The organism is Amycolatopsis dendrobii (assembly GCF_014145675.1).
Classification (GTDB): domain Bacteria; phylum Actinomycetota; class Actinomycetes; order Mycobacteriales; family Pseudonocardiaceae; genus Amycolatopsis; species Amycolatopsis dendrobii.
Genome location: NZ_JACGZW010000005.1, coordinates 1 through 57,671 on the forward strand (window position 1 = coordinate 1; position 57,671 = coordinate 57,671).

Sequence of the window (57,671 nt, forward strand, 5' to 3'; positions counted from 1 at the left end):
GGGTCCCCGACAGCTTCCGGGTGGTTTCCGGCATCAGACCTGCTTTCAGCGCTCGATGTCCTCAGACAGATGACTTTCGCCCCTGTGCGCCTCCGCCCGGCGGACGCATGCTGAAGCGACTATTCACGACACAGTGTCCCGCGTTTCGCGGTCCGGGGGAGAAGGATGACCCTTCAGGTGGCGCCGTCCGGCCTGCTCAGCGCCGAACAGGTGGCGTCGGTGCTGCTCAGCGCCACCCTCGCGCCGTCGACGCACAACACCCAGCCCTGGCTGTTCAGCAGCGGCCCGACGGGCATCGAGGTGCACGCCGACCCCGACCGCACCCTGCCCGTCGCCGACCCCGACCGGCGCGAACTGCTGCTCTCCTGCGGAGCCGCGCTGTTCAACCTGCGCACCGCGATCCACGCGACCGGCGTCCACCCGGCGACCAGCTACTTCCCCCGCCGCGGCAACCCCGACCTGCTCGCCCTCGTGCGCCCGCGAGCCGCCGCCGCGACCGACCGGAAGCTCGCGTCCCTGGCCGACGCGATCCCGCTGCGGCACACCAACCGCACGCCGTTCACCGCCAAACCCGTTCCCTCCGGGGCGCTGGGCGCCCTGCGGCACGCGGCCGAGGTCGAGCATGCCTGGCTGCCCCGGCTCGACGCGGACCAGCTCGCCGGCCTCAAGGAGCTGATCCGCGAAAGCCACCGGCTGCAGATCGAGGACCCGGCCTTCCGGTCCGAATGGCAGCGCTGGACCGGACGCGGGCGCAACCGGCGCGACGGCGTGCCGTTCGCCGCCGGTGGAGCCGTCACCGCGGACGACACCTGGGTCCTGCGCGACTACGGCGGCGGTTCGCGCGCACTGGGAGCCGCGCCGCTGGTCGTCGTGGTCGGGACGTTCGCCGACCTGGCGATCGACCGGCTCCGCGCCGGACAGGCCATGCAACGGGTGCTGCTCACCGCGACCGCCCGCGGGATCGACGCCTCCTTCATCTCCCAGCCGGTCGAGGTGCCCGCCATCCGCGCCCGGCTCCGGGACCTGCTCGGCGGGGGGCTCTGGCCGCAGATCGTGCTCCGCCTCGGGTACGGAGCCCCCGTTCCGCGAACTCCGCGCCGGGCACTGGAAGACGTCCTCGTCACTCCGTCCCCGCTCAGCGTCTAGGCGCCCGGCCGATGCGGACGGCCTCGCAACTCCGTCGCCAGCACCGCCGCCTGCGTGCGCCGCTCCATGCCGAGCTTCGTCAGCAACCGCGAAACATAGTTTTTCACCGTTTTCTCCGCGAGGAACATCCGCTCGGAGATCTGCCGGTTCGTCAGCCCCTCGCCGATCAGCCCCAGCAGCGTGCGTTCCTGATCGGACAGCTGTGCGAGCGGGCCCCGCTGTTTTTCCGCGCTGTCGCGCAGTTTCGCCATCAGCGCGGCCGCCGCGTGCGCGTCCAGCAGCGACTTGCCCGCGCCGACGTCCCGGACCGCCGAGATCAGGTCGAGGCCCTTGATGTCCTTGATCACGTAGCCGGCGGCGCCGGCCAGCACCGCGTCGAGCATCGCCTGTTCGTCGGTGTAGGAGGTGAGCATCAGGCATTTCAGGTCCGGCGAGACCGACCGCAGCTCGCGGGCCAGTTCGATGCCGTTGCCGTCGGGCAGCCGCACGTCGAGCACCGCGACGTCCGGCCGCAGCGCCGGGATCCGGGCCAGCGCCTGCGAAACGTCGGCCGCTTGGCCGACCACGGCGATCTCCGGGTCCTCCTCCAACAGGTCGGCGACCCCGCGCCGGACCACCTCGTGATCGTCCACCAGGAAAACCCGCAGCATCGGTCCTTCTCCCACGTCGGGCTCGTTCGTGCGTCGAGAGTACGGCGCGCCGCCGCGCTCCGGCGGTGCCGAAAGTCCTCAATCACCGGTCGGCGACCGGGTTTTCACCGGCACGGACCAGCTCAGCCGCGACCCGCCCGCCACAGTCAGCGTCCCGCCGCGGCGGCTCGCCTGCTCCGCCAGCGCGGCAAGGCCGGGCGCGGCGGACACGGCGACGTCGCCCGCGCCCTCGTACCGGACGGTCACCGTCGTCTGCTCCGGTTCCGCCTGGATCTCGACCTCCACCGCTTCGGCCGAGGTGTGCCGGGCGATCAGCTCGAGCGCGTCGGAGAGCAGCGGCACCACGACGTCCGAGTGCACCGGATCGAGTTTCCCGGTCAGCTGCGTGGACACCGCAAGGCCCCATTCCTCTCGCGCCCGCGCCAGCACCCGCAGCACCTGGTCGCGGATCGGCTCCGGAGCGGGCGGCAGGACGTCGTCGAGCCGGAAAACGGTCTGCTGCACGTGGTTGATCACGTCGTCGAGGTCGGCGATCGTCTCGCGCAGCCGGGTCGCGACCACCGCCGATTTGGCGAGCCCGGCCGTGGTCTGCAGCGACAGCGCGGCGGCGTAGAGCCGGTTCAGGATCTCGCTGTGCAGCCGCGCGGCGATCCGGTCGCGTTCGTCGTGCAGCGCGGCGTCCTCGCGTTCGGCCCGCGCCTGCGCCAGTTCGAGCGCCACCGCCGCCTGGTCGGCGAACCAGGCCGCGATCTCCAGGTCGTCGGAGGTGAACGCCGGGCGGCCGGCCAGCCGGGACACGGTCAGCACCCCGGCCACCGTCCCGTTCCCGGCCAGCGGCATCAGCATCACCGAATCGAGATTCAAGGTCAGCACGGACGGCACGGACAGCCGCGACAGCTCGTCCGGCCACGACCCGATCCTCGGCTCGCCGCGGGCGAACACCGTGCCGGCCACAGTGGACTCGGTGAGCAGTTCCCGCCCGGCCAGCTGTTCCGCGCCCGCCCCGATCGCGCGTTCGACGCGAAGGTAGCCCTCCCGCTCCGACGGGCGGGTCACCGAAACCAGGTCCGCGGACGCGAGCGCCCGCGCGTAGTCCACGACGCGGCCCAGCGGATCGCCGAGATCCGCCGACAGCAGTTCCCGGGTCACCGCCGCGGACGCGCGCAGCCATTCCTGCTGGTTCCGCGCGGTCTCGTACAGCCGCGCGTTCTCGATCGCGCTGCCCGCCGCGGCGGCGAGCGAGAGCGCGAGCTGCTCGTCCTCCTCGGTGAACCGGCCGTGTCCGGCGTCGGCGAGGTAGAGGTCGCCGAACACCTCGCCGCGCACCCGGACCGGGACGCCGAGGAAGCTCGTCATCGGCGGATGCCCCTCGGGGAACCCGGTCGACCGAGGATCGTCCTGCAGCCGGTCCAGCCGCACCGGGCGCGGGTCCTCGACGACCGCGCCGAGCAGGCCCTTGCCTTCGGGCAGCCTGCCGATCCGCGCGACCGATTCGGCGTCCATCCCGGTGTGCACGAACTCGGTCAGCCGCCCGTCCGGCCCGATCACGCCCAGCGCCGCGTACCGCGCCCCGACCAGTTCGCACGCCGACTCCACGAGCCGGCGCAGCAGCGCGGGCAGCGCGAGGCTGCCGGTGATGGACTGGGTCGCGCGCAGCAGCCCGCGCAGCCTGCCCTGCGTGCTGATGACCTCCTGAGCGCGTTCCACCAGCTCGCCGAGAAGCTGGTCCAGTTCCATCCTCGGCTGATCGGGGAACGTCAGCCCCTCGTGTTCGGGTGTGTCCCGCTGGTTCACCCCGGCTCCTGCCCGTCCGGGCCCCGCGTCCCGTCCGCGGCGCGCCACTGGGAATTCAGTCTTGCGGCTCGTGCGAGCGGCCGTCAAGCGCGCGAAAAGGGCGCCGCCGCGTTTTTCGGCGTTGCACGGGAAAACGGGCGTGCCGGACGCTCTCGCCGCGGGGGAATCGCGCGGGAAAGCGTCTCCTCCGGACCCGGTCCGTCCGTCGCTTTTCCCTTGGCTTCCCACGGAAGCGGGCGATCAGGCGGTGAGCCGCAAGGCGGAACGGAGTGAGCGGCCCGCCCGCGCGGGACGCGGCGAAGATCAGCGGAATGGTTCTTCCGGAGGAAATATCGATCATCGGAAGGGCCCCGGCGGAATTGCCGGTTGCTCCATTCGGGCATTCCCCGGAATCCCGCGTTTTGTTGCCATTTCGCCAGATATCCGCGGGAAGGGTCAGCGCCGTGCCTCCGGGCGCACCACCAGGACCGGGCACGCGGAGTGGTGGATCAGCGCCTGGCTGGTCGACCCCAGCAGCATCCCGGCGAACCCGCCCCGGCCGCGGGTGCCGACGACCATCAGCTGCGCCCGCTCCGACTCGTCGAGCAGCACCTGCCGCGGCCGGTCGCGCACGAGCTTTCGGCGCACCTCGACGTCGGGGTACTTCTCCTGCCAGCCGTCGAGCCGCTGCGCGAGCAGCCGTTCCTCGACCGGCTGGCGCTGCGTTTCCCGCTCCGGCACCGGGCGCGCGGTGCGCTCGATCGCGTCGCACACGACGTCCGCCCAGGCGTGCACCGCGACGAGCGGGACCTGCCGGAAGCTGGCCTCCTCGAACGCCGCCGCGATCGCCGCCTCGCTGTTCGGGCTGGTGTCGACGCCGACCGCCACCGGCCCGTCGAGCGGGACCGGCCCGTCGCCGCCGCGTCCGCGGACCACCACGACCGGGCAGCCCGCGTTGCTCACGACCGCCGCGACCGCCGCCCCCGCCAGCATGCCGGCGAACCCGTCGGTCCCGGTGCGGCCGAGCACGACCATCCGGGCGTCGCGGGACCGGTCGATCAGCAGGTCGGGCGCGGAGTCGGAGTACACCTCGCCCCGGACCGGGGACGCGTCGCCGAACGGAGCCGCCAGGTCCTCCCCGAGCGGGGCGCGCCGTCCGCCGTCGGCGGGCGCGTCCTCGAACAGCGGCCCCGGCCCGGCGAATCCGGCGGGCACCGCGGTCTGCAGGCAGTGCACGAGCTCCAGTTCGAGATCGCGGCCCGCAGCGAGCCGGGCGGCCCACCGGACCGCTTCGGCGGCGCCGTCCCATCCGCCGATCCCGACGAGCACCGTGCGGTTCCGGCCGGTCATCTGCCCGGCCCCTCGCCCGCCGGGTCCGCCGCGACCACGCCGGGCACCGCGAGCGCCAGCAGCGTCGCGACGTCGCGGTCGGCTTCCTCGTCGTACCGGTCGGTGATGCGCACGATCCCTTCGTGCACCTCGACTTTCCAGCGTCCGGTCCCGCCGTAGACCTCGAGCCGGTGCCGCACGTCCGCGGCGATCGCGGTGTCGGCGCGGGCGAGCACGCGGACCACGTCGCCGCGCGTCACGATGCCGACCACCCGGCGGCCCTGGACGACGATCGGCATCGCCTGGCTCTTCGAGTCCACCAGCTCGCGGCACACGTCGGCGAGGTCGGCTCCGGGCGGCATCCCGGCGGCGGGCGAGGTCATCACCGCACCGACAGTCGTCTCGATCGCGCCGGGGCGACACGGCCGCCGGTCCCGGCCCCGCGCGGGAGTCCGGCCGCGCCCGAGCTCGGCCTCGGTGACGATGCCGACCAGCCGGCCCTCGTCGTCGACCACCGGCAGCGCGGGGAAGCCGCGTTCGGCGAGGATCCCGGCAGCCTCGTCGGCGGAGGTCCACGGACGCACCGTCTCCGCAGGCGAGGACATCAGATCGCGTGCGCGCATCAGACCCGTCCTTCCCTGGCACTGGCTCGAAAATAGGCGACGGGAAACGGCAGGCACGCCGGTCCGGAGTCACCGGCGCGAAGGACCAACGTCCTCAGTGCCGCGGCGCGAGCGGTTCCCGCGGCGGCGCGCTCGTCCGTTCGGCGCAGGGGCCTTGCGCTGCGCCTCGGTGAGGACGAGCGCGTCCGGGCCGGGGAAGATCGTCGAGACGTAGCCGCCGAGGAACCAGCGGACGGTGAACGGCGGGCCGCCGTCCGGGGTCCCGACCGCGACGATGCGGCCGTACCGGTCCGGGGCCTCCGCCCGGCCGCTCTTCACGACCAGCCAGTCGCCGGGTTGTGCGCACATCGCTCCTCCTCGGTCCGATCGCCGGCGCGGGAAAGTTCCACCGCGGCAACGCTTCGCGCGGTCAGGGCACTCGCCGCGGGCTTCCTCACCGGAACGCCCCGCGCACGACCGCCACCGGGCACGCCGCGTGCGCGAGCAGCCGGTTCCCGGTCGACCCGAGCAGCTCGCCCGAGACCGGCTCCTGTCCGCGAGTGCCGATCACGACCAGCTGCGCCCCTTCGACCGCCATCAGCGCCCGCCCGGCGGAACGCTCCCGCACCGCCCGGACCCGCACCGGGACCTCCGGGTACTTGTCCGCCCAGGCGGCGATGCACTCGCGCAGCGCACGGTCCTCCTCCTCGGCCCGCTCCGGCCGGTCGGACCGCCAGGCGCGCACCGCGATCAGCGGCACCCGCCGGTTCGCCGCGGCCGCGAAGGCGAATTCCCCGGCGCGCTCGTCCCCCGCCACCCCGACCACGACCGCCCCGCCCGCCGCCGCGCGCCCGCGCACGACGACCACCGGGCAGTGCGCCCCCGCCGCCACCCGCAAGGCGACCGATCCGATCGCCGCCCCGCGCAGCCCGCCGAGCCCGTGCGAACCCAGCACCACCAGCGACACCGACCGCGACCGCTCGACGAGGAGCTCGACCGCGAGCCCCGCCCGCACGACCGGCAGGGTCGCCACCCCTGGCGCGGCCTCCTCGGCGACCTGCGCCGCCCGGCTCAGCCACCGATGCGCGCGAGCGAACCGTTCCCGCGCCCGCCGGTCCGCGGTCCCGGCCTGGAACAGCTGCAGCCGGCAGCCGCGGTGCAGCGCTTCGGCGGCCGCCCAGCGGACCGCCGCCAGCGAGGCCTCCGACTCGTCGACCCCGACGAGCACCGCGCGGTCAGGCTTCTTCCCGGGCACCCCGCCTCCCCTTCCCGCCGCCGGTTCCGGCAGCCGGGTCCACCGTGGCCTGCCCGCGGCTACTCCGTCAGGGCCCGAAGTCCTCTCCCGGAGGGACGAAAGCGCCTCCCCCGGCCTCTCCCGCCCCTCCGCCTCTCCTCCCGCGGGTGCGCGGCCGAGGCGGCGGGGCTTCCGGGCCGGGAACGGGAAGCGGCCACCATCCGAAAAGGACAGCGGCCGCTCTTCCCGTCGCGCGACGGGGAATCGGGGGTCACCCGAGCACTCTGCCCGCGGCCGGTTCGTCGGCCAGGACGATCCGGGCGTCCACTCCCACCCGCAAATGCTCTTGCACCGCCACCACGCCGTCCACCCGGCCGACGAGGGCCAGCATCACCGGGATCACCGGGACCATGCTGTCCCGCTCGACCGTCCCGGTCAGCGACACGACGCCGTCGCGCACCGCGATGTCCAGCGATGCCGGGTCGAGGCACAGTTCTCGGTCGAGGACCTCGTCGCGCACCTCGTCGCGGATCTCGCTGTCCGGACGCAGGAACACGCGCCCGAGGTCGCCGTACGAGACGATGCCCGCCAACGCGCCGTCGGCGCCCAGCACGGGAAGGCGGCGCACCCGGCCCGCGTCCATCAGCCGGACCGCGCGCACGACGTCGTCGTCCACGCCGACGGTCACCGGCGGCGTGCTCATCGCCTCGCCCACTTTCCCGGTCTTGTGCCGTCTCCCGAAGCAGCGGCCGGAGCGCCGCCGCGACAGGTCGCCGCGCGTGACGAAGCCGAGGACCCTGCCGTCCTCGCCGACGACCGGCGCGCCGCTCACCTCCCGCCGCTCCAGCACGGCGACGGCGGCTTCGGCCGACATCCCCGGTTCGACCGTCGCGACGTCGGCGGTCATCACCGCGCGGACCTGCCGGCTTCTCTTCATCTCGGGCTCCTCACAGCAAGGGACCGGGGCGAGCGGCGCCCACGTCCGGCAGCGGCCCGCGTTCTTCGGCCGAACGGGCCGGGACGATCACCACCGGGCAGCGCGCCTGCCGCAGGCAGTACTCCGAAACCGAGCCGACGAGCATCCGCAGCACCCGGCTGTGCCCGTGGCTGCCCAGCACCAGCATCGCCGCGTCCGCCGACGCGCGGACCAGCGCCGGGCCGGGCGCTCCGGCCACGGCGCCGGTCCGCACCCGGGCCGGATCCGCGCCGGGACATGCCCTGGCGACCGAGCCGTCCAGCTCGTGCCGGTACCGGGACGCGATCTCCTCGTACGAACGGGCGAGCGCCGACTCGAGATCCGCGAGCGGGTCGAACGTCCAGGCGCGCAGCACCGCCACGCTCCGGCCGCTCGCCGCCGCCTCGGCCAGCGCCCAGCGGACTGCCGCCTCGCTGCCCGCCGAGCCGTCGGCGCCCACGACGATTTCCCGTTCGCCGGTCGTGCTCATGGCCGCCTCCTCGCCTCCGCCCGAACGTCCGCGGTGGATCGCCGAAGGTCCTACTCGACCTCGATCTTGATCTGTTTCTCGTGCGGCTGCCCGGCCAGCGGCATCGAGATCTCGAGGATGCCGTCGACGTAGCGCGCGGTCACCTCGCCCGTCACCGCCCCGGCGGGCAGATGGACCGTGCGGCTGAACTTGCCGTAGGAGAATTCGCTGCGGCCGTCGACGTGCCTGCGCTCCGCACGGTCGGCCTCGACGGTCAGCAGGCCGTCGTGCGTGGTCACGGAGATGTGCTTCTCCGGGTCGAAACCCGGCAGTTCGGCGCGGACGGTGTAGGTCCCGCCTTCGGTGGACTCCTCGATGCGCACCGGGTTGTGGTCGCCGAACGGCCACGGCCGGTCGAGCCAGGCGGCGATGTTCGGCAGCGCCATCCGGGAACCGGGCAACAGTGACGTCATTGCGCACTCCTTTCTCGGGAACGGTGTCGCCCTTTCAGGAAACCGCGCCCGCCGGCAGTCGCGACGCTGCCGGACTGCCCGAAGCCGAAGGCCGAAAGTCACCGAACGGGCGGACCGCGAACCGGGACCCCACCGTCCACAGAGGACTTTTCAGCGGGCGACCGCGACCGGGCACGCCGCGTGCGCGAGCAGCCAATACCCCGTCGAGCCGAGCAAACCGCCCGCCAGCGGACCCCGCGCCCGAGCCCCCGCGACGATCAGCTGCGCCCCGGCGGAGATCCCGGACAGCGCCCGCGCCGCCGAGCGCACCCGCACGACATGCATGCGCACCGGCACGACCGGATGCTTGCGAGACCACGCGGCCACCTGCTCGCGCAGCCCGCTTTCCCGGCCGGGGCGGCCGTCGTGCCACGCGTGGACCGCCTCGATTCCGGCTCCGCGCGAAACCGCGGCGTCGAAGGCGAAAGCGAGTGCGCGTTCGCCGCCGTCGGAGTCGTCGAGGCCGACCACCACCGGTCCGTCCACGGCCGCGCTGCCGCGGATCACCACCACCGGACAGCGCGCGGACGCCGCCGCGCGCAATGCCACCGATCCGATGGCTCCGCCGCGCGCTCCGCCGAGCCCGTGCGCGCCGAGCACGAGCAGCCCGGCTTCGTCGGACAGCGCGGCCAGCAATTCGGCCGCCGTCCCGAGCCGGACGCACATCCGCACCGGAACCGCGGGCGCGGCCTGGCGGGAGGTTTCCGCCGCCTGCCGCAGCAGCCGACGCGCGGGCTCCATCAGCAGTTCGGCGTCGCCGGGCGGCTTGCCGTGCGGCAGCAGGTCCGGGTCGTCGCACAATTCGGCGTGGAACACCACGAGACCGGTGCCGCGCCGCCCGGCCTCGACCGCAGCCCAGCGAACCGCCGCGAGCGCCGCCGTCGACCCGTCGACGCCGACCACCACCGGCCGGCTCACCGCCATGGCTCCCGGTTCTCCCTCTCCCGTCCTCGCCGGCAGATCGCGGCACCGTGCGTGCCGCGTCCGGCGGGCGGCCGGCGGGCAGCCCCTGGCGACGGGGCCCTCCGCTCCTCCTCCATCACATGCCTCCTCCGTCCGGTTCCTCTTCGTCTCGCGGCCGACGCTAGGCCGCCGCGCGCCGGAGACACTGCGGGAGGACGTCCGCGGCGCAGGAGACTTTGGTCCCGGCCCGGAAGGCGCTGCGGCCCTTCGCACGGGTTCAGCGCGCAGGCGGCGGCTCCGGGTGCTGGCACGGCCTGCGCCGAACAGGCGAGAGTTCAGCGAAAGCGCTTGTCCCGGAAGGGAATTCCTCCCCTTCGCTCCGCCGCTCGACCGGCAGGCGAAGACCCCGCGCGACGGCCCGGCCTGCGCCGAACAGCGGAGGCCGGAACGGGATTTCGCTTGGCACAGCAGCCTTTCCCGGCTGTTGTGGCTTCCCCGGCGGCGGCCAATGCGCTGCGCCCTCGCCAGCGGACGCCTTCCCGGCACCGCGGAACCCGCTCCCCGGTTCCCCGCCCAGCCAGCGGCCGACGGGCACGACCCAGCCCGCGCGCACGTTCGTGAGGGGAACCCTGAGGGACGTCAGCGAAAGGAAGAAAGCCGCGCGGTCCGGTCGGCGGCCGACCTGCCGCGCCGCTCGGCGTCCCGGCGAAAATTGCGCCGTCCCCCCGGAAACGTTCCGCCTTCCGGACGCCTCCGGCGGCCCGGCTATTCCACCGGACGGCCGGATTTCGCGCTCCGCCAATCAGCCGCCACCGTTTCGCGGAGGATGCGCTGCGCGGTCATCCGGGTCGCCTGCAGCGACGAATGCGCTTCCCGCGAATTGAACACGCGCCGCGGCGCAGCCACGCTCAACGCGGCCACCGCCGTGCCGGTCACGTTGAACACCGGGACCGCCGCGGCGAGCAGCGCACCGGGAACGCGCGGGTTGAACGACACCTCGCGCTGCCGGATCTCGCGCAGTTCCGCGCTCAGCCACGCCGGGAGGCCGCCGCCGTTCTCGTTCTCCCCGCGGTAGCCCGCGAACACCGCGAAGCGCGCGGCGAGACCCGGGTCGAACGCCATCAGCACCCGTCCCGCCGCGCTTCCGGCCAGTTGCGAATCGTTTTCTATCCGCTCGGCAAGCGAGCAGTAACCGCTGCTGTAGATCAAATGCACGAAATCAACGACATTCCCGCTGGCCACGCCGAGGCCGACCATGTAACCGGTCCGCCAGTGGATGTCGATCAAAGACGGGAGAATACCTCTTCGCAGCCGCTGCAGTTCCTGCGTCGAACCCGGTCTGGCGAGGCGGCACACAGCTTCCCCGTGCCGGTAATGGTATCCCGCCCGCACGACCATTCCGTATCCCTGCATCTCGGCGAGAAGCCGGTGCACGGTGCTTTTCGGCAGCCGGGTCGACCGCGAAATCTCGCTCAGCGTTTCGATCCCGCCCGAATCGCGAATAGCGCTCAGGATCGAAAGCGCCCGGGGAATCGGCCTGCTCGGCACCACGCTCGTGCAAGCCCACCGCCCGTTGTCGTCGCTCGTAGTCACGACCGAAACCTCCACCGAATCCGCACAATCCCTCTCGTGCACGCGCCGGCGGGACCCTCGTCCCCGCGTGCTCCGGCGAGGCCGCGCGACCGCTGCCCTGTGCGGCCCCGGACCCTCCGCCGCTCGCGGGCGGCACCGCGCATCGCCGCCGCCCGATTCGTTCGCCACCCGCGTCTTTCGTGATGCAGTCCTGCTCTCGCGCCTTCATGCTTGCCCAGCGCCGCGTCCGGCACAACTGGACGCACCCGTTCACGGAAAGAATCGCCCCAGTGGCGCAGCGCGGTAGCCCGCCCGCCTCGTCGTGCGATGCGTCCGTCCCCGGAAACGGTCGCGGCCGGTCACTCTGCGTCGCCGTCGCGCGGATCCGCGCCGTCGTGGTCGCAGGCCGTGACAATTGCTTCCCACCGCTTTTCGTCCGTCGAAGAACCTGAGCGAAAGATCGCGCGAAAATCCGGCGAATAATCGACCCGGCCCGAGAATATTCCCGGCGATCCCGCGTTTCCGCCGGAGCGCGTCGGCGGACTCCGGGCAGCGCCGCCGTCGCCGCGGCCCCGGCAGCCCCGCGGTCGGCGGGCGGCGCCGGTTCCGAAGCGACGATCGACCGGGCCGGCCACGACGACGGGGTTGGTGCCGTCCGTGCCGACCGCGGGAGAACCAGCCGACGCCCTTTCCGGCGACCGCCGCTCCTCCGCCGAAAGACGATACCAGCACTCAGTAGACGGCGAGCGACCAAACATGGACGCAGAGCAATGTTCCAGGCCGCGGAACAAGGTCTTGACATTCCGGCGGGAACCCGCACGACGGCGTCAGCGAACTGGGGCGCCCGGCGTGATCGCGGTGCCGCGCCAAGCGATCAGGATCCGGCGAAGCACCGATCACGCGGCAGTCGCGCGGGCGGTCAGCCGCGCGCACACCCGCAAGATCGTGCGCCGGTCGACCACATGCCACGGCTGGCCGGCGGCGAGCCGCCGAAGCTCCGCGTCCGGTTCGAAGGCCACAGCCTTGCCCACGCACGCGAAGATCTCCGCGTCCGAAGCGGAATTCCCGATCGCGAGCGAGTTCTCCGCGTCGAATCCGACCGCGTCGGCCAGGCAGCGCACGAACGCGAGTTTGCCCCCGGCCGCGCCGGGAGCGGACAGCAGACGTCCGGTGAACCGGCCGTCGGCCACCTCCACGACGGCGCCGTGCCCGCCGGACAGGCCGAGGTCGATCGCCGCCTCCTGCACCGGGAAATCGTGGTTGCCCGACAGCAGATGGATCCGGTATCCGCTCGCCCGCAGCAGCGAAAGCAGTTCCGGGACAAAGGAAAACAGTGTGCCCCGGCTCGCCCGCCAGGTTTTCTCCGCCGCGAACCGGGCCTGCGCGACCGACGCGCCTTTCATCGCGAGCGCGTACAGCCGGTAGATCTCGTCCAGCAGCCCCGACGGCGCTTTTTCCGCGGCCGCGAACTGTGCGATCGCGTCCAGGCAGGACAACCCCGCTTGCCGGTCGCAGGTGCCGTCGTCGACGAGCACCTGCAGATAATGCCGCGAAGTGTGCCCGGGCAGCAGGGTCCCGTCCAAGTCCAGAATGGCGTATTTCGCCGCAGGGTTCATGACGCACCGATTCTTCGCAGCCACGAAAACAGCCCTTCCGTGCGCGCTTTCACCGATTATCCGGGCTGACGGTACAGCGGCGCGCGTCCGGGCAGAGCGGCTTGTTCCATGTCCCGGGACACCACTGTCCCGGCCCCGCGACGAGGGAAAAGCCCGCGTCAGCCGATCAACCGGCGGGCGATCCCGGCGCGGGTGGTCAGGTCGAGTTTGGCCAGCACCCGAGCCACGTGCGCGTCCACTGTCCGCGGGCTCAGGAACAACTCGGCCGCGATTTCCTTTGTCGTCAGCCCGCGCACTACCATTTCCGCCACCTGCCGTTCGCGACGAGAAAGCGCTCGCCCGCCCGGCGGCGACTCCGGTTTTCGCCGCCCGGCCAATCTCCGCTGCGCCTTCGTCGTCTCCCGCAGCAACGCACTCGCCCCCGCGCTCTGGAACACCTCCCGCGCCTCGCCGATCCGCTGGGTCGCGGCGTCGAAGTTTCCCTGTCTTCCCAGCACTTCCGCGACCAGCAGCACCGCGCGGCCTCGATGCAGCACCATCGCCGCCCGGCCGAACGCGACGGCCGCCGCGGAAGCGTCCGCCAACGCCGCGGCGAGGTCGTCGCCGGTCGCTGACACCGTCGCGCGCGCCAGCAACGCGATGCCGAGGTCGCTCTTCAACCCAGTGGCCGCGGCCCGTTCCATCGCGTCAGCCGCCCACCGGCGCGCCTGCGCGGCCGCTCCCTCGGACAGAGCGACGCGGCAGTCCTGCGCCAACCTGGCGACCAGCAACGGATTCGCCGTCCGCTCCACCGGCTGCTCGACCGCGCCGGGAAACATGCCGAGTTCGAGACCGGCCTCGGCGAGGATGTGCTCCACCGTCCGCCGCCACCATTCGACGGTCGGCCGCGGCATCTTGTCCACCGTGCGCCATTGTTGTTCGGCCGCCGACCGGTCTCCGGTCGCGAGCAGCACCCGCAGCCGGATCGCGGCGGCCATCGGCACGACGTCGTGGTGGCCGAAGCGGGTCGCCGCGGTTTCCGCTTCAGCGGCGGCCTCCGCGGCCTCGGCGAGCCGCCCCAGCTTCCACAGCACGTAACCCCGCGCCGAGTACAGGAACGGCAACCCCTGCCGCAGCCCGGGCGCGCTGAGGTGCACCGCCCGGTCCAGCAAGGCGAGCGCGCGCCGGTCGTCGTCGAGGAAGCACGACGCCCAGCACAGCGCGGGAACGGTGTAGAGGACCGAACGCAGTTCGCTGTCGTCGAGCAGGTCGAATCCGTCGGCGGCGGCCTGCTGGGCGTGCCGGGCCTCGCCGGTCCGCCCGGCGCAGGCCAGCCCGATGGCGGCGAGCGCGGCGATCGCGGACTGCACCGCGGGCCCGGCGCTCGGGTCGGCCGCGATCCGGCGGAGCCGCTCCTGCGCTCCGGCAGTGTCGCCGTCCAGCAATTCCAGGTGTGCCAGTTCAAGGTGTGCCCGCGCGTCCGCCTTGCCCGACGCGGCGATCGCGGCCTCGGCGATCGACCGCGCGCGCCGGGTGCGGCCGAGGGTGTGCTCGCACCGGGAAAGCAACGCCAGCACCCGGGGCGATTCCGGCAAGGCCACCAGCAACGCCCGGGCGCCGGCCGGTTGCCCGGACGCCAGCAGCGCTTCGGCCCGCAGCACGGACAGGCGGCAGTGCTCGTGCCCGCCGCGCATCCGTTCCGGCAGGTTCGCCACTGCCGCGCCGAGCCACCGGGCGCACGCCGCGGGATCGGTGCCGAGCACTTCCTCCCCCGCCGACGCCAGCTCCCCGACCGCGACCAGATCGTGGCGGTACAAAGACTTCTCGAGGTGATAAGCGCGCAAGGTGAGCGGCGCGTCCAGTTCGCGCAGGTAAGCCGCCGCCCGGTGGTGCGCGCCCGCCGCCCAGCCACGCCCGGCGAGCCGCGCGGCGGCGGCGCGGACCAGCGGGTGCCGGAATCGCAGCCCCGCGGCCCCGCCCGCCAGCACGCCCCGGCACAGCAGCCGTTCGATCGCGAGGCCGACCGTCGCCCGGGGCAGCACGGTCATCGCCTGGACGAGATCCGCGTCGAGGGTCGCGCCGCCGCACGCCGCGGCCTGGACGACCAGCCGCTCGGGCTCCGGCAGCGCCGACACTTCGGCGAACAGCACGCGTTCCGCCGGCAGCAGCGGCCGGTCTTCGGCCGCCGGGCCGCCGTCGTGGCCGGGCCACTCGTGCGGCGGCAAATCGGCCAGCAGCAACAGGTACAGCGGGATGCGCTCGGCCGCGGCGGCGATCCGCGACCGCTCGGCGTCGTCGTGCCCCGGCAACAGCCGGGCGACCTCGTCGTCGGTGAACGCGGGCAGCGTCACGTAGCGGGCCGGGACCCGCTCGGAATGCAGCAGCCGGGTCAGCGCGGGCTGCCGCTGCCCGTCGCGGACCGACATCACCAGCCGCCGGTCGTTCCCCGGTCGCGCGACCAGCGCCATCAACAGCCGCAGGGACGCTTCGTCGGCCCATTGCGCGTCGTCCACGACCACCAGCGATTCCGGGCCGAGCGCGTGCGCCAGCCGGCGGGAGAACTCCGGCGCGCCGCCGGGCACCGCGCACACCGGATCCGGCGCCCGCCGGGCGACTTCGGCCAGCAGCCGCGTTTTCCCGATCCCCGGCCGTCCTTCCACCACGGTCACCGCCGCCGCGCGGTCCAGGCACGCGGCCAGTTCCGCCGCCCTGCCGACGAACTCCTTCTCGGCCATGCTTCTCCCCCTTCGCCCGACCAGCGAATTGCAGTAATTCTACGGATGCTGGCACCCGATATCTTCCGGTTTATTAAGAGCCCGGGACATCCCCGGTAAATCAGCCGGGCAAGCGGGAACAGGTTAGTGCCCGCGCCCCGGCCCGGGCTATCGGCCAACAGGGAGAACCTCGGCCGCGCGCCCGGCGGGCCACGAATCTCGCAGGAGGATCGGTGAGCAGCAGCGGACCTGGGCGTTTACCGCGACCGGGACGAAGGCCGGACGATCGATCGGACCACCCGGGCGAAACGTTACCCGAATGGTCCGAACACTTTCCGCAGCCGAACGGACACGCCGCGCCCGCGATTACTCCCGAGTTCTTCCGGATCACCATTCGTGAGCACACCCGCGGAAGTGCGCGAAAAACTGGTCCGATCGGCCGAATTGCACGCCCGGCCGCCCATAACCGCTCAACGGAAAAGCGCTCCGAACGGCGACGGCACAATTGCCCTCACGCGGATCGGCGGCGGCCGGAATGAACGCCAAACGGGTTCTGGTGGCCGGGGCCGGGCTGGCCGGTTCGCTCGCCGCGATCCACTTCGCGCAACTCGGGCACCAGGTGGAGATCCACGAGCGCCGGCCGGATCCGCGCGGGGCGGGCGCGGGCGCGGGCCGGTCGATCAACCTCGGCCTTTCCCAGCGCGGAATCCGTGCGCTGGACCAGGTCGGGCTGCTCGGCCCGGTGCTGGCCGCGGCCGCTCCGATGCGCGGGCGGGTGATCCACCAGCGCGACGGCGAACTGGATTTCCAGCCCTACGGCAGCCACGAGGACCAGATCCTGCGCTCGGTGCTGCGGGACGACCTCAACCGGATCCTGCTCGCGAAAGCCTTGGAGTACCCGAACGTCAGCGCCCGCTTCGGCGTGACGCTCACCGACCTCGACCGCGGATCGGCGACCGCCGAACCCGTCTGCGCTTTCGCCGGCGAAAGTGGTCCATACCACGTTGCCGCCGACCTCGTAGTCGGCGCGGACGGCGCGTTCTCGGCCGTGCGCACCCGGCTGCTGCGCGGGCTGCCCGCCGACTTCCGACAGCGCGTCCTGCCCTGGGGCTACAAGGAGTTCGCGATCGCCGCGGGCCCGTCCGGCGAGATACGCAGCAGTCCGGACGCCCTGCACGTCTGGCCGGGCGACGACGGGCTGATCGTCGCCCACCCCAATGTCAACGGTTCGCTCACCGCGACGGTGTTCCTCCCGCTGTCCGGCGAGCAGAGTTTCGCCACCCTCACCACCGAGAAATCGGTGCGAGCCCTCTTCGACACCCGATTCCCCGACGTGCGACGCCTCGTGCCCGACATCGTCGAGCAGTTCCTCACGCATCCGACCGGACATCTCGTGACCGTCCGGAGTTCGCCGTGGCAGCACGAGGGCCGCGTGGTGCTGATCGGCGACGCCGCGCACGCCGTGTACCCCTTCTACGGCCAGGGCATGAACTCCGCGCTGGAGGACTGCGCGGTGCTGCGCGAATGCCTCGCCGACGACGACTGGGCCGAAGCGCTCCGCACCTTCGAACGGCGGCGCAAGCCGCACACCGACGTCCTCGCGGACCTTTCCGAGGAGAACTTCGACGAACTGCGCAGCCGGGTCGCCTCGCCGCTGTTCCTGGCCCGCAAGAAGGCAGACCTGGTGCTCAGCCGCGTGTTCCCGAAAAGCTGGATGCCGCTCTACACCATGGTTTCGCACACCACGATCCCGTACGCGGACGCCTTGCGCCGCGCCCGGCGCCAGCACGCCGCGCTGGCCTGGGGCGGCGGTGCCGCGGCGCTCGCCCTCGCCTTGACCGGCGGCGCGCTCGCCCGCAGGAGAGCCGCCGGACCGCACTCGCCTGGAGACCGAAGCTGATGCTCATCCATCCGACCGATCCCGGCCGCGTCCTGGTGCAGCGGCACGACCTCGACCCGCTCGCCCTGCCCGAACGCCTGCGGCGGTACGAGATCCACCTGCGGGCGATCTTCGACTGGGGCCGCGGCTACCTGTCCGGCCCGCATCCCGACCTCGGCCGCGGCGGCAACGTGTGCCCGTTCGCGCAGCCGTCGCTCGAGCGCGGCCGGTTCTACCTCGCCGTCGAACCGGGCGTGCCGGCCGCGGGCCCGCGGCTCACCGAAACCCTGCACTGCTACCGGGACTGGTTCCTCGAACTCGCTCCGCGCGGGCATCCGAGCGCGCAGCTCACCACCATCCTCCTGCTGTTCCCCGACGCGCCGCCAGACGACCGCTCCGGCGTGGTCGACACCGTGCAGCACGCGCTGAAGTCGGAGTACGTCGCCGAGGGCCTGATGATCGGCGAGTTCCACAACGGCCCGCCGGACAAGGGCGGGCTGTGGAACCCCGCGTTCCGCCCGCTGCGCAGCCCGGTGCCGATGCTGGTGGTGCGGCACATGGTGCCGACCGACTATCCGTTCCTGCGCGCCGATCCGGACCAGGCGCGCGCGTACCTGCGGCTGTTCGGCGACCAGGTTCCGGCCCAGCTGCGCGAATTGGTGGAGCACGACCGGCTGGCCCGCGAGCTGGACGAGACCGAGGCTGACCAGGCCGGAATCGGGGCGCCGTGAACGTCTTCCCGTGTTCGCCCGGCCAGGAACGGCTGTGGTTCCTCGACCGGCTCGACCCCGGCTCGCCGGTCTACCACGTGCCCACCGTGCTGCGGCTTTCCGGACCGCTCGACGTCGAAGCCCTGCGCCGCGCCTTCGCCACGATCTCCACCCGGCACGCCGCGCTGCGCACGGTTTTCCGGGAGCGCGACGGTGTTCCGGAGCAGGTAGTCACCGAGAACGGCTTCTCCTTCACTGTCCGCTCGGCCGGCGAAGACTCGGTCGCGCCGGAGGCCGCGGCGGAGATCCGCGTCCCGTTCGACCTGACCGCCGGTCCGCTCGCCCGGGTCCTGCTCCTGCGCACGGCCGAGGACCAGCACGTCCTGGTCGTCACGCTGCACCACGCGATCGCCGACGGCTGGTCGGTCTCGCTGCTGCTGGACGAACTGGCCGAGAGCTACCGCGCCGAACTGGCCGGCAGCGAACCGGACCTGCCGCCGCTCCCGATGCAGTACGCGGATTTCGTGCGGTGGCAACGAGAACACCTCGACGGCCCGGAGGGCGTCGAGCTGCTGCGGGAATGGGCCGACCGGCTGCGCGGCGCGCCGGAGCTGATCACGCTGCCGACCGACCGTCCTCGCCCCGCCACCGCTGCCTACGGAGGCGGCATCCACGAGTTCCGGTTCCCGCCCGCGCTCACCGAAGCCGTCCGCACGCTCGCGGATACTTCCGGCGCAACGGTTTTCATGACTGTGCTAGCCGCCTACCACGCGCTTCTCGCCCGGTACAGCGGTCAGGACGACGTCGTGGTCGGCACGGTCGTCGGGCAACGCTCGCAGGTCGACACCGAGCGTCTGATCGGCTTCTTCGTCAACACCGTCCCAGTCCGGATCTCGACCGCCGACGACCCGACCTTCGCGGAGCTGCTCCTCGACGTTTGCGACGCGCTGGTCGACGCGCTCGGCGGCGCCGAGATCCCCTTCGAGCGCGTGGTCGAGGCCGTCCGTCCGGAACGCAGCCTCGGGCATTCGCCGATCTACCAGGTCGGCTTCAACGGGCATGGCGACGGCGCGCTGCCGCAGCTGGCCGGGCTGACCGTCACCGACTTCGCCGGACCGCACACCGGAACCGCGAAGCTCGACCTGATGCTCGGCGTCCGCGACGAAGGCGACTGCCTGCACGGATACCTCGAGTACCGGACCGACCTGTTCGACGAAGCCACCATCGTCCGCTTCGCCGAGCACCTGTGCACGTTCCTGTCCTCCGTCACCGTCGACCCGGCGCAGCAGATCGGCGCGGTCTCCCTGCTGGACAGCGCACAACGCCGCGCGGCCCTCGACAGCGGCCTCACGCGTCCGTTGCCCGCCGCGGCGACCGCGCTGGACCTGATCGCGCCGCACGTCCGGGACCGGGGCTCCGCACCCGCGATCGCCGGTTCGCTGACCTACCGCGAACTGGACGCCCGGGCGAACCGGCTCGCGCACGCCCTGCGCCGCCGCGGCGTAGGGCCGGACGTCCCGGTGGGGCTCTGCGTCCGCCGCTCCGCCGAGATGGTGGTCGCGCTGCTGGCGGTCTGGAAGGCCGGCGGCGCGTACGTCCCGCTCGATCCGGAATGGCCGCTGGAACGGCACGCCTACGTCGTCGAGGAGGCCGACGTCCGGATCGCCGTCGTGGACCGCGAGAACGCCGGCCGGCTGCCCCGGTTCGAAACCGTGCTGGACGTCGACCTCGACTACCCCGAGCCGGACACCGCGCCGGAGGTGGCGCACGACCCGGCCGATCTGGCGTACCTCGTCTACACCTCCGGTTCGACCGGACGTCCCAAGGGCGTCGCCGTGCCGCACCGCGGCGTGGTCAACCTGCTCACCGGCCTCGCGGACCGGCTCGGCGTGACCGAGGACGACGTCTGGGCGTCGGTCACCACGCTGGCGTTCGACATGTCGGTGCGGGAACTGCTGATCCCGCTGATCCGCGGCGGCACGGTCGCGGTGATCAGCACCGAAGACTCCGCAGAACCGGTCGTGCTGGCGCGGCGGCTGGCGGACTGCGGAGCGACGATCCTCCAGGCCACACCGACGCGCTGGCGGATGCTGCTCGCGTCCGGCGGCGTGCCCGCGAACGTGCGCGAACGGCTGTGCGGCGGGGAGGCGCTCGACCGGGAACTCGTCGAGGCGCTGTCCGACGGCCGGGTCTGGAATCTTTACGGCCCGACGGAAGTCACGATGATCGTCGCCGCGGGCACGGTCAGCACCGCCGCCCCGGTCGTGCCGCTGGGCCCGCCGCTGCCGAACACCCGGCTGCACGTGCTGGACGCCGGGCTGAACCCGGTCCCGCCCGGGGTCGCGGGCGAGATCTTCGTCGGCGGCGCGGGAATCAGCCGCGGTTACCGCAGCCGTCCCGGCCTTACCGCGGAACGGTTCGTGCCGGACCCGTTCGCCGCCGACGGAAGCCGCCTCTACGCCACCGGCGACCTAGCGCGGCGGCGCGCCGACGGAACGCTGGAGTTCCTCGGCCGCACCGACCACCAGGTCAAAATCCGCGGCCTGCGCATCGAACTCGGCGAGATCGAGGCTCGGCTGCGCGCCGATCCGCAGGTCTCGGACGCCGTTGTGCTGGCCCGTCCGGCCGGTCCGGACGACGTGCGGCTGGTCGCCTATGTCGTGTCCGAGGACACCGAATGGGCACCGCTGCGCGACCGGCTCTCCGGCCAGCTGCCCGCGTACCTGGTTCCGCAGACCGCCGTGTTCCTCCCCGCGTTGCCGCTGACCAAGAACGGCAAGACCGACCGGACCGCGTTGCCGGAACCGGTCTGGGAATCCCGCGAAGCCGACCGGGTCGCCCCGCGCGACGCCGTCGAACGGGAACTGGCCAAGCTGTGGCGGGAGGTGCTGGCGGTCGAGGACGTCGGAGTGCACGACGATTTCTTCCGCCTCGGCGGCCATTCCCTGCTCGCCGCGCGGCTGCTGGCGAAGGTGCGCGAGCACTTCCGGTCCGGCGTCGGCCTGCGGACGCTGTTCGCCGCCCGCACGATCGCCGCTTTCGCCGCCGCGCTGCGGGCCGCCGAGTCCGCACCCGGCGCCGCCGACGAGATCGCGCTCCTGCGGGAACGGATCGCCGCACTGCCCGACGACGAGGTCCTCGCCCTGCTCCACGCCGATTCCCCTCCAGGAGCGCATCGATGACGCACCCCGAGCGAGAGCAGCTCTTCCGGCTGCTGGCCGCGCGCGACGGCCTCGGCGCCGCGACCGGCTCGATCCCCCGCCGGACCGGCGACGCCCCCGTCCCGCTGCTGCCCGCGCAACGCCAGCTGTGGTTCCTGGACCGGCTCGGCGCGCGCGACGGCGTGTACACGATCTCCCAGTCCTGGCGGCTCACCGGCGCACTCGATGTCGAGGCACTGCGCCGGGCGCTGGCCACGGTCGTCGACCGCCACGAGGCACTGCGGGCCGGGTTCGGCGAGTCCGACGGCGAGCCGGTGCAGATCCCCGCCCTGCCCGGCACCGCACCGGAACTGTCCTATGCAGACCTTCGGGGTGCGCCAGACTCCGCGGACGCAGTCCTCGCCGCCGAACGAGCCCGCCCGTTCGACCTGACCAGGCCGCCGCTGGTGCGCGGCCTGCTGGTCGCCCTCGCCGACGACGTGCACCTGTTCGTGCTGACGCTGCACCACATCGTCGCCGACGCCGCGTCCGTCGGGATCCTGCTGCGCGAACTGTCCGCGCTCTACCCGGCGAACGCTCCCGCCCTGCCCGAACCGCCTGTGCGCTACGGCGATTACGCGACCTGGCAGGCGACCAAACCGCTGGAAGCAGGCGAGCAGTACTGGCGCGAACAACTCCACGACGCCCCGGCGCTGCTGGAACTGCCGACGGATCGCCCGCGTCCGCCCGCCGAATCCTTCCGCGGCAACGGCCATTCCTTCCGGCTGTCCGCCGACCTCACGGCGTTCTGCCAGCAGCACGGCGTCACCGCCAACACCGTGCTGCTGACCGCTTATGTGCTGCTGCTGGCCCGCCATGCCGGTCAGGACGACGTGGTGGTCGGCATGCCGATGCGCGACGAGACCGTGCCGGGGATCGAACAGTGCGTCGGGATGTTCGCCAACACCGTCGCCGTCCGGACCCGGCTGACCGGCGATCCGACTGTCGCCGAGGTGCTCGCTCAGGTGCAGGACGCCTGCCTCGGCGCGCTGGAGCACCAGAGTTATCCGTGGGAACGGGTGGCGCAGGACCTGCGGCCTGCCCGCGATCTCAGCCACAACCCGGTGTTCCAGGTGATGTTCGTGCTCAACTCCGCCGGGGCCGGGCTCGAACTGCCCGGCGTCCGCGCGGACTGGCTCGACCTCCCGGTGACCACCGCGCGCTTCGACCTGACCCTCGCGCTGGCCACGACTCCCGACGGAATCGAAGGACGGCTCGACTACGCGACCGACCTGTTCGACGCCGCCACCGTCGCCCGGCTCGCCGCCCAGTACGAACACCTGCTGCGGGCCATGCTCGCCGATCCGGACGCACCAGTGTCCACAGTGGAGGCCCGGTCCGCCGCGGACCGAACCTGGCTGCGCGACGGCGGCCACCCGGCCCCGCCGGCGGTCTCCGACGGCACGCTGGTCACCACGCTCATCACCCGCCAGGCCGCACGGACTCCGGACGCCATCGCCGTAGACGACGAAATCCGCCTCACCTACGCCGGACTAGTCTCCCGTGCGCGCCGTCTCGCCGGAGTTTTGCACGCCTCCGGAGTCCGGCGCGGCGACGTCGTCGCGCTCGGCCTGCCAGCGAGCGCGGGCGCGATCACCGGATTGCTCGGCGCGCTCCTCGCCGGGGCCGCGTACCTGCCGCTCGACCCCGGACATCCGCCCGCCCGGCTGGCCGAGCTCCTTGCCGACGCTTACCCGGCCGCCCTGGTCACTGACCACGACATCCCGTTCGACGGCCCGGTGCTGCACCTCGACCACCTCCCCGAAACCGGTCCCGCGCCGGAGCTCTCGCTGGGACCGGACGACCTCGCCTACGTCATCTACACCTCGGGCTCGACCGGTGCCGCGAAACCTGTCGCCGTCCACCACGGCGCGCTCGCCGAACTGGCCGAATCCTTCCGGAAGCTGCACGGATTCGGCCCCGGCGAACGCGTGCTGACGATCCCGCCGCTGACCTTCGACGCCGCCGCGGGCGACATCTTCCCCGCACTCGTCTCCGGCGCGACCGTCCTGCCCTGGCGCGACCCGGCGTCGCTCACCGGCCCCGGCCTCGTCCGGCTCTGCCGCGACCGCGGGATCACCATGGTGGACACCGCGTCCGCGCTCTGGCAGAAGTGGGTGGCCGAACTGGCCGCGGAAAACACCCCGTTCGACTGTCCGCTGCGGACGATGATGGTCGGCGGCGAAGCCGTCCCGGCGACCGTTGTCCGGACGTGGGCGGCGCTCACCGGCGGCCGCGTCGAACTGCACAACCACTACGGCCCCACCGAAGCAACCGTTTGCGCGACCAGCTACCTCACCTTCGACGCCGGCGAACTCGACGGCCGGGTACAACTGCCGATCGGCGATCCGCTCCCCCACGTCCGCGCCTGCGTCGTCGACGACCTGCTGCGTCCGGTGCTGCCCGGCGTCCCCGGCGAACTCTGCCTCGGCGGCGACGCTCCCGCCCGCGGCTACCGGGACCGGCCCGGCGCGACCGCGGAGAAGTTCGTCCCGGACCCGTTCTCCCCGGCGCCCGGCGCGCGGATGTACCGCACCGGCGACCTCGCCCGCCTCGACGGCGAAGGACGGCTGGAGTTCCTCGGCCGCGTCGACCGGCAGCTGAAAGTCCGCGGCCACCGCATCGAACCGGCCGAGGTCGAAGCGGCCTGCCGGCGCCACCCCGGCGTCAAGGACGTCCTGGTCACCGCCCGCGCGGACCGGCTGGTCGCCTACCTCGTCGGAGACGCCGACCCGCTGTCCGTCCGCTCCGCGCTGCGCGATGCGCTGCCCGGCTACCTGGTCCCGGACGCCTTCGCGGTGCTCCCGGCGCTGCCGCTGAACGCCCACGGCAAGGTCGACCACCGCGCGCTGCCCGAACCGGCGGAGACCGCGCCGCCGGCGTTCGCCGAACCCGAAGGCGAACTGGAACAACGGCTCGCCGCGATCTGGGCCGCGGTGCTGGACGTGGACCGCATCGGCCGCGACGACGACTTCTTCCTGCGCGGCGGGCATTCCCTGCTGGCCGGGACGCTGATGGCGAAGGTCCGCGCGGAACTGGACGTCGAGGTCCCGGTGCGGACCCTCTTCGAAGCCAGCACCCTCGCCGCCTTCGCCGGCGCCGTCCGCGCCCCCGGCTACCGCGAGGACGACCGCCTCGCCGCGGTGCTCGCGGACGCCGTGCTGCCCGCCGACATCGACGCGCGCCGCACTCCCGCGCAGGCCGAGGCCGCGATCCAGCGCGCGATGGCCCCGCGGATCGCCCTGCTCACCGGCGCGTCCGGGTTCCTGGGCCCGCACCTGCTCGCCGATCTGCTGCGGCACAGCGACGTCGTGGTGCGCTGCCTGGTCCGGGCCGCCGACGCCGTCGAAGGCGCCGCCCGGATCGAGCAGGTGCTGCGGGACCACCTGCTGTGGGACGAACGATTCCGTCCTCGGATCGTCGCCGTCCCCGGCGATCTCGGCTCCCCTCGGCTGGGTGTGCCCGCGGCCGAACTGGACGCGGTCGCCGCGGACCTCGACGTCATCTTCCATTGCGGCGGCGAAGCGAACTTCCTGCGCCCGTACGCCCAGCTGCGGCCCGGCAACGTGCTCGGCACTACCGAGTTGCTGCGGCTCGCCTGCCGGGGCGGCACCCCCGTGCATCTGGTGTCGTCGCTGGGCGTCTACCCGCTGGACCGCGACGCGGTGATCACCGAGGACGTCCCGCCCGACGACCCCGCCGGCCTGGACCGCGGCTACGAACAGAGCAAATGGGCCGCCGACCGGCTGGCCAGGGCCGCGCGCGAACGCGGCCTGCCGGTGACCGTCCACCGCCCGGCCCGGGTGACCGGGCACAGCCGGACCGGCATCGGCCCGCTCGGCGACCGGTTCGCGAACCTGCTGCGCTGCCTGGTGCTGCTCGGCTCCGCGCCGGCGGAGGACTTCGACCTCGAGGAGGACATGGCCCCGGTCGACCACGTCGCCGCCGCCATCGGCCACCTTTCGCGGCGGCGCACCGGATACGGCTGCGATTTCCACTTCCACAACCAGCGCACGATGCGGTTCGGCGAGGTCGTCGCCGGCTTGCGCGAGTTCGGCTACCCGATCGAGGCGATCCCGTTCGAGGCTTGGCACACCGCGCTGGCCTCGGCCGCCGCCGAGACGGCGGACCCGGCGCTGAGCGCGATCACGGCGATGGTCGAACGGACGTCGCCGCCCCGGCGGACGGTCTTCGACTGCTCGCACACCGAGGTCGTGGTCGCGGCGGGCGGACTGGTGTGCCCGCCCGCGGATCGCGTTCTGCTGCAACGCTACCTGGCCCACTACGTCCGGATCGGGCACCTTCCCGCCGCCCCCCGAAAGGAGCACCGTTGACCACGATGGGAACGCGGGGATTCGTCCTCCTCTGGTCGGCCCAGCTGGTCTCGATCGTCGGCTCCGCGCTGACCGGGTTCGTGCTCGGCGTCTGGACCTACGAACGGTCCGGCTCGGCCACCCAGTTCGCGCTGATCATGCTGTCCGGCGCGATCCCGGCCCTGCTGATCACGCCGTTCGCGGGCGCGCTCGCCGACCGGTGGCACCGCCGCCGGCTCCTCGTCGCCGCGGACTGCGTCGCGCTCGCTTCGGTCGGCGCGCTGGCGTTGCTGATCGACGCGGACCAGTTGCAGACCTGGCACGTCTACGTCGTGACCGCTCTGACCGCGATGTGCGGAACCCTGCAACAAGTCACCTTCAGCGCGATGATTCCCCTGCTGGTGCCGAAACAGCACCTCAGCCGGGCGAACGGGCTGTCCCAGGTGGTGTTCAGCGCGCAGATCGCCGCACCGGTCGTCGCCGGGACGCTGCTGGCGCTCACGGGCTTACGCGGGGTGGTGCTGATCGACCTCGTGACGTTCGCCGCGTCACTGCTGGTCGTCGCACTCGTCCCGCTGCCGCATGCCGCCGTCCGCACCGCCGCCCCCGAACCCGGCGGCCCGTCGATCTGGCGGCAAGTGCCCGCGGGCTGGGCGGAACTGCGCCGCCGCCCCGGGCTGACCGGCCTGCTCGGCGTCCTGGCCGGGTTCTACTTCTGCTTCGGCATCGCCGGAACGCTCGTGCGACCGCTGGTGCTGTCCTTCGCCAGCCCGGCCGGGCTCGGCTTCCAGGTGTTCGCGGGCGGCTGCGGGCTGTTCGCCGGCAGCCTCGTGATGGGCGTCTGGGGCGGCCCCAAGAAGCGGATGCGCGGGATCGCCGCGTTCATGGCGTTCGGCGGGATCGCGCTGGCCGTCCATTCGCTGGCGCCGTCGCTGGCACTGGTGATCGCGATCGGGCCGTTCTTCCTGTTCACCCTGCCGGTCATCACCGGCACCGCGCAGACCGTGCTGCAGAGCAAGGTCGATCCGGCGAACCTCGGCAAGGTCATGGCGACCTCTCGGGCGGTGTCGCAGGCCGCGAGCCCGGTCGCGTACCTCGTCGCCGGCCCGCTCGCCGACGGCGTGTTCGAACCGCTCATGCGCCCCGGCGGGGCACTGGCCGGTTCGGCCGGACACCTGATCGGCACCGGGCCCGGCCGCGGCATGGCACTGATGTTCCTGCTCGCCGGGCTGTTGCTGGTCGTCCTGGGCTGCCTGGCCGCCCGCCCCTCGCTGCGGCGCGTCGAGGACCTGCCGGACCTGCTCGAAGAACCCGAACCCGTCGCGGTGGCGGCGGGCCGAGAGGAGAAGGGAAAATGACCACCCTCGAACGAACCGTCCCGGTGCGCGTCCTCGCCGCCGACCCGTTCCTGCGCGCCGGACTGGAAAGCGCGCTTTACGGCCGCGGCGAATTCGCCGATGCCGACGGCGGGGTCGCCGTGCTGGCGATCGACGAGGTCGACGACGCGGCCGTCGAGGCGATCCGGACGGCCAAGGAACGCAGCACCACCGTGCTTCTGGTGACCGGCAAAGTCGACGCGCCCCGCGCGGCCCGCGCGATCGAGGCGGGTGCGTGCGGCGTCCTGCGGAGGGAGCAGGCTTGCGAACAAACGCTGGTCTCCGCCGTGCGCGCCGCCGCGACCGGCCACGGCACGATGCCGCCGGACCTGCTGAGCGACCTGTTCGACGCCCCCGCCGCGCCGACCTTGGACGCGCGTGAACGCGACGTCCTGCGGATGGTCGCCGACGGTCACGAGACTGCCGAGATCGCTTCCGCGCTGGCCTATTCGGCCCGGACCGTGACGACGATCGTGCACGACATCACCCACCGGCTGCGGTTGCGGAACCGGGCGCACGCCGTGGCGTTCGCTTTGCGGCAGGGGCTCATCTAAGCCGTCGGCTCGCCGCGTCCGGGCGACGTGCGGTGCGGGGAACCCTGCGGGAGCCTGATTTCCGCAGGGTTCCCGCACGGATCTGTCCGCGGTGCGAAATCGCGCCTAGATCAGCCCGTTCCGCACCGCGTAAGCCGCCGCGTGGGCCCGGTTCCGTACTCCCAGCCGGGCCATCAGGTCGTACAGCGCGTTCTTCACCGTGTGCTCCGACCAGCCGAGTTCGGCCGCGATCTCGCTGTTGCTGTACCCCTCGGCGACGAGCCGCAGCACCCGCAGCTCGCGTTCGCCGAGCTGCGGCCGGTACGCCGCCTCGCCGTCCACCCGCCCAGTGTAGGAGGTCCGGTCATCCGGGCAGCTCCGAGCCGCGCGTCGCCGGGTCGGCCGCGACCGTCCGCACGACCTGGACGAACCGGTCGGCCATCGTCTTCGCCGCGGCTTCGGTGAACAGCGCCCGGTCGTAATGCAGCGTCCCGGCCAGGCCGTCGGGATGCTCGCGGACCGTCACCAGCACGTCGAACGGATTCCCGCCCTGTCCCGCCCGCCACGGCTCGGCGCGGATCCCGTCGAGCCGAAGCCGGCCGGAGAGCGAGCCGAGCGACTGGAACGCCACCTGCGCCACCGGATTCCGGCTCAGATCGCGCGGCGGCCGCAGCGCTGCCACGATCTGGTCGAACGGAACGTCCTGATGCCGGAACCCGCCGACCACCGCCTCGCGCACCGCGGCGAGCACCTCCGGATACGCCGGATCGCCAGGTACGCGCACCCGCAACGCGAGCGTATTCACGAACAATCCGATCAACTCTTCCGCCTCGACCGACGGCCGGTTGCCGGCGAAGGTGCCGACCACGAGATCGTCGCGCCCGGTCGCGCGCTTCAAGTCGAGGACGAACGCGGCGAGCAAAGCCATGAACCCCGTCGCCCCCGCCTCGGTGGCAGCGGCCTCAAGCGCGCTGACGACCCGCTGCGGCACGGAAAACTCGACGGTGCCTTCCAGCTGCGCCTGGCGAGCCGGCCGCGCAAGGCTGTCCGGCAGTTCGATCGCTGGCGGCGCACCGGCCAACGCCGACTTCCAGTACTCGAGACCGCCCTGATCCGGCGCGGCATGCGACGCCGCCAGCTCCGGCAGCGCGGACGCCCGCCCCGCGTAGCATTCGGCGAGGTCGCGCCAGAAGATCTCCATCGACGTGTCGTCGGCGATGATGTGGTGGACCACCGCGAGCAGCGTGAACCGCCCCGGCTCGCCGCGGATCACCGTGCACCGCAGCAACGGCCCGCGAGCCAGCTCGAACGGCCGGCGGAGCTCCGCGTCGACGATCTCCTCCGCCGGCCCGTCGACCACCGTCAACGGAATCTCACCCGCGGCGGACACCACAAGCTCCGGTCCCCCGCGACGGCTCCGGAACGTCGTCCGCAAGGTCTCGTGCCGCCGGACCACCTCGGCCAACGCGCGCCGCAACGCCTCGACGTCCAGCTCTCCAGCGCACCGGTAAGCCTCGTACATCGTGTACGTCGCGGACGGTCCGGACAGCTGGTCGAGAAACCACATCCTGTGCTGTGCCGCCGAAATCGCAGTCTGTCCACTATGGACGTCACGGACAGGCGGTGCCGCCGCGGCCAATTCGGCCAACTCCGCGACAGTCGGCGCGGTGAACAGATCCGCGACAGACACCCGTCGCCCCGTGCTGCGGGAAACCCGCGCACAGATCCGGGTAGCAGCCAGCGAACGGCCGCCAAGCTCGAGAAACGGGTCGTGCACGCCCACCGGACTGACGCCGAGCGTCTCCGCCCAAATCTCCGCGATCGCCGCCTCGTCCGCATTCCGAGGCTCGACGTATTCGACCCCCAGCGCCGGACGAGCACCGTCCGGCGCAGGCAGCGCGTTGCGATCGATCTTGCCGCTCGGCGTGAGCGGCAGCGCGACCAGCGACATCCACACCGCCGGAAGCATCGGCTCCGGCAAGGTACGAGCCAAGCGCGCCCGCAACTCGGACGTCGACGGCACAGCTCCGGCACGGTAAACGCAGTACGCGACAAGCCGGTCCTCATGCACCGCGGCCGCCGCCGCGGCGATCATCGGATGCGCATGCAGCGCGGCCTCGACCTCGCCGAGCTCGATCCGGTTCCCGTGGATCTTGACCTGATGGTCGAACCGCCCGAGATACTCGAACGCCCCGTCCGCCCGCCGCCGTGCGCGATCACCGGTGCGGTACAGCCGCTCCCCCGGCGTCTCCGCGAACGGATTGGGCACGAATTTCTCGGCCGTCAACGCCGGACGGTTCAGATAACCGCGCGCCAGTTGCACCCCCGCGATGGTCAACTCGCCGTCGAGAAGGTGGACGCGAGTGTTCGCGATCGGGTACCCGATGGTGACCGGCTCCCCCGGCAGACACCGCGTCGCCGTGACGTCCACCGATGCTTCCGTCGGCCCGTACAGATTATGCAGCTCGGCGCCGACCAGCCGGTGAAACCGCTCCGCCAGCTCGTCCGGGAGCGCCTCCCCGCTGCACAACACCCGCCGCACCGGCAACCTCGGCACCGGACCGGCCAGGAACGCCCGCAGCATCGACGGCACGAAATGCGCGGTGGTAATCCGTTCCGCCACGAGGATGTCCGCCAGGTATCCGGGATCGCGGTGGCCGCCCGGCCGGGCCATCACGAGGGTGGCGCCGACGGAGAGCGTCCAGAAGAACTCCCACACCGACACGTCGAAGCCGAACGGAGTCTTCTGCAGGACCCGGTCACGGGTCGTCAGGCCGTACTCGTCCTGCATCCACCGCAGCCGGTTCACGATCCCGCGATGCTCGATCACGACGCCCTTGGGCCGCCCCGTCGACCCCGAGGTGTAAATCACGTACGCCGCGTTCTCCGGCCGGACCACGCCCGCCACCGGTTCCCGGGATTCGCCGAGCCCGGTCAGATCGCCTGGGTTGATCACTGTCGTGGCGGCCGAATCCTCGACCATGAATTGCAGCCGGTCCTCGGGACAATCCGGGTCCAGGGGAAGGTACGCCGCTCCCGCCTTGAGGATCCCGATCAGCGCGACCACCATCTCGACGCCCCGCTCCAGCCGGACTCCCACCACCGATTCCGGCCCGGCTCCGCGGGCTCGAAGCCAGTGCGCCGCCTGGTTCGACAGTGCGTCAAGCTCCGCATAGGACACTTCGCGGTGGCCGGCGACCACGGCTGTTCCGCCGGCGGCCGTTCCTTCGGCGACCAAGTCCAGCAACGTCTCGCTCATGCTTCCCCGCTCACCGCACGCGGCCGAATCATCGCCCAGGCAACCGGTCCCGGGGCGAACCGCCGACCACCGCCGCCCGCCAGGACCCGCGACATCCCGCTCACCGACCGAATCGCCGCCCAGGCAGTCCGTTGCCGAACGATCCGCCGAAAACAAGCCGTCCGGCGGCAACCACCGTCGCTGAACAATGCCCGCGACATCCCGCTCGCCGCCGCACGCGGCCGAATCGTCGCCCAGGCAACCGGTTCCGGGGCAAGCCGCCGGCCACCAGCCACCCGACCGCGCCCACCGTGGTTCACCGAAGCCGACCGCATCTCGTTCATGCGTCCTCGCTCACCGCCGCGCGCGGGCGGATTGTCGTCCGCGCGGCGGGTTGCTGAGCGAGCCGCGGATAACCGGCCACCGCCGCGGCGAGGGACTCGACGGTCGGATGGTCGAAGAGGGCCCGCACGGGGACGTCAGCGTCCAGCGCCGCGCGAAGCCGCACCGAAATCCGGGTGGCGGCCACGGAATGCCCGCCCAGATCGAAGAAATCGTCCCGCACTCCGATCCGGTCCGCGCCCAGCACCTCCGCCCACACCCCGGCGACCAGTTCCTCCACCGGTCCGCGCGGCGCGACGTGCGGGCGTTCGCGCGCCATCGGTTCCGGCGCGGGCAACGCGGCCCGGTCGAGTTTGCCGGCTGGAGTGCGCGGCAGTTCCGGCAGCAGCACGAAACCGCTGGGCACCAGGTAGTCCGGCAGGACTCCAGAGAGTCCTTTCCGGACGTCCGCAATGGACAGTTCCCCCGCGGCGACGACGTAGGCGGTCAGCTCCACGCCGTCCGCGGAAGGGGTCGGCTGGACGGCGGCGTCCCGGATCCGCGGGTCCGCCCGCAGCACGGCCTCGACCTCGCCCGGTTCGACTCGATGGCCTCGGACCTTCACCTGGTCGTCGGCCCGCCCGAGGATCTCGACCGAACCGTCCGGCCGTCGACGCGCCAGGTCGCCGGTGCGGTAGAGCCGTCCGCCTGGCCGGGGGCCGTGCGGGTCCGGGGCGAAGCGTTCCGCGGTCAGGGCCGGGCGACCGGCGTAGCCGCGGGCCAGGCCGTCGCCGCCGATCCACACTTCGCCGGCTACGCCGGGCGGCACCGGTTCGAGGTCGTCGCCCAGCAGGTAGACGTCGGTGTTCGCGACTGGCTCCCAGGCGACGACCCGGTCCCCGTCGAGTTCGGCGACGGTCGACCAGATCGTCGTTTCGGTCGGGCCGTAAAGATCCCACAGCCGCGCCCCGCCCGCGGTGAGCCGCCGCGCCAGGTCGTCCGGCAGCTTCTCGCCGCCGGCGAACACGGTCAGCTCAGCAGGCGGAGTCCAGCCCGAATCGGCCAGCAGCCGCAAGCCCGACGGCGTCGCCTGGACGACCGACGGCGCGGTCCGCTCGATCAACCCGGCCTGCCGCTGCGGATCGACGCATTCCTCGGCGGTCGCGACGATCACCTGGCCGCCGGCCAGCAACGGCAAGTACAGCTCCAGCGCGGAGATGTCGAACGAAACCGTCGTCAGCGCGAGCACCGCCGCACCCGGCGCGAGACCAGGCCGTTCCCGCATCGACAGCAGGAAGTTCGCCAGCGCGGCATGGCCGATCTGGACGCCCTTGGGCTGCCCGGTGGAACCGGACGTGTAGATGACGTAAGCGAGTTCGCCGCCATCGGGCCGGGGCACGGGACCATCCGCCGGGCACGCCGCGATCGCCGCCGCGTCGCGGTCGAGCAGCACCGCCGAACAGCCGGTTCCCTCCAGCAACCCTGCCAGCGGCTCTTCGCTGAGCACCACCTCCGCTCCCGAATCGGCCAGCACGTAACCGACCCGCTTCGCCGGATAGCGCGGATCGACCGGCAAGTACGCGGCTCCCGCCCGGTGCACGGCGAGCAACGCGACGAGCAGGTCCGGACCCCGGTCGAGCAGCACCCCGACCAGCGACCCGCGCCGCACTCCCTGTTCCTTCAAATACCGCGCCAGCTTAACGACCCGCACCGACAATTCCCGATAAGCGAGCGTCACTTCGCCGCACCGCATCGCCACCGCATCCGGGTGCTCCAGCGCGGCGGCCTCGAACAACTCCGGCAGCATCCGGCCGGTTCGCTCGGTCCGCACAGGATTTCGCAGCAGCGCGGCCCGATCCGCCGCAGGCAGCCCAGACCGCCGCGGATCGGAGGCCGGCGCGGCCACGATCCGCTCCAGGACGTGGCGATAGAGCCGGGCGAGGAACTCCATGTGCGCGACAGCGATCCGGTAAGTGAACGCCTCCAGCACAAACGCGCCAGGCACGGTCGACACGGACAGGCCGAACTCGTTGGGCGTGCTGTCGGCGACCTCGGCCAGGTCCACCAGCGCTTCCGTGAGGACGTGCATGTCCGTGTGGTTGAAGAAAACGTCGACGAGCGGCACCTGCCCGCCCCACTCGGCCTGCATCGCGGGCAGCGGGAAATGCCGGTGCGGCCACATCGCGGTCTCCTCCGCGAACACCGCGCGCGCCAGCTCCGGCCAGTCGCGCGCGTCCGCTGGCGCCGCGAACGGCACTGTGTTCAGGAACATCCCGCGCACCTGGTCGCCGCCTGCCCGCTCAAGACGGCTGTTGGTCACCACGCCGGTGTGGAACGGCCGGTCGCGGCCGGCAATCGTTCGCAGCACGGTGAGATGTGCGGCCAGCAGCAGGCTCTTCAGCGGAACGCCAGCCGACGAAGCCACCGCACGCAACCGAGGCGTCAAATCGCCGAACGGCACCCGCACCGTGCGGTAAACCCCGTCGTCCTCGCCCGCCCAACCCGACGGCACGGCAAACCGCTCGGCCGAGCGCACCCGGTCCGCCCAGAACTCACGGTCCACAGCGGACTCCAGCGACTCCCGTTCCCGGGCGACCGTGTCCGCGAACCGGACCAGCGGCGGTTGCCCGTGCGTCGCCGCGCCTGCCCGGTAGTCCTCGAGCAGCTCGGCGACCAGCGAATTCTGGCTCCAGCCGTCGAGTATCGCGTGCACGTAGCTGAACGAGAGCCGCCATTCGCGCTCGCCGAGCCAGTGGACGTGCAGGCGCAGCAGCGAAGGGCGGAGCAGATCGAACCCGCGCGCCCGGTCCTCCGCCGGGTACTCCCGTACCCGCGCGGCCTGCTCCTCGGCGGGCAACGCGCGCAGATCGTCGCAGGTCACTTCGACGACAGCGGTCTCGTGCACCCGCTGCAACGGCGGAACCGCGGCGAAGTCAACGGAGGTACGCAGGATCTCGTGCCGCGCGACCAGCCGGTTCACTGCCTGCTGCAAGGCGTCCGGGCGGAATTCCTCGTACACCGGGTAGCCGAGGTGGTTCAGGTAGAGGCCGCGGTCGGCTCCGGCGAGCATCTCGTGCACCATGCCCGCCTGCGCGAGCGACAGCGGATAGGCGTCGGTCACGTCGGCCGGCAATGCCGCGCGCTGGCCGGCGGCGAGCTGCGCGAACGGCTCGACCACCTCGATCGCTGCCGCCGGACCGCCGAGCCCGGCGGCGAAGTCGGCCACTCGCTGCCGCCGGAAGAGGTCCGCGACGCTCGCCTCGATTCCCTCCGCGTTCAGCAGCCCCACGGCGCGGATCGCCCGCAGAGAATCGCCGCCCAGCGCGAAAAAGCTGTCCTCCGCCCCGACTCGATCGACACCGGTCGCCGCCGCGAACGCGCGAGCCACCGCAGCCTCCGCCGGGGTGCGCGGCGCGACGTAATCGTGGCTCATGCGCGCACCGTCCGGCGCGGGCAAGGCGTTGCGATCGATTTTGCCGCTGGCGGTGAGAGGCAGCGCGTCCAGCGCGAGCCACGCCGACGGCAGCATCGGTTCCGGCAGTGTGCGGGCCAGATAGGCGCGCAATTCGGCCGGGTCGGGGGTACGGCCGGGCTCGGCGACGAAGTAGCCGACGAGCCGGTCGTCACGCACGGCGGCCGCCGCCGCGCGCAGGTCGGGATGGGTCAGCAGAGTCGCCTCGACCTCGCCGAGCTCGATCCGGTTGCCGTGGATCTTGACCTGGTGGTCGAGCCGTCCCCGGTACTCGATCCGGCCGTCGGGCAGCCGCCGGGCGAGGTCGCCGGTGCGGTACAGCCGTTCGCCGGGCTGCCGCGCGAACGGGTCCGGGACGAACTTCTCCGCGGTCAGCGACGGCCGGTTCAGATAGCCGCGCGCCAGCTGCACTCCGGCGATGACCAGCTCGCCGGGCACGCCGACCGGCACCTCGCGCAGCTCGGCGTCCACCACGTACACCCGGGTGTTCGCGATCGCGCGGCCGATCGTGACGGTCTCCCCCGGCAGGCAGCGCGTCGCCGTCACGTCCACCGAAGCTTCGGTCGGCCCGTAGAGATTATGCAGCTCAGCGTCGATCAGCTGGTGAAACCGTTGCGCCAGTTCATCCGGGAGCGCCTCCCCGCTGCACAGCACCCGGCGCAGCGACGGCACCGGACCGGAGAGAAAGGCCCGCAGCATCGACGGCACGAAGTGAGCGGTCGTGATCCCTTCGGCCATGACTTCGGCGAGGTAAGCCGGGTCGCGGTGTCCGCCCGGCCGGGCCATCACGAGCGTCGCGCCGGCGGAGAGGGTCCAGAAGAACTCCCATACCGAGACGTCGAAACCGAACGGAGTCTTTTGCAGGACGCGGTCTCGCGGAGTCAGGCCGTATTCCGCTTGCATCCACCGCAGCCGGTTCACGATCCCGCGGTGCTCGACCACCACGCCCTTGGGCTTGCCCGTGGACCCCGAGGTGTAGATCACGTATGCCGCGTTATCCGGCCGTACAACGACATTCACCGGGTGCCGCGGTTTGTCGAGAGCCGTGAGATCACCCGGTTCGATCACCACCTTCGCGGCGGAATCCTCGATCATGAACCGCAGCCGGTCCTCGGGATGATCCGGATCCAGCGGCAAATACGCCGCCCCGGCCTTGAGAATCCCGACCAGCGCGACCACCATCTCCAAGCCGCGTTCCAGCCGAACCCCCACCACCGACTCAGCGCCCACCCCACGCGCCTGAAGCCAATGCGCTGCCTGGTTCGACAGCTCGTCCAGCTCCAGATAGGACACTTCGCGGCCGCCGGCGACCACCGCTGCCCCACCAGCACTGACCCCCTCGGCGATGAGCGACAGCAGCGTCCCGCTCCCGAAGGGAACGTCAGTGTCATTCCAGCGCGCCAGTTCAGTCTTCTCGGCAGCGTTCAGCCAAGGAAGATCTGCCAGCGGCGTGCCAGGATTCGCGACGATCCCGCGCAGCAACTCGGTGAAATGCCCGGCTATCCGCTCCACAGTGGACCGGTCGAACAGCGCGACCGGGTACTCCAGCACGCCGTCCAGACCACCGTCCGGCCGCTCGGTCACTTCCAGCGTCAGGTCGAACTTCGCACTGTGCCAAGGAGAATGGACTTGCTCGCCGCGCAGTCCGGCAGCCTCGAACCCGGCATCAGCAGTGTTCTGCAGCACGAGCATCGCTTGGAAAAGCGGATTGCGGGACAGATCGCGGTCCGGCACCAGCTCGTCGGCCAGCCGTTCGAACGGCGCTTCCTGACGGGAATACGCATCGAGAGTGTCCCGCCGGACGCCGTCGAGGAAATCCGCGAACGACACCGAACCATCGACCTTGGCCCGCAGTACCAGGGTATTCAGGAACAGCCCGATCAAATCCTGCGCCTCGGCACGCGTCCGCCCGGCAACCGGGGTGCCGACCGTGACGTCCGCCTGCCCCGAATACCGGCTCAGCAGAATCTGATAAGCAGCCAGCAGCACCATAAACGTGGTCGCCCGATGCGCCCGGCCGAGCGCGGCGACGGCGGTACCGAGTTCGGCGTCCACGGCGAATCTCAGGATGTCCCCGCGCGGATCGTGCACCGGCGGGCGGGGACGGTCCGTCGGGAGAGTCAGCGGCGCGACCCCGTCGAGCCGTCGACGCCAGAACTCGACTTGCTCCGTCACTCGCTCGCTGGCCGTGTGCTTCCGTTGCCAGGAAGCGAAATCGGCGTACTGGACCGGCAGCTGCGGCAAGGTCTGCCCGCTGTACAGCGCCGCGAGTTCCCGCGCGACGACGGACGTCGACCATCCGTCGTACGCGATGTGGTGCACGACGAGCAGCAGAACGTGCTCAGTCGCGGACTGCCGCAGCACCCGAACCCGCAACGGCCGGTGCCGCGCCAGGTCGAACGGCACCGACGCGGCTTCCCGGGTGACCGCCTCGACGCGATCCGCCGGGACGTCCTGGACGGTCAGATCCACCCCGGGTTCGCCGACGAGTTGTTCCGGCGCCCCGTCGCGTTCGACATAGGCGGTGCGGAGAATCTCGTGGCGTTCCGTGATCGTCTGCCAGCACGTCCGCAGCCGCTCGACGTCGAGGGGGCCGCGCAGCCGCCACGCCGCGGTCACCACGTACTCGGTTCCGCCGGGGCGGAGCCGGTCCAGTACCCAGACCCGCTGCTGCGCCGGAGAAAGCGGCAGCGGACGGCTGCGGTCGGCCCGGATCGCCGACCGGGCCGGGGCCGGCCGGGCCGGGGCCGCGGCCAGATAACGCTCCAGCAGCTCGTCGCGCCGGGACTGTTCGGTGGTCATCGCTCCCCCTGCGGGCTGGTCGGCGAGGCTGGTCGGCGAACGTCCGTGAGGGAAACCCTCACCGGTTCTGATTCCCTCGGAGTTCCCTCACGTACCTGCCGCACGGAAAACCACCGAGGCGGCGGCTAAGCCGGAGCGTCCGCCCGCATCCGCTCCCGCAGGCTCTTCGGCCGCATGTCCGTCCACACCTCGTCGATGTGGTCGAGGCACTCCTGCTTGGGACCGCGCTTCCCCTCGTACCGCCAGCCCGCCGGCAGTTCGCGGTCGACCAGCCAGATCGAGTACTGCTCCTCGTCGTTGAGCACGACGCCGTAGGTGCGTTCGTCCTCGCTCATCCGGGTCCTCCTCGTCCTCGCGCCGGGCACACCCGTCCCGTCGCGAGCCGAGCCTTCCCGCGCGGGCGGCGGCGCGACAGAGAAGAACGCGCAGCAACGAGCGCACCGTCCCGGCTCTGGGCCCGCCGGGCGGGAACGGCCACCCTGGCGCCATGACCATGCCCGGCGACCTGCCGCTGTCCTTCTCGCAGGAAAGACTGTGGTTCCTCGACGCGTTGCGGCCCGGCGGGACCGAGTACCTTCTCCCGCTGACATTGCGGGTCCGCGGCAAGCTGGACGTCGCCGCGCTGAGCTGTTCGCTCGACGCGTTCGTCGCTCGCCACGAGGTGTTGCGGACGCGGTACCGCAGTCGCGAGGGTGTGCCGGTCCAGGTGGTCGGGAAGCCGCAGCCGGTGCCGCTGCCGATCGAGGGCGTCACGGAAAGCGAGCTGGACACCGTGGTCGCGGCTGAGCTGACCGTGCCGTTCGACCTCGCGACCGACCTGCCGCTGCGCGCCCGGCTGCTCCGCCTCGACGCGCGCGAGCACGTGCTGCTGATCGTCGTGCACCACATCGCCTTCGACGGAGCGTCCTGGGACGTCCTCGCCGCCGAACTCGCCGAGTTGTACCGCGCGTTCCACGCCGGCACCCTGCCCGAACTGCCCGCCTTGCCCGTCCAGTACGCCGATTTCGCGCTCTGGCAACGGGAAGACGCCGAAACCCGGCTCGCGGGCCAACTCGCCTACTGGCGCGAACGGCTCGCCGGACTGGCCCCGCTGGAGCTTCCGGCGGACCGTCCGCGCGGACCGGTGTGGGACCCGGCGGGCGCGGCGGTCCGGGTCGAGGTCCCCGCCGCGCTCGCGGAGCGGCTCACCGCGCTCGGCCGGTCCCGCCGGGCGACGCCGTTCATGGTCCTGCTGGCCGCCTACCAGGTCTTTCTCGCCCGGCACACCGGCGGCACGGACATCGCCGTCGGCTGCCCGGTCGCCGGGCGCACCCCGGCCGAGGTCGAGGGGCTGGCCGGGTTCTTCGTCAACACCCTCGTGCTGCGGGCCGACCTCGGCGGCGACCCGGCGTTCACGACCTTCCTCGATCAGGTCGCCGGGACCGCGCTGGACGCCTTCGGCAACCAGGACGTCCCCTTCGACTGGCTCGTCGGCGAATTCGAACCGGACCGCGATCTGTCCCGCAACCCGCTGGTCCAGGCGTTCTTCGGCCTGCACGAGGTACCGGAGCAGCGATTCCGGCTGCCCGGTCTGGACGTCGAAGAGTCCGATGTGGACTGGACGGCCGCGTCGTTCGACCTCGGACTGCACTTCGAACACCGCCCGGACGGCTCATTGACCGGCGCCCTCACCTACCCGACCGCCCTGTTCGAGCCCGCCACCGCCCACCGGCTGGCCGCCCGCTTCCAGCGCCTGCTGGAGAGCATCGCCGACCATCCGGCGCAACGGCTGAGCGAACTGGCACTGACCCCGGACGCGGAACTCGCCCTGCTGGCCGACTGGGCCTGGACCCCGGGCCACGAAGTGGCATCCGGCTGTTTCCCCGACCTGTTCGCCCGGCGAGCCGCCGAAACCCCGGACCGCCTCGCCATCCGCTGCGGCGGCCAGGAACTCACCTACGCCCAGCTCGACGCTGCCGCCAACCGGCTCGCCCGGTATCTGCGCGCGAGCGGGCTCGGCCCGGAATCCACCGTCGGCGTCTGCCTCGAACGAAGCGTCGACGCCGTCGTCGCGCTGGTCGGGGTGCTGAAATCCGGCGCGGCGTACGTCCCGTTCGACCCGGCCAACCCTCCCGACCGGCTCGCCTATCTCGTCGAGGACGCCCGAACCGCCGCCGTCGTCACCGAGGAACGCCACGCCGGGTTGTTCGCCGGCACCGGCTGCCCCGTCGTTTCCCTCGACCACACCGCCGAATCCTCTTCGGACAGTCCGGAGTGGACAGTAGAACCGGACCATCTCGCATACGTCATCTACACTTCCGGCTCGACCGGACGGCCGAAAGGCGTCCAGATCCAGCACGGCTCGTACGCCGAACACGCGCAGGTCATCGCCCGCGAATACGGCATCACCGCGGCCGACCGGGTGCTCTCGCTCGCGTCGCTGGCGTTCGACGGTTCGCTGGAGCAGATCGGCGGCCCGCTGCTGGCCGGTGCGTCGGTGGTGCTGAGCGATCCGCTGTTCTGGGAACCGGAGGAACTCGCCGACCAGCTCGGCTTGCACCGGATCACCAGCGTCAACCTGACCCCGGCCTACTACCGCGAACTGCTCGGCGTGCTCACCCCGCGCGATCCGCGGGTCGCGTACCTGAACATGGTGAACGTCGGCGCGGACGTCGTCACCGCCGAGGACGCCCGGCGCTGGCGCGAACTCCGCTTGCCCGGCCGCTTCGTGGCCTGCTACGGCCCGACCGAGGCGACGATCTCCAGCATGCTGCACTGGGCCGACGACGCCGACCTCGACGTCCCGAGCCTGCCGATCGGCCGTCCGGTCGCCGCGACCAGCGCGTACGTGCTCGACGCCGCCGGACGTCCGACGCCCGTCGGCGTGCCCGGCGAACTGCACCTAGGCGGCCTGCGCGTGGCGCGCGGTTACCTCCGCCGTCCCGCGCTGACCGCGGACAAGTTCGTGCCGGACCCGTATTCGCCCGGCGCCCGGCTGTACCGCACCGGCGACCTCGCCCGCTTCCGCTCGGACGGGACGGTCGAGTTCCTCGGCCGGCTCGACCGCCAGGTGAAGATCCGCGGTTTCCGGATCGAGCTCGGCGAGATCGAAGCCGCTCTCGACGCCCATCCCGCGGTGCGCGCGGCCGCGGTCGTGGTGAAGGACCTGCCGGAACGGACGTTGGTCGCTTATGTCGTCGCGGCTTCCGGCGAGCCGGATTTCGCCGCGCTGCGGGCGAGTCTGCGGTCGCAGCTGCCGGACTACCTCGTCCCGGCGCAGTGGGTCGCGATGGCCGCGCTGCCGCTGACGCCGAGCAAGAAGGTGGACCGCGCCGCGCTGCCGGACCCGTCGGCCGGCAACGCGGTCCGGGCGGAACCGATCGCGCAGCCGTCGTCCGCGGTCGAGCACGCGCTGGCCGACATCTGGCGGGAAGTGCTGCGGGTGGAGCAAATCAGCGTCCACGACGATTTCTTCCGCATCGGCGGGCATTCCCTGCTGGCGACCCGGGTGCTCGCGCGGATCCGGAAGAAGCTCGGGGTCCGCGTCTCGCTGCGGGATCTTTTCGCCGCCCGGACCGTCGCCGAGCTGGCCGCGGTCATCGAACAGGCCTGAAATCCGTCGCCGCGCTGTGCGAACCGCACAGCGCGAACGAGGGGGTGCGCCGCGGAGCGACGCACCCCCTCGAGGAGATCAAGAGCCTGAGCCCGGTCCTCATCGCCGTGGAGCCCTGGCCTCGCTCAGCCCAGCGCGCGCTGGACGTCCACATCGGACAGTGCCGCCACGTACTCCGTCACCGCCCGGTGCACCTCGGCCGCCAGCAGCTCCACCGTCGACGCCTCGAACACGGTGCTCACCGGCACTTCCACCGGGAACCGCTCCCCCAGCAACGCGACCACCCGGGTCGCCAGCAGCGAATGGCCGCCCAGGTCGGCGAAGAAGTCGTCGTGCACGCCGACGCGTTCGAGGTCCAGCAATTCCCGCCACACCTCGGCGACGGCCTCCTCGACCGGCGTGCGCGGCGCGACGAACTCCGCCGCCGGCGCAGACGGCTCCGGCAGCGCCGCGCGGTCCACCTTGCCGTTGGGCGTGATCGGCAGTTCGCCGAGCCACGACCACAGCGAGGGCACCAGATGCGCGGGCAACCGGGCGAGCAGGAATTCCCGCAGCTCAGCGGCCGCGGGCCGCGCTGCCACCACGTGCGCCGCCAGCACCCGGTCGCCGCCGTCGCGTTCGTACGGCACCACCACGGCCGACCGCACGAGCGGATGCGCCGTCAGCGCCGCTTCCACTTCCCCTGGCTCCACGCGGAAACCCCGGATCTTGACCTGCTGGTCGAGCCGTCCGAAGAAGGCGAACGTCCCGTCCGGCCGGAGCGCGACCTCGTCGCCAGTGCGGTAAAGCCGGCCACCGCCGCCGGCCGGGTCGGGAACGAATCGTTCCGCGGTCAGCGCCGGACGGCGGAAGTAGCCGCGGGCGACGCCGGGTCCGCCGAGCAGCAGCTCGCCACGCTCGCCGGGCTCGACCGGCACGCCGTCGGCATCAGTGACGAACGCGTGCGTGTTCGCGATCGGCTTGCCGACGGGAATCTGCCCGGCGGTGTCGGCGACGGTCATCCCCCGGTGCACGCAAGCGAAAGTGGTGCACTCGGTCGGGCCGTAGCCGTTGCTCATCTCGGCCGCGAGTTCCTCGATCACCCGCCGCGCCTGCGCCGGCGGCACGACGTCGCCGCCCGCGATGACGTGCCGCACCCCGGCGAGCGCGGCGACCCGGTCGTCCACCACGTGCCCGAACAACCCGGAGCTGAGCCACACCGTCGTGACCCCGAACCGGCGCACCGCCTTCTCGATCGACGCCGCGGTCGGCACGCCCGGCGGCAGCACCGCCAGCGTCGCGCCGGTCGCGAGCGCGCCCCACAACTCGAACGTCGAGACGTCGAAGCACAACGACGTGAGCAGCAGGAACACTTCTCCCGCACCGAAATCGGCGAAGCCGGAACCGTGCACCAGCCGGACGACCCCGCGGTGGGTCACCTGCACGCCCTTCGGCAGACCGGTGGAGCCGGAGGTGTACATCTGGTAGATCAGGTTGTCCGGCACCACATCCGCGGCAGGCGGGGTGTCCGGCCAGCCGCTGAGGTCGGCTTCGTCGGCGAGAACGACGGTCCGCGCGGCCTGGACGCGGTCCGCCAGCGGCCGTTCGCTCACCGCGACCGTCGCGCCGGAGTCGCCGAGCATGAACGCGAGCCGCTCGGGCGGATAACCCGGGTCGAGCGGGACGTAATAACCGCCCGCTTTGAGGATGCCGAGCATCGCGACCAGCAGCGTCGTGCCGCGCTCCAGACACAGCGCGACCGGTGTCTCCGGCCCGATTCCCTGTGCCCGCAACAGATGCGCGAACCGATTGGCGCGGCGGTCCAATTCGCCGTAGCCGAGCCGGTCGTCGCCGTACAACACGGCGGCAGCCTCGGGCGCCGCGGCAGCGTGCTGGGCGAACAGCTCGTGCACGCACAGGTCGGGCAGCGGCACGTCCGCGCCGCGCTCAGGCTGCATGGTCATGAAGGCGTCCTCCCGCGTCGAACGGTTCCGACTGGAGCATGACCACGGTCGCGCGCGCGGGACAGAGACGAACGCGCAGACATGGCCGCACAGTCAGCTTTTCAGCGGCCGCCGGACCCCGAGCCACGCGCTCCACCCGAACAATCCGGCCAGCAGCGCCGCCGACACGCCCAGCAGCACCAGGTCGGCCGGCAGCGCGTCCGGGTCCAGCACGTCCGCCCGATGCGTCGCGACGATGCCCGCCCGGTCCTCGACGACGTCGACCTTTTCGCCCGCCTTCATCCGCGATTTCACCGACAGGTCGTCGACCAGCAGCGTGCCGTCCGGCCGGTCGACCCGCGCGGTGCAGGCGGTGCCGCCCTTGACGTGATGGCATTCGGAGGACACCGCGATCGCGCGGTACCGATCACCGTGCGCCGCGACGTAACCGACCGCCGTCACTCCGACCGACACGAGGTAGAACCCGGTCAGCAGGAAGCCGCCGACGAGGAACCAGCCGCGGCCGGAGAACATGAAGACCGCCGACGTCGCCAGCGCGGCGAGCAGGAGCCCGAAGAGCAGCCCCGCCGCGGACGCCACCGAACTGGCGCTGACGAACCCGACCGCCGCTGCCCCGCCGAGCACCACCACCGCGATCCAGCACACCCCGGCACGCAGAGCGACGACCTGACCGCTCGCTGTTCCCGGCGTGGAATGCCGTGCCACAGCGGGCTTTTTCGTGGACACGCGGGAATGATGGCACGGCGGGGCCCCTGCCGTGCGCCGATCGCGGATTACCGGCGAGCGTGCTGCCCCTCGGCCGGACTCCGGAAGAACTGCCGCACCGGCGCCAGCAGCCCCGCCAGCGACAGCACCACGAAGACCACCTGATGCACGTGGTCCGTCCCCGGCGGCAACCGGAACACCAGATGCGCCAGCCAGAACAGCGGATAGAACCACAACGCGAACCACGCCCACCGTTCCCCGGCACGGAACGGGAACACCGCGGTCAGTCCGCCGAACAACCCGAGCCCGGCGGTGGCGAGGGCGTCGGTGCGGTAGAGCAACTGGTCCCCGGAGGGCGGCGCGACGAGGACCACGATCCCGAACGCGAGGATTCCCGCGCTGACCACCGCGAGACAGATCCAGCCGATCCGCATCGGCGCGCCACCGTTCATCCGGCGAATTTACTCCGCTCCCGCCGGTTCCGGCCTGTTCAGCCGCCACCCATCCGGCGGGTGGTCGCCATGCGGCGTTCGCCGTCCGTGAAGGACCTCTCGACACGGTCGGATCAGCCGTCCCCCTCCGGCAACGCACAAGCCAGCCGCCGCAGGGCCTTCTTCACCGCGGCAACCGACATTCCGCGCTCATGCCGCTGATTCTGGTACAGATCGGGCGCCAGCGGAGCCAGCAGCACGTCCGGCAGCGCCTCGTCCCGCAATCCCGCCTCGCGAACCTGCGCCGCCACGAAAACCCGCCAGAACCCGTACGCCCCGGTCTGATACCGCCGGGCCCCCGTCTCCGCGCCCAGCGCCAGCGGCAAATGCTTCTCCAGCAAATCGATCATCGCGTCGTAGAACGCCACCAACCGCTCCCGCGGCGATGCGCCGGGCCCGAGCGGCGGCGGTCCGGACAGCATCGCCTCCTGCAGCCGTCGCTCGTGCTCGTCCAGCAGCGCGACCGCCACCGCGGCGACGCTGTCGTAGCGCCGGTACAGCGTCCCGCGTCCGACCCCGGCCGCCGCGGCCAGGTCGCCCATCGTGATGTCCGGGCCTCTCGTGGCGAACAGGTCCTCGGCCGCGGCGAGGATCCGCTGCCGGTTCGCCGCGGCGTCCGCGCGTTCCGTCACTGGCTTGCTGTTCACCCGGCCACTGTATCTGGACAGCGTGTCCGGATCGAGTACAGTCATAAGTGGACACGATGTCCACATGACTGACTGGGGGCAGACCCATGCACACGTTCACGCTCGCCGGCCGCACCGTACGGCGGATCGGCTACGGGACCATGCAGCTCGCGGGGCCGAAAGCCATGGGCGAACCGGCCGATCCGGAGCGCGCCAAGGCCGCCGTCCGCGCCGCCGTCGACGCAGGCGTCCGGCTGATCGACACGTCCGGCTACTACGGGCCCGAGGTCGCCAACCGCCTGCTCGCCGAGGCGCTGCGGCCCTATCCGGAGGATCTGCTCATCGCCACCAAGGTCGGCGCGCGTCGCAGTCCGGACGGCGGGTTCGTCGCCGATGCCGCGCCGGAAGCGGTCAAAGCGGCTGTCCGGGAAAACCTCGCGCAACTGGGCGTCGAGCGGCTTCCGTTGGTGCACGCCAGGTTCATGCCCGACAGCACGGTGCCGTGGGCGGACACCGTCGGGGCGCTCGCCGAATTGCGCGACGAAGGACTGCTCGAACACGTCGGCATCTCGAACGTGACGCTCGAGTTGCTGGACCAGGCGCGCGCGGTCGCGCCGATCGCGTCCGTCGAGAACGAGTACCACGTCGGACACACCGGCGGCAGGGACGTCCTCGACGCCACCACCGCCGCCGGCCTCCCGTATCTGGCGTTCCGTCCGCTCGGCAACGGCGCACTGGCCGGAGAGAACTCGCCGTTGGCCAAGCAGGCCCGGCAGCTCGGGGTTTCGGCGGCGACGCTGGCTCTCGCCTGGCTCCTGGACCTCGCGCCCAACGTCGCCGTCATCCCCGGCACGAGCAACCCCGCCCACCTCGCCGATCTCGTCGCCGCGCGGGAACTCGCCCTGCCGTCCGACGTTCGCGCCGCACTCGACGAGGCATGACGATGGGCTGGATCGCCGTTTTCGCGGCGGGACTGCTCGAAATCGCCTGGGCGCACAGCATCCGCCTCACCGACGGCTTCGCCAAACTCGTCCCGACGCTCGTCTGCGGCGTGCTCACCGTCCTCGTGCTGTACCTGCTGAATGTCGGCATGAAGACGGTTCCGGCCGGGACAGCGTACGCGGTGTTCGTCGGGATCGGCGCGGTCGGCACCGCTGCCGTCGGGATCTTCTGGCTCCGCGAACCGGTCAGCGGGCCGCGGATCCTCGCGCTCGCGCTGATCGTCGGCGGGGTCGTTCTGCTCCAGCTGACCTCCCGGACCGCGTGACGGCCGGGCCGGTCCCGAAGGCGCGCAAGCCCTGGGCCGGCCCGCCCGTCCCTCCCCCGGAGTTCCGCGACCCGGAACCGCTTCGGCCCATCGGGCGTCACCCGTCTGCGAGGATCGTCCACAGACTGTCGCCTTCCGTCATCCGCCCGTGTCCGCGGCGGCATCGAACGTGGCCCGGCGCCCGGCGCGCGAACACCCCGCAGGAGTGGTTTCCTAGGCCAGAAGAGGCACGAAAACGCCGCGCCGCCAGCCCGCGAGTGAATTCCCGCGAATCGTCTTGTCCGGGCAAAAGAATTCTCGCTAGCCTCGGACGCAGAGGGAGAAAAGCCGAGCGCCTCACACCACGACGAAGCGCGCCGGCACAGTTCACCGCGCGTCGACCGGAAATCTCTTTCCGGAAAAGGGAGTACATGATGACGTCTGTTGCCCGTCCGGTTGCCCGCACCGCGTATCAGCAGTCGGTCGCCGACTACTGGAACGCCGAAAAGGATCCGGTCAACCTGCGCCTCGGCGACGTCGACGGGCTTTACCACCACCACTACGGCATCGGCGACTACGATCCGTCCGTCCTGGACGGACGCGGGGAAAAGCGGGACAAGGCGATCATCGCCGAAATGCACCGCCTGGAGACCGCGCAGTCGCAGTTCCTGCTGGGGCACCTCGGAGACATCGCCCCGACCGCCCGGCTGCTCGACGCCGGATGCGGCCGCGGCGGCACGAGCGTGCAGGCGCACCAGCGGTTCGGCTGCCGGGTGGACGGCATCTCCATTTCCGAGCAGCAGGTCGATTTCGCCAATGAACAGGCGCGGCTGCGCGGAATCGACGATTCGGTGCGATTCCATCTCCGGAACATGCTCGACACCGGATTCGAAAGCGGCGATTTCGCCGGGATCTGGAACAACGAAAGCACGATGTACGTCGATCTGCACGAGCTCTTCGCCGAACACGCGCGGCAGCTCGCCCCGGGCGGCCGATTCGTGACCATCACCGGGTGCTACAACGACCTCACCGGCGGGCGTTCGCGCGCGGTGAGCCAGATCGACCAGCATTACATCTGCAATATCCACGCGCGCGGCGACTATTTCACGGCGCTCGCCGCCAACGGGTTCGTCCCGATCAACGTCGTCGACCTGACCGAGGCGACCATCCCGTACTGGGAGCTGCGCGAGCAGTCGTCCGTCGCGACCGGCATCGAGGGGCCGTTCCTGACCGCCTACCGCGAGGGCAGCTTCCACTACCTGCTCATCGCCGCCGACCGCGTCTGAGCGGGCCGAAATGTCCGGAATCGCAGCGGTCCGCCCCGACCTCGCGTGCCCGTCCTCGCTGTGGGCCGGCCCGCTCGGGCTGGGCACCTCCGCGGCGCGCATCGCGGCGCAGTTCGCGCCGTCCGGCGGGACGGATCCGGCCTACGCGGAACGGGAATGGGGCGACGGCAGCGCTTCGCCGCTGTACTGCCCGGCCGTGCGGCGGGTCGACGACCCGCTCGCCGAGGAGGTGGACCGGCGGCTCGTCGCGTGGGCGGAGGACTGCGGGTTCGAGGGCGAGGGGCTGGACCAGATCGCGCGGGCCACCCTCGGCAGGCTGGTCATGCTCGCCCACCCGGACACCTCCGACCCCGACCGGCTGCTGATCGCCGCGCAGCTCAACGCGGTGTGGTGGGCGGCCGACGACTACTACGCCGACGACAGCTCCCTCGGCGCCTCGCCGACCGAGCTCCCGCCGCGGCTGGCGCTCGTCATGGCCGCGATGGACCCGGTCGCGCCCGCGGGCGAGTTCTCCGAGCCGCTGGAGCAGGCGCTGCGGGCCGATCCGATCCGGGTCGGGTTCCGCTCGGCGGTCGACCACCTCGGCAGGCACGGTTCGCCGGTGCTGGTCCAGCGGGTCTGCTACTCGACCTTCGCGATGTTCGTCAGCTGGGACGCCTACGCCGCGTGGCGCCACACCGGCCGCTACCCCCCGGCCTGGGAGTACCTCGCGGCCCGCCAGCACGACAGTTTCTACACGTCGATGACCCTCATCGACGCCGTCGGCGGGTACGAGCTGCCCGCGCCGTTCTACTACGACCCGCGCGTGCGGGAGGCGATGATGCGCGCGGGCACCGCGACGGTCCTGGTCAACGACCTCCATTCGGTGGCCAAGGACGCGGCCGACGAGAACCCGGTCTGCAACATGGTGCTCCAGATCGCCGCCGACCGGAACTGCCCGGTCTCCGAGGCGGTCGAGACCACGGTCGCGCTGCACAACAAGATCGTGCGCGAGTTCGAGGAGGGGCACCGCGCCCTGCTCTCGGTCCCGTCGCCGGAACTGCAGCGCTTCCTCGCCGGCGTCCGCGACTGGATGGGCGGCGGCTTCGAATGGCACGCCACGAACCCTCGCTACCGATCCTGATCCCGCACTCCCGACCCCAGGCTTCGCAAACCCAGACAAGGTGGTTTCGCTGTGACTGTCACCGATCCGGTCGACTCCGCGGACGTGGAGGACCAGGAACCCTTGAGCCTAGGCCGCGCAGCGGCGCGGCAGCTGGCCACGACCACGAAGTCCGTGCCGCAGATGCAGGGCATCAGCACGCGGTGGCTGCTGAAGGTGCTGCCGTGGGTGGAGGTGTCCGCGGGCACGTACCGCGTCAACCGGCGGCTGTCCTACACCGTCGGCGACGGCCGGGTCACGTTCGTGACCAGCGGCTCCGAGGTCCGGGTCATCCCGCCCGAACTCGGCGAGCTCGCGCCGCTGCGCGGCTTCGACGACGAGGCGGCCCTGTCCGAGCTGGCCGGCCGGTTCGAGCAGCGCGAATACCAGCCGGGCGACGTGCTGGCCGAATTCGGCAGCCGCGCCGACCAGGTGTTCCTCGTCGCACACGGCAAGATCACGAAGGCGGGCGTCGGCGCCTACGGCGACCAGACCGTGCTCGGCACGCTCGTGGACGGCGACTACTTCGGCGAGAACGTGCTCACCACGTCGGACGGAATCTGGGAGTACACCGCGAAAGCGGTCACCTCCGCGACCGTGCTGACGTTGTCGCGCCAGGAGTTCGAAGGCGTGCTGAACCGCTCGGAAACGCTGCGCGCCCACCTCGACGCGTTCATCGCGGGCGGAGACACGGCCCGCAACGAACACGGCGAGGCCGAGATCGCCCTCGCCGCGGGCCACGACGGCGAACCGCACCTGCCGGGCACCTTCGTCGACTACGACACTTCCCCGCGCGAGTACGAGCTGAGCGTGGCGCAGACCGTGCTGCGGGTCCACAGCCGGGTCGCCGACCTCTACAGCGAACCGATGAACCAGACCGAGCAGCAGTTGCGGCTGACCGTCGAGGCGCTGCGGGAGCGGCAGGAGCACGAGCTCGTCAACAACGCCGACTTCGGCCTGCTGCACAACGCCGACTTCGACCAGCGCGTGCCCACCCGCACCGGCCCGCCGACGCCGGACGACTTCGACGAACTGCTCTCGCTGGTGTGGAAGGACCCCGGGTTCTTCCTCGCGCACCCGAAGACGATCGCCGCGTTCGGGCGGGAATGCAGCAAGGCCGGGATCTACCCCGGTTCGGTCGACCTCGGCGGCCACCAGGTGCCCGCGTGGCGCGGCGTGCCGATCCTGCCGTGCAACAAGATCCCGGTCACCGAGACCCGCACCAGCTCGGTGCTGCTGATGCGCACCGGCGAACAGGCCCAGGGCGTCGTCGGGCTGCACCAGACCGGGCTGCCGGACGAATACCAGCCGGGCCTCAACGTGCGGTTCATGGGCATCAGCGAAAAGGCCATCCTGTCCTACCTGGTCTCGGCCTACTATTCCGCCGCCGTCCTCGTGCCCGACGCGCTCGCCGTGCTGGAAGCCGCCGAAATCGGCCGGGAGGGCTGAGCCCGGTGCCCGGCACGGAACAAACGGACCGGCAGGAGCAGCTCTCCCTCGGCGTCAAGGCGGCCCGCACCCTCGCCACGACCACCAAATCGCTGCCGCAGATGCGCTCGATCACCCCGCGGTGGCTGCTGTCGCAGCTGCCGTGGGTCGAGGTGCCCGGCGGCAGCTACCGGGTCAACCGGCGGCTCGCCTACACCGTCGGCGACGGCAAGGTGAGTTTCTTCCAGACCGGGCCGCGGGTGCAGGTCGTCCCGTTGGAGCTCGCCGAAATCGAGCTGCTGCGCGGCTTCGCCGACGAAACCGCGCTCGGCGCGCTGGCCGACGCGTTCGAACAGCGCGAATTCGAGGCGGGCAGCACGCTCGTGACCGCCGGGCAGCCGCTGGACCAGCTCGTCCTCGTCGTGCACGGCAAGGTCACCCGGCACGGCGAGGGGCGCTACGGCGCGGAGACCCACCTCGGCACCGCGACCGACGGCGATCATTTCGGCGGCGAACTCCTCTCCGGCGACGACGCCGCCTGGGGTTTCACCGCCCGCGCCGCCACCAGGGTGGTCGCGCTGGTGCTGCCCGGCGCTTCGTACGCCCGGCTCAACGGCAGGCTCGACTCCCTGCGCGCGCACGTCGCGCAGGCAGTGTCCCAGCCGCGGAAACCGCAGAACCGCAAGGGCGAGGCGAACATCGACCTGTCCGCGGGCCACGACGGCGAACCGGTCCTCGCCGGGACGTACGTCGACTACGAGCCCTCGCCGCGCGAGTACGACCTCGCCGTGGCGCAGACGGTCCTGCGGGTGCACAACCGCGTCACCGATCTGTACAACGACCCGATGAACCAGTTCGAGCAGCAATTGCGGCTCACCGTCGAGGCGCTGCGGGAACGGCAGGAACACGAACTGGTCAACAATCCGGATTTCGGCCTGCTGCACAATGCCGACCTCAAATCCCGGATCACCACCCGCACCGGCCCGCCGACGCCGGGCGATCTCGACGAACTGCTCTGCCGGCGCCGCAAAACGCGCTTGTTCCTCGCGCATCCGCGGGCGATCGCGGCTATCGGGCGGGAATGCACGAGGGCGGGCATTTACCCGGAGCCGGTCGTGGTGGACGGGAAACGCGTCACCGCGTGGCGCGGCGTCCCGATCCTGCCGTGCGACAAAATCCCGGTGAGCGAGGCAGGCACCACCTCGGTGCTCGCGATGCGCACCGGGGAAGACGACGCGGGCGTCATCGGATTGCGGCCGAAAAACCTCTCCGACGAATACCGGCCGGGCCTGAATGTGCGGTTCATGGGAATCAACGACCGCGCGGTGTCGTCCTATTTGGTCAGTGCCTATCACTCCGTCGCGGTTCTCGTGCCGGACGCGCTGGGGATTCTCGACGACGTCGAGGTGGCCCGCGCCTGAACCGGCTCCGATGCCCGCCGGAAGCGTGTCGCTCCCGGCGGGCATCGGGGTGTCAGCGGCGGATGTGCTTGCCGGGCAAGCGTCCGCGCGTCAACGGTAGATGTGCTTCTCCGGCAAGCGAACCGTCACGAACCCGTTCGCGAAGTTCGCCTCCACCTGAGCCGATTCCTGGGCGTCGGGCATCGCGTTCTTGCACGTGATTCCCGGCCCGTGCCCGGACATCAGTTCCGAGCAGGGGCCCTCGTAGTGGTCGGGCAGGCCGAGGTTGTGGCCGATCTCGTGGGCGATGATCCTGGTCGGGTCGTTGCCCTCGGCGACCTGCTGGGTGTCGATGTAGATGTCGCCGGTGCCGTGCCCGTCGGTCTGGGTGTAGGAACCGCCGCCGGTGGTTTCGTGCATGATGATGGTCGCGGCGCCGCCGCTGTTGAGGTGCACGTTGTGCACGGAGTTGTTCCAGTTCGCCGCGGCCTGGGTGGCCTCGGCCTGGTAGTCGGGCAGTCCGCTGGCGTCGTAGTACAGCTCGACCGCGTCCAGCGGGGCGGCGGACGCCGCACCCGCTCCGGTGAGCGGCAGCACCAAGGCGGCGGCCGCGCCCGCGGCCAGCCGGCCGAAGCGTTGCAGGATCATGGTTTTTCCTCTCCGAAGGAGGGTTTCCTGGGCAGGGTCAGCTTCCGATCTGCTGCTGGATCCACGACATGTACTGGGCGATGCCGGTGTAGAGGGTGGTGGTGGCGCATTCGCCGCCGTTGTCGCCGGGGCCGTGGGTTTCGCCTACCAGCGTCCAGTTCCCGGTCGTGCCGACGATCGCCGGGCCGCCGGAGTCGCCGTGGCAGGCCGAATGCGAGTAGTCGCCGGAGATGCAGACGTCGCCCGAACCGCCGCCGCCCTCCGCGCACGCGCTGCTGTCGAGGACCTGGAGGTCGATCTGCTGCAGGGTTTGCGGCGTCTGGCAGTTGGGCCAGCTCGTGCAGCCCCAGCCGAGCAGCCGCGCGCCCGTTCCCGGCGACGGGTTGCTCTGCGCCATCGCGACCGGTGCGGACTGGGCGGGCTGGCTCAGGTGCATCATGGTGAGATCGGTGCCCGGGTCGGTGGTCACGTTGTCGATCTGGCCGACTTCGCCGGAGTTGATGTCGGTGGAACCGATCCGCGCTTGCGAAGCCTGGCCGCAGTGGTGCGCGGTGATGATCCACTGGGGTGCGACGAGGCTTCCGCCGCAGCCGTTGTCCAGCGACACCATGAACGAGTAGGTTTCGGTGGCGTCGCTGCCGCCGATGATGGCCGGCTGCGCCGCGACCGCCGGCGCGGCCACTCCGAACAAGAGGGCGGCCGCGCCCATCATCGTCAGCAATATTTTCCGCATCGCTTTCCCTTCCATAGCAGCCATTCCCGCCAATCGCGGGAGTGGACTTCGGCCGGGATACGGCCGGGGACGACTTCGCGGGCGCCGGGCCCGCGACGGAAACCACAGAGTCCCAGGGCCGCCGGAGTCCGAACACCGTCGAAAGGAGGGATACGGCCGGACGCCGAACCGTGCGCGGCGGCACGAACCTCGATTACCGGGATGAACCGAACGCGGAATTAGGCGTTCCGTCCGGCGTCCGCGCTGTTCAACGAGCCGCTAATGGATCGGATGCGGCGAGAACGGAACTTCCGTTGAGCGGACGGCGGGAGCCACTGAACAGCAAAGCCGAACGGGATTCGCGACTTTCGTGGGTATAAGAGATTGCCAAGCGTCCCTAAACTGCGAATTGCGCCCGCATTCGCTGACCGCGGTGCGCCATCGTCCTATTCGCAAGAAACGGAGATGTGCATGATCCCAGCACTCAGTCAAAGACACGGCGGACGCGGCGGTATCGCCTTCGCCGCGGCGGTTCTGGCCGCTGGATCAGTTTTCGCCGCCTCGGGCGTCGCGGCCGCCCAGCCCTCGACGGCACCGCTGAACGCGCGAGCCGCGACCGCCATGTCCGCCAGCATCGCCAAGTCGCTCGGCGACCGCACCGTCGGCTCGTTCTACGACCAGGCCAGTTCGAGCCTGACGGTCACCGTCACCGACCAGGCCGCCGCCGACCAGGTCCGCGCGGCGGGCGCGACGCCGAAGTTCGTGAAGTACCGTGCGTCCCAGCTGAAAGCCGTGACCGCGGAACTGGCCCGCACAGCGAGCGTCCCCGGCACCGCGTGGCGCGTCGACCCGCGGACCGGACAGGTCCTCGTCACCGCCGATTCGACGGTCACCGGAGCCAAGCTCGCCCAGGTGACCAACGCCGTCCACCGCTTCGGCGACAAAGCCCGTTTCGCGAAGACGAAGGGCAAACTGCGCCCGCTGATCAGCGGCGGCGACGCGATCTGGGGCCAGGGCCTGCGCTGCTCGCTGGGCTTCAACGTGCACACCTCGAGCGGCCAGCCCGCGATCCTGACCGCCGGGCACTGCGGCGTGGCCACCAACGACTGGTGGGCCGACCAAGGCAACTCGCAGCACATCGCCAGCACGTCCGGCGCGAACTTCCCGGGCACTGACTACTCGTACGCCACCTACGACGCCGGCGTCGACGCCCCCAGCGCCGTGAACACCGGCCAGCAAATCACCGCGGCGGGCGACGCGACCGTCGGCGAAACCGTCACCCGGAGCGGCTCGACCACCGGCGTGCACGACGGCCAGGTCACCGGGCTGAACGCCACGGTGAACTACCAGGAAGGCAGCGTGAGCGGCCTGATCGACACGACAGTCTGCGCGGAACCCGGCGACAGCGGCGGCTCGCTGTTCGACGGAGCCACCGCACTGGGCCTCACCTCAGGCGGCAGCGGAGACTGCAATTCCGGCGGAGAAACCTTCTTCCAGCCGGTCCCCGCGGCACTGAGCGCCTACGGATTGGTTCTGCCGTAAGCCGCCCCCTCACGACCGCCACAGTCTGTGAAGGGCCCCTTGAGGGAATCAGATTCCCTCAAGGGGCCCTTCACAGACCACCGCCACCGCCGCGACGCACCCAACGCGGCGTTCGGTGCATCCCACGCACCCAATGCGGCATTCGGTGCATCCCACGCACCCAATGCGGCATTCGGTGCATCCCACGCACCCAATGCCACATTGGGGCGCTCAACCGCAGCCGCGACCCCCCACCGCAACCAGCCACCCAAGCCGCGCACACCCACCGCCAAACCGCAGCCAACGCACCCAACCCATCCAGGCGCCCACACCTCCCCCACCCCCGATACAAAGCCAAAAACACGGCGCGGGGGTGCTTGTCAAGGCATCTTTCCCGCCTTGACAAGCACCCCCGCGCCGTAGTCACACTCAAAAATCGGGGTGCCCAAGCAACCACTCACGAAGCAATGTCGCCGCCAGGCGACGAGCCGCCCCGCTCACTCAGCCGCCATCCGCTCCCGAAGACTCCGCGGCCGCATATCCGTCCACACCTCGTCGACGTGCCGCATGCACTCCTCCCGGCTCCCCCGGGTCCCGTCACTCCGCCACCCGGCCGGAATCTCCTTGTCCGCGGGCCACAACGAATACTGCTCCTCGTCATTCACCAAAACCTGAAACACAGCACCCTCGTCCATGAAATTCTCCTTTCACTGACCAGAAGTCTCTTCAAGCTCCCGAACCCGGGGCGCCGCAGGCAACCCGCGCAAAGTCCGGCTGAACGTAGTCGCCAAAGTGACCGCCGCGATAGACCCGGTACACGTCAACACAGCAGGCACCGCGGGCAACGCCTCGACAAGCCACCCACCCAACGCGGGCCCGGCAGCGGCAGCCAACCCGCTGGCAACCCCGAGCACTCCCCCGAGCCGCCCGCGCAACTCATCCGGAGTGGACAGCAACTGATAAGCAGCAATAGCAGTATTAGCCGCAGGAGGCAAAAACGCAACAGCCGCGAACAACACCCCCAGCACATATCCATTGTGGACGAACACGGCGAGCGGAGTCAGCACAGTCAGCGCCCAGAACACCCCGATGACCAACCCGTGCGCACTGACCCGCCGATGCAAATAGGGCGCGGCCAACGACCCGAGAATCCCCCCGGCCCCCAGCATCGCCGCCATCACACCGATCTCCCCGGACGGCACCCCCCGCTCATTAGCCAGCACGATGATCACCAGATAATAAGCGGAAAAGAACAGATTCAAACAGACCACGCACAAAACGGTCGCCCGCAGCGGAGGACGGGTCCACACCCACCGAAGCCCCTCGGCGATCTCCCGCCCGAGATGCTTGGGCGGCCCGTTCTCCGCCCGTTCCGGCCGCCGAGGCAACCGGACGAACAGCAACGACAAGAACGCGAACACATGCGCGGCCACGTCGAAGAGGAACGGCACCGCCCGCCCCACCGCGAAGAGGAACCCGCCGAGCGCAGTCCCCGACAACTGCCCCGCACTGGTCCGAGCGGCATTCATCGCCACCGCCGAAGGAACCTGCTCCTCAGCCACCAACCGCGGCAGACTGGCCTCCTCGGCCGGCTCGAACAACGCCCGGCTCAACCCCATCACGACGGCCACCGCGACGAGCATCCACACTTCCGCGACGCCCCAGTGCAACGCGAGCACCAATCCGCCCGCCGCGACCGCCTGCGCCGCCTCGCACCCGAGCATGATCCGCTTGCGCGGCCACCGGTCCACCAGCGCCCCCGCGGGCAACCCGGCGACCAGCTGACTGATCGCGACCGCCCCGAGCACCAGCCCCGACTGCGCGGCCGACCCGGTGAGCGCCAGCACCAGCAACGGAAACGCGATGGTGGTCGTGCTGAACCCGGCTTCGGAGACGGCCTGGCCGGTCCAGAGAAGCCGATAGTCGCGGTTGCCCGCGATCCCGCTCATGCCCCGCCTCCCCAAGCTTCCGCAGGACGGGCCTCAGTCGCGCCCCTCGCGACGGCGCCCACCTGAGCGGCCTGCTGTGGCCAGTCGTGCCTGACTACCCGGCTCATGCCTTGTCCCCTCCGACAGTCAGCGGCAACACCCGGCACGACAGACCAGCTCTCACCAAGAAGCCCGCTCGTGCCCCGGCATTCCGCGGCAACAGCACACGCCGCCGAACCGAATGCGGCGAACCAGCCCTCAGGCCCGGTTTGGCGACGGCCCGTCCCGAGAATCCCGCTCATCGCCCGTCCCTCCGACAACCAACGCCGCTAGCGCACACCGCATCGGACGCTGCGGACCATGCTTCCGAACCGGCTTGGCAACGCCCCTTGCCGAGAGTCCCGCTCATGCCTGCGCACCCCGGCAATCCGCCGCGATGGCGCGCAACGCGTCCGCGAACCCGGCAGCCACCCCGGCCACCGTCTCCCGCGCATGCTGATCCGGCTGGTAGTACCAGGAAAACTCCAGCTGCCCCTCCCGCACCCCGCCGACGACCTCCAGCGCGTGCGGCGACCGGTTCGCCGGGTCCTGGTCCCGGCCCAGCGGCGGGAGCGAGCGCAGGAACAGCCCGTCGCCCGAGCCGGTGTTCTCGCCTTGGCCCAGGTAGTTGAAGGCGACCCGAGGCGCGGCCCGGCCGAGTTCGGGGAACCGGAAGCACCGCAGAACCCCATGCCCGAACCCGTTCCCCGGCACGGCGCGCAGCTGCCGCCGGACCGACTTGACCTGGTTTCGCCAGCTCTCGGCCGGATCCACCGCCAGCGCGACCGGGAACAGGGTCGTGAACCAGCCGACCGTCCGGGTCAGGTCGACGTCGTCCAGGATCTCCTCCCGGCCGTGGCCTTCGAGGTCGATCGCCACCGCGGGCTCGCCGGTCCAGCGCGTGAGCGTCCAAGCCAGCGCCGTCAGCAGGACATCGTTGATCCGCGTCCGGTAGGCGCCCGGCGCGAGGTGCAACAGCGCATCAGTGTCGCGTTCGCCGACGCGGATCGACACCGATTCCTGCGGTTGCGGAGCCGCACCCGCCCGGTCCACCGGGATCGAGCAGCCAGGCAGGTCGCGGGCCCAATGCGAGCGTTCGGCGTCCAAGGCGCCGGATTCCGCGAATTCGCGCAGGCGGTGGGCCCAGTCCCGGAAGGACGTCGTCTTCGGGCCCAGGTCGGGCTTTTCCCCGGCTTCGATCTGCCGGTAGGCCCGTTCCAGATCCTCCAGCAGGATGCCCCACGAGACCGCGTCGACCACCAAGTGGTGCGCCACCAGGAAGAGGCACGGGTTCTCGGCAGAATCCGACAAGAGCGCACGCAGGTGCGGGGGCTGCGCGAGGTCGAAGCTCGCCTGTGCGTCGTCGGCGGCTCGCTCCAGATCCACAGTGGACACCCGGCGCAGGACGGAGCCGGAGTCGACGGGGTCGTTGTGCTGAATCCACCCGGAAGCGGTCCGCTCGAAGCGCAAACGCAGCGCATCGTGATGCGCCACCAGTGCGTCGACGGCCTGGCGCAGCACCTCCTCGTCGACCGGGCCGTTCAGCTCGATCAGCACGGACTGGTTGAAATGCGCGGGGTTGACCGGCGAAGCGTCCAGGAACCAGCGCTGGATCGGCGTCAGCGGAACGACCCCGACGACGGCTTCGCGATCGTCCTGCGCCGAAT

General features: G+C 71.5%; 40 protein-coding genes and 1 pseudogene (1 of these 41 running past the window's edge). 15 read left to right on the forward strand and 26 right to left on the reverse strand.

The features are described 5' to 3' along the window. Positions 1–165 precede the first annotated feature (165 nt). Positions 166–1,146: an Acg family FMN-binding oxidoreductase gene (locus H4281_RS15210; protein ID WP_182891568.1), complete on the forward strand. Its 981-nt coding sequence runs from the start codon at positions 166–168 to the stop codon at positions 1,144–1,146. Here H4281_RS15210 and H4281_RS15215 read toward each other — a convergent pair. The 13 genes from H4281_RS15215 to H4281_RS15275 all read right to left on the reverse strand — a co-directional run bounded on the left by H4281_RS15215 (position 1,143) and on the right by H4281_RS15275 (position 15,475). Beyond that, positions 1,143–1,796, reverse strand: coding sequence for a response regulator (locus H4281_RS15215; protein WP_182892097.1), 654 nt, complete (start codon positions 1,794–1,796; stop codon positions 1,143–1,145). The two genes, H4281_RS15210 and H4281_RS15215, sit on opposite strands and share 4 nt — an antisense overlap. Positions 1,797–1,874: 78 nt before the next feature. Further along, positions 1,875–3,590 carry a sensor histidine kinase gene (locus H4281_RS15220; protein ID WP_182891569.1) on the reverse strand — a complete coding sequence of 572 codons (1,716 nt, stop codon included), beginning with the start codon at positions 3,588–3,590 and terminating at the stop codon, positions 1,875–1,877. A gap of 435 nt (positions 3,591–4,025) precedes the next feature. After that, positions 4,026–4,919 (reverse strand): universal stress protein, encoded by an 894-nt coding sequence (locus H4281_RS15225; RefSeq protein WP_182891570.1) that lies wholly within the window; start codon positions 4,917–4,919, stop codon positions 4,026–4,028. Next, positions 4,916–5,521, reverse strand: a complete 606-nt coding sequence (locus tag H4281_RS15230; protein WP_182891571.1) for a CBS domain-containing protein — start codon at positions 5,519–5,521, stop codon at positions 4,916–4,918. The genes H4281_RS15225 and H4281_RS15230 overlap by 4 nt, the downstream gene beginning before the upstream one ends. Before the next feature lie 69 nt (positions 5,522–5,590). Then, positions 5,591–5,869: a DUF1918 domain-containing protein gene (locus H4281_RS15235; RefSeq protein WP_182891572.1), complete on the reverse strand. Its 279-nt coding sequence runs from the start codon at positions 5,867–5,869 to the stop codon at positions 5,591–5,593. Positions 5,870–5,954: 85 nt separating this feature from the next. Then, a complete protein-coding gene (locus tag H4281_RS15240) occupies positions 5,955–6,755 on the reverse strand; it encodes a universal stress protein (RefSeq protein ID WP_182891573.1) in 801 nt (266 codons plus the stop codon). A gap of 250 nt (positions 6,756–7,005) precedes the next feature. After that, positions 7,006–7,671: a CBS domain-containing protein gene (locus tag H4281_RS15245; protein ID WP_182891574.1), complete on the reverse strand. Its 666-nt coding sequence runs from the start codon at positions 7,669–7,671 to the stop codon at positions 7,006–7,008. A gap of 10 nt (positions 7,672–7,681) precedes the next feature. Beyond that, positions 7,682–8,179 carry a universal stress protein gene (locus H4281_RS15250; protein WP_182891575.1) on the reverse strand — a complete coding sequence of 166 codons (498 nt, stop codon included), beginning with the start codon at positions 8,177–8,179 and terminating at the stop codon, positions 7,682–7,684. Between the two features lie 50 nt (positions 8,180–8,229). After that, positions 8,230–8,631, reverse strand: coding sequence for an Hsp20/alpha crystallin family protein (locus H4281_RS15255; RefSeq protein WP_182891576.1), 402 nt, complete (start codon positions 8,629–8,631; stop codon positions 8,230–8,232). A gap of 150 nt (positions 8,632–8,781) precedes the next feature. Continuing rightward, positions 8,782–9,594 carry a universal stress protein gene (locus tag H4281_RS15260; protein WP_182891577.1) on the reverse strand — a complete coding sequence of 271 codons (813 nt, stop codon included), beginning with the start codon at positions 9,592–9,594 and terminating at the stop codon, positions 8,782–8,784. Between the two features lie 744 nt (positions 9,595–10,338). Then, complete coding sequence (locus H4281_RS46570) at positions 10,339–11,166, reverse strand: IclR family transcriptional regulator (RefSeq protein ID WP_182891578.1); 828 nt, start codon at positions 11,164–11,166, stop codon at positions 10,339–10,341. 875 nt (positions 11,167–12,041) lie between these two features. Next, on the reverse strand, positions 12,042–12,761 hold the full coding sequence (locus H4281_RS15270) for an HAD family hydrolase (RefSeq protein WP_182891579.1): 720 nt from the start codon (positions 12,759–12,761) through the stop codon (positions 12,042–12,044). Between the two features lie 158 nt (positions 12,762–12,919). After that, positions 12,920–15,475 carry a helix-turn-helix transcriptional regulator gene (locus tag H4281_RS15275; RefSeq protein WP_182891580.1) on the reverse strand — a complete coding sequence of 852 codons (2,556 nt, stop codon included), beginning with the start codon at positions 15,473–15,475 and terminating at the stop codon, positions 12,920–12,922. Positions 15,476–15,989: 514 nt separating this feature from the next. Here H4281_RS15275 and H4281_RS15280 point away from each other — a divergent pair. Genes H4281_RS15280 through H4281_RS15305 form a run of 6 tightly spaced genes read left to right on the forward strand, consistent with a single transcriptional unit; the run spans position 15,990 to position 27,486 of the window. Next, positions 15,990–17,354: an FAD-dependent oxidoreductase gene (locus H4281_RS15280; protein WP_220507287.1), complete on the forward strand. Its 1,365-nt coding sequence runs from the start codon at positions 15,990–15,992 to the stop codon at positions 17,352–17,354. Continuing rightward, positions 17,354–18,064: a DUF6875 domain-containing protein gene (locus tag H4281_RS15285; protein WP_182891581.1), complete on the forward strand. Its 711-nt coding sequence runs from the start codon at positions 17,354–17,356 to the stop codon at positions 18,062–18,064. The genes H4281_RS15280 and H4281_RS15285 overlap by 1 nt, the downstream gene beginning before the upstream one ends. Beyond that, complete coding sequence (locus tag H4281_RS15290) at positions 18,061–21,225, forward strand: non-ribosomal peptide synthetase (RefSeq protein ID WP_182891582.1); 3,165 nt, start codon at positions 18,061–18,063, stop codon at positions 21,223–21,225. The genes H4281_RS15285 and H4281_RS15290 overlap by 4 nt, the downstream gene beginning before the upstream one ends. Continuing rightward, entirely contained in the window at positions 21,222–25,577 is a 4,356-nt protein-coding gene (locus tag H4281_RS15295; RefSeq protein ID WP_182891583.1) for a non-ribosomal peptide synthetase, read from the forward strand. The genes H4281_RS15290 and H4281_RS15295 overlap by 4 nt, the downstream gene beginning before the upstream one ends. Positions 25,578–25,582: 5 nt before the next feature. Continuing rightward, a complete protein-coding gene (locus H4281_RS15300; protein WP_182892099.1) occupies positions 25,583–26,914 on the forward strand; it encodes an MFS transporter in 1,332 nt (443 codons plus the stop codon). Next, positions 26,911–27,486 (forward strand): response regulator transcription factor, encoded by a 576-nt coding sequence (locus H4281_RS15305; protein WP_182891584.1) that lies wholly within the window; start codon positions 26,911–26,913, stop codon positions 27,484–27,486. The genes H4281_RS15300 and H4281_RS15305 overlap by 4 nt, the downstream gene beginning before the upstream one ends. 105 nt (positions 27,487–27,591) lie before the next feature. Here H4281_RS15305 and H4281_RS45190 read toward each other — a convergent pair whose 3' ends face one another. The 4 genes and pseudogenes from H4281_RS45190 to H4281_RS15325 all read right to left on the reverse strand — a co-directional run bounded on the left by H4281_RS45190 (position 27,592) and on the right by H4281_RS15325 (position 37,633). Next, positions 27,592–27,807 (reverse strand): response regulator transcription factor, encoded by a 216-nt coding sequence (locus H4281_RS45190; protein ID WP_009077456.1) that lies wholly within the window; start codon positions 27,805–27,807, stop codon positions 27,592–27,594. Between the two features lie 22 nt (positions 27,808–27,829). Next, positions 27,830–30,715: pseudogene (locus tag H4281_RS15315) on the reverse strand (amino acid adenylation domain-containing protein); the annotation flags it as partial. A 328-nt stretch (positions 30,716–31,043) separates the two neighbouring features. Continuing rightward, entirely contained in the window at positions 31,044–37,298 is a 6,255-nt protein-coding gene (locus H4281_RS15320; RefSeq protein ID WP_182891586.1) for a non-ribosomal peptide synthetase, read from the reverse strand. A gap of 125 nt (positions 37,299–37,423) precedes the next feature. After that, complete coding sequence (locus tag H4281_RS15325; protein ID WP_182891587.1) at positions 37,424–37,633, reverse strand: MbtH family protein; 210 nt, start codon at positions 37,631–37,633, stop codon at positions 37,424–37,426. A 152-nt stretch (positions 37,634–37,785) separates the two neighbouring features. Between H4281_RS15325 and H4281_RS15330 the strand changes: the two genes are divergently transcribed. Further along, complete coding sequence (locus H4281_RS15330; protein ID WP_182891588.1) at positions 37,786–40,890, forward strand: non-ribosomal peptide synthetase; 3,105 nt, start codon at positions 37,786–37,788, stop codon at positions 40,888–40,890. A gap of 125 nt (positions 40,891–41,015) precedes the next feature. On the opposite strand, the gene H4281_RS15335 is transcribed toward H4281_RS15330, so the two are convergent. The 4 genes from H4281_RS15335 to H4281_RS15350 all read right to left on the reverse strand — a co-directional run bounded on the left by H4281_RS15335 (position 41,016) and on the right by H4281_RS15350 (position 44,721). After that, positions 41,016–42,833 carry a non-ribosomal peptide synthetase gene (locus H4281_RS15335; protein WP_182891589.1) on the reverse strand — a complete coding sequence of 606 codons (1,818 nt, stop codon included), beginning with the start codon at positions 42,831–42,833 and terminating at the stop codon, positions 41,016–41,018. 93 nt (positions 42,834–42,926) lie between these two features. Further along, entirely contained in the window at positions 42,927–43,559 is a 633-nt protein-coding gene (locus H4281_RS15340) for a hypothetical protein (protein WP_182891590.1), read from the reverse strand. A gap of 47 nt (positions 43,560–43,606) precedes the next feature. Then, positions 43,607–43,990, reverse strand: coding sequence for a hypothetical protein (locus H4281_RS15345; protein ID WP_182891591.1), 384 nt, complete (start codon positions 43,988–43,990; stop codon positions 43,607–43,609). A gap of 113 nt (positions 43,991–44,103) precedes the next feature. Then, complete coding sequence (locus tag H4281_RS15350) at positions 44,104–44,721, reverse strand: TetR/AcrR family transcriptional regulator (RefSeq protein WP_182891592.1); 618 nt, start codon at positions 44,719–44,721, stop codon at positions 44,104–44,106. A 41-nt stretch (positions 44,722–44,762) separates the two neighbouring features. On the opposite strand from H4281_RS15350, the gene H4281_RS15355 reads away from it, so the two are divergent. The 6 genes from H4281_RS15355 to H4281_RS15380 all read left to right on the forward strand — a co-directional run bounded on the left by H4281_RS15355 (position 44,763) and on the right by H4281_RS15380 (position 51,177). Further along, on the forward strand, positions 44,763–45,596 hold the full coding sequence (locus tag H4281_RS15355; protein ID WP_182891593.1) for an aldo/keto reductase: 834 nt from the start codon (positions 44,763–44,765) through the stop codon (positions 45,594–45,596). Continuing rightward, positions 45,593–45,922: a DMT family transporter gene (locus H4281_RS15360; RefSeq protein ID WP_237599237.1), complete on the forward strand. Its 330-nt coding sequence runs from the start codon at positions 45,593–45,595 to the stop codon at positions 45,920–45,922. Before H4281_RS15355 ends, H4281_RS15360 begins: the two co-directional genes overlap by 4 nt. Before the next feature lie 413 nt (positions 45,923–46,335). After that, positions 46,336–47,187, forward strand: a complete 852-nt coding sequence (locus tag H4281_RS15365) for a geranyl diphosphate 2-C-methyltransferase (protein ID WP_182891594.1) — start codon at positions 46,336–46,338, stop codon at positions 47,185–47,187. A gap of 10 nt (positions 47,188–47,197) precedes the next feature. Then, complete coding sequence (locus H4281_RS15370; RefSeq protein WP_182891595.1) at positions 47,198–48,310, forward strand: family 2 encapsulin nanocompartment cargo protein terpene cyclase; 1,113 nt, start codon at positions 47,198–47,200, stop codon at positions 48,308–48,310. Between the two features lie 51 nt (positions 48,311–48,361). Next, on the forward strand, positions 48,362–49,777 hold the full coding sequence (locus H4281_RS15375; protein ID WP_182891596.1) for a family 2B encapsulin nanocompartment shell protein: 1,416 nt from the start codon (positions 48,362–48,364) through the stop codon (positions 49,775–49,777). Positions 49,778–49,782: 5 nt separating this feature from the next. Then, positions 49,783–51,177: a family 2B encapsulin nanocompartment shell protein gene (locus H4281_RS15380; RefSeq protein ID WP_237599236.1), complete on the forward strand. Its 1,395-nt coding sequence runs from the start codon at positions 49,783–49,785 to the stop codon at positions 51,175–51,177. 90 nt (positions 51,178–51,267) lie between these two features. Here the strand turns inward: H4281_RS15380 and H4281_RS15385 are convergent, their stop codons facing one another. Then, positions 51,268–51,804, reverse strand: a complete 537-nt coding sequence (locus tag H4281_RS15385) for a snapalysin family zinc-dependent metalloprotease (RefSeq protein WP_182891597.1) — start codon at positions 51,802–51,804, stop codon at positions 51,268–51,270. Positions 51,805–51,841: 37 nt separating this feature from the next. Then, a complete protein-coding gene (locus H4281_RS15390; protein WP_237599234.1) occupies positions 51,842–52,537 on the reverse strand; it encodes a S1 family peptidase in 696 nt (231 codons plus the stop codon). 450 nt (positions 52,538–52,987) lie between these two features. On the opposite strand from H4281_RS15390, the gene H4281_RS15395 reads away from it, so the two are divergent. Then, positions 52,988–54,058 carry a S1 family peptidase gene (locus H4281_RS15395; RefSeq protein ID WP_237599233.1) on the forward strand — a complete coding sequence of 357 codons (1,071 nt, stop codon included), beginning with the start codon at positions 52,988–52,990 and terminating at the stop codon, positions 54,056–54,058. 476 nt (positions 54,059–54,534) lie between these two features. On the opposite strand, the gene H4281_RS15400 is transcribed toward H4281_RS15395, so the two are convergent. From H4281_RS15400 to H4281_RS15410, 3 genes are all read right to left on the reverse strand, one after another. Continuing rightward, positions 54,535–54,732 (reverse strand): MbtH family protein, encoded by a 198-nt coding sequence (locus tag H4281_RS15400; RefSeq protein WP_182891600.1) that lies wholly within the window; start codon positions 54,730–54,732, stop codon positions 54,535–54,537. Positions 54,733–54,744: 12 nt separating this feature from the next. Beyond that, positions 54,745–55,986: an MFS transporter gene (locus tag H4281_RS15405; protein WP_182891601.1), complete on the reverse strand. Its 1,242-nt coding sequence runs from the start codon at positions 55,984–55,986 to the stop codon at positions 54,745–54,747. Between the two features lie 384 nt (positions 55,987–56,370). Beyond that, positions 56,371–57,671: the end of a non-ribosomal peptide synthetase gene (locus H4281_RS15410; RefSeq protein WP_182891602.1), read on the reverse strand. It continues 13,507 nt past the right edge of the window; the window shows 1,301 of its 14,808 coding nt (coding positions 13,508–14,808); its start codon lies off the right edge, out of view — the gene reads right to left on this strand; the stop codon is at positions 56,371–56,373.

What these genes read in the sequence shown, in the direction of transcription:
- H4281_RS15260 (WP_182891577.1), bottom strand. Translation starts at nt 9,594, where the DNA reads ATGGCGGTGAGCCGGCCGGTGGTGGTCGGCGTCGACGGGTCGACGGCG.
- H4281_RS15350 (WP_182891592.1), bottom strand. Translation starts at nt 44,721, where the DNA reads ATGACTGTACTCGATCCGGACACGCTGTCCAGATACAGTGGCCGGGTG.
- H4281_RS15250 (WP_182891575.1), bottom strand. Translation starts at nt 8,179, where the DNA reads ATGAGCACGACCGGCGAACGGGAAATCGTCGTGGGCGCCGACGGCTCG.
- H4281_RS15245 (WP_182891574.1), bottom strand. Translation starts at nt 7,671, where the DNA reads ATGAAGAGAAGCCGGCAGGTCCGCGCGGTGATGACCGCCGACGTCGCG.
- H4281_RS15255 (WP_182891576.1), bottom strand. Translation starts at nt 8,631, where the DNA reads ATGACGTCACTGTTGCCCGGTTCCCGGATGGCGCTGCCGAACATCGCC.
- H4281_RS15390 (WP_237599234.1), bottom strand. Translation starts at nt 52,537, where the DNA reads ATGCGGAAAATATTGCTGACGATGATGGGCGCGGCCGCCCTCTTGTTC.
- H4281_RS15325 (WP_182891587.1), bottom strand. Translation starts at nt 37,633, where the DNA reads ATGAGCGAGGACGAACGCACCTACGGCGTCGTGCTCAACGACGAGGAG.
- H4281_RS15365 (WP_182891594.1), top strand. Translation starts at nt 46,336, where the DNA reads ATGACGTCTGTTGCCCGTCCGGTTGCCCGCACCGCGTATCAGCAGTCG.
- H4281_RS15400 (WP_182891600.1), bottom strand. Translation starts at nt 54,732, where the DNA reads ATGGACGAGGGTGCTGTGTTTCAGGTTTTGGTGAATGACGAGGAGCAG.
- H4281_RS15320 (WP_182891586.1), bottom strand. Translation starts at nt 37,298, where the DNA reads ATGACCACCGAACAGTCCCGGCGCGACGAGCTGCTGGAGCGTTATCTG.
- H4281_RS15345 (WP_182891591.1), bottom strand. Translation starts at nt 43,990, where the DNA reads ATGAACGGTGGCGCGCCGATGCGGATCGGCTGGATCTGTCTCGCGGTG.
- H4281_RS15330 (WP_182891588.1), top strand. Translation starts at nt 37,786, where the DNA reads ATGACCATGCCCGGCGACCTGCCGCTGTCCTTCTCGCAGGAAAGACTG.
- H4281_RS15360 (WP_237599237.1), top strand. Translation starts at nt 45,593, where the DNA reads ATGACGATGGGCTGGATCGCCGTTTTCGCGGCGGGACTGCTCGAAATC.
- H4281_RS15235 (WP_182891572.1), bottom strand. Translation starts at nt 5,869, where the DNA reads ATGTGCGCACAACCCGGCGACTGGCTGGTCGTGAAGAGCGGCCGGGCG.
- H4281_RS15370 (WP_182891595.1), top strand. Translation starts at nt 47,198, where the DNA reads ATGTCCGGAATCGCAGCGGTCCGCCCCGACCTCGCGTGCCCGTCCTCG.
- H4281_RS15215 (WP_182892097.1), bottom strand. Translation starts at nt 1,796, where the DNA reads ATGCTGCGGGTTTTCCTGGTGGACGATCACGAGGTGGTCCGGCGCGGG.
- H4281_RS15335 (WP_182891589.1), bottom strand. Translation starts at nt 42,833, where the DNA reads ATGACCATGCAGCCTGAGCGCGGCGCGGACGTGCCGCTGCCCGACCTG.
- H4281_RS15225 (WP_182891570.1), bottom strand. Translation starts at nt 4,919, where the DNA reads ATGACCGGCCGGAACCGCACGGTGCTCGTCGGGATCGGCGGATGGGAC.
- H4281_RS15355 (WP_182891593.1), top strand. Translation starts at nt 44,763, where the DNA reads ATGCACACGTTCACGCTCGCCGGCCGCACCGTACGGCGGATCGGCTAC.
- H4281_RS15300 (WP_182892099.1), top strand. Translation starts at nt 25,583, where the DNA reads ATGGGAACGCGGGGATTCGTCCTCCTCTGGTCGGCCCAGCTGGTCTCG.
- H4281_RS15405 (WP_182891601.1), bottom strand. Translation starts at nt 55,986, where the DNA reads ATGAGCGGGATCGCGGGCAACCGCGACTATCGGCTTCTCTGGACCGGC.
- H4281_RS15285 (WP_182891581.1), top strand. Translation starts at nt 17,354, where the DNA reads ATGCTCATCCATCCGACCGATCCCGGCCGCGTCCTGGTGCAGCGGCAC.
- H4281_RS15275 (WP_182891580.1), bottom strand. Translation starts at nt 15,475, where the DNA reads ATGGCCGAGAAGGAGTTCGTCGGCAGGGCGGCGGAACTGGCCGCGTGC.
- H4281_RS15270 (WP_182891579.1), bottom strand. Translation starts at nt 12,761, where the DNA reads ATGAACCCTGCGGCGAAATACGCCATTCTGGACTTGGACGGGACCCTG.
- H4281_RS15295 (WP_182891583.1), top strand. Translation starts at nt 21,222, where the DNA reads ATGACGCACCCCGAGCGAGAGCAGCTCTTCCGGCTGCTGGCCGCGCGC.
- H4281_RS15305 (WP_182891584.1), top strand. Translation starts at nt 26,911, where the DNA reads ATGACCACCCTCGAACGAACCGTCCCGGTGCGCGTCCTCGCCGCCGAC.
- H4281_RS15385 (WP_182891597.1), bottom strand. Translation starts at nt 51,804, where the DNA reads ATGATCCTGCAACGCTTCGGCCGGCTGGCCGCGGGCGCGGCCGCCGCC.
- H4281_RS15210 (WP_182891568.1), top strand. Translation starts at nt 166, where the DNA reads ATGACCCTTCAGGTGGCGCCGTCCGGCCTGCTCAGCGCCGAACAGGTG.
- H4281_RS15230 (WP_182891571.1), bottom strand. Translation starts at nt 5,521, where the DNA reads ATGCGCGCACGCGATCTGATGTCCTCGCCTGCGGAGACGGTGCGTCCG.
- H4281_RS15280 (WP_220507287.1), top strand. Translation starts at nt 15,990, where the DNA reads ATGAACGCCAAACGGGTTCTGGTGGCCGGGGCCGGGCTGGCCGGTTCG.
- H4281_RS15395 (WP_237599233.1), top strand. Translation starts at nt 52,988, where the DNA reads ATGATCCCAGCACTCAGTCAAAGACACGGCGGACGCGGCGGTATCGCC.